Annotated in this window: 55 protein-coding genes (2 of these 55 running past the window's edge); 21 read left to right on the top strand and 34 right to left on the bottom strand. The window is 71.0% G+C overall.

The features are described from left to right. On the top strand, positions 1–866 hold the 3' portion of the coding sequence (locus HC031_RS01310) for a carbohydrate kinase family protein (RefSeq protein ID WP_167923534.1). 43 nt of this gene lie to the left of the window's left edge; 866 of the gene's 909 nt are visible here — the last part of the coding sequence; its start codon lies off the left edge, out of view; the stop codon is at positions 864–866. 41 nt (positions 867–907) lie between these two features. Here HC031_RS01310 and HC031_RS01305 read toward each other — a convergent pair whose 3' ends face one another. The 6 genes from HC031_RS01305 to HC031_RS01280 all read right to left on the bottom strand — a co-directional run bounded on the left by HC031_RS01305 (position 908) and on the right by HC031_RS01280 (position 4463). Further along, positions 908–1294, bottom strand: coding sequence for a DUF3099 domain-containing protein (locus HC031_RS01305; RefSeq protein WP_167923249.1), 387 nt, complete (start codon positions 1292–1294; stop codon positions 908–910). Between the two features lie 134 nt (positions 1295–1428). After that, positions 1429–1842 (bottom strand): large conductance mechanosensitive channel protein MscL, encoded by a 414-nt coding sequence (gene mscL, locus HC031_RS01300; protein WP_167923533.1) that lies wholly within the window; start codon positions 1840–1842, stop codon positions 1429–1431. A 136-nt stretch (positions 1843–1978) separates the two neighbouring features. Further along, positions 1979–2593, bottom strand: coding sequence for an HhH-GPD-type base excision DNA repair protein (locus HC031_RS01295; RefSeq protein ID WP_167923248.1), 615 nt, complete (start codon positions 2591–2593; stop codon positions 1979–1981). A 64-nt stretch (positions 2594–2657) separates the two neighbouring features. Continuing rightward, the gene (locus tag HC031_RS01290; protein ID WP_167923247.1) at positions 2658–3077 is read right to left on the bottom strand and encodes a VOC family protein; all 420 of its coding nucleotides are present in this window, start codon (positions 3075–3077) and stop codon (positions 2658–2660) included. A gap of 35 nt (positions 3078–3112) precedes the next feature. Further along, positions 3113–3511 (bottom strand): helix-turn-helix domain-containing protein, encoded by a 399-nt coding sequence (locus HC031_RS01285; protein WP_167923246.1) that lies wholly within the window; start codon positions 3509–3511, stop codon positions 3113–3115. Between the two features lie 10 nt (positions 3512–3521). Further along, positions 3522–4463, bottom strand: a complete 942-nt coding sequence (locus tag HC031_RS01280; protein WP_338090424.1) for a ribose-phosphate diphosphokinase — start codon at positions 4461–4463, stop codon at positions 3522–3524. 103 nt (positions 4464–4566) lie between these two features. Between HC031_RS01280 and HC031_RS01275 the strand changes: the two genes are divergently transcribed. The 3 genes from HC031_RS01275 (at position 4567) to sigB (ending at position 7627) form a co-directional block, all read left to right on the top strand. After that, positions 4567–6051: a DUF7782 domain-containing protein gene (locus HC031_RS01275; RefSeq protein ID WP_338090423.1), complete on the top strand. Its 1485-nt coding sequence runs from the start codon at positions 4567–4569 to the stop codon at positions 6049–6051. A gap of 1 nt (position 6052) precedes the next feature. Next, on the top strand, positions 6053–6475 hold the full coding sequence (gene dtd, locus HC031_RS01270; RefSeq protein WP_167923244.1) for a D-aminoacyl-tRNA deacylase: 423 nt from the start codon (positions 6053–6055) through the stop codon (positions 6473–6475). 174 nt (positions 6476–6649) lie between these two features. Beyond that, on the top strand, positions 6650–7627 hold the full coding sequence (gene sigB / locus HC031_RS01265; protein WP_277349611.1) for an RNA polymerase sigma factor SigB: 978 nt from the start codon (positions 6650–6652) through the stop codon (positions 7625–7627). A 73-nt stretch (positions 7628–7700) separates the two neighbouring features. On the opposite strand, the gene HC031_RS01260 is transcribed toward sigB, so the two are convergent. From HC031_RS01260 to HC031_RS01250, 3 genes are all read right to left on the bottom strand, one after another. After that, positions 7701–10250: a bifunctional acetate--CoA ligase family protein/GNAT family N-acetyltransferase gene (locus tag HC031_RS01260; RefSeq protein ID WP_167923530.1), complete on the bottom strand. Its 2550-nt coding sequence runs from the start codon at positions 10248–10250 to the stop codon at positions 7701–7703. A 75-nt stretch (positions 10251–10325) separates the two neighbouring features. Beyond that, a complete protein-coding gene (locus HC031_RS01255; protein ID WP_167923243.1) occupies positions 10326–11501 on the bottom strand; it encodes an acetoin utilization protein AcuC in 1176 nt (391 codons plus the stop codon). Then, the gene (locus tag HC031_RS01250) at positions 11498–12352 is read right to left on the bottom strand and encodes a sulfurtransferase (protein WP_167923242.1); all 855 of its coding nucleotides are present in this window, start codon (positions 12350–12352) and stop codon (positions 11498–11500) included. Before HC031_RS01250 ends, HC031_RS01255 begins: the two co-directional genes overlap by 4 nt. A gap of 53 nt (positions 12353–12405) precedes the next feature. Between HC031_RS01250 and HC031_RS01245 the strand changes: the two genes are divergently transcribed. From HC031_RS01245 to HC031_RS01215, 7 genes are all read left to right on the top strand, one after another. Then, positions 12406–13089: an iron-dependent transcriptional repressor DtxR gene (locus HC031_RS01245; protein ID WP_167923241.1), complete on the top strand. Its 684-nt coding sequence runs from the start codon at positions 12406–12408 to the stop codon at positions 13087–13089. A 386-nt stretch (positions 13090–13475) separates the two neighbouring features. Continuing rightward, positions 13476–14132, top strand: a complete 657-nt coding sequence (locus HC031_RS01240) for a UDP-N-acetylglucosamine acyltransferase (protein ID WP_338090422.1) — start codon at positions 13476–13478, stop codon at positions 14130–14132. A 16-nt stretch (positions 14133–14148) separates the two neighbouring features. Further along, positions 14149–14394, top strand: coding sequence for an acyl carrier protein (locus HC031_RS01235; protein ID WP_167923239.1), 246 nt, complete (start codon positions 14149–14151; stop codon positions 14392–14394). Between the two features lie 7 nt (positions 14395–14401). Then, positions 14402–15148, top strand: a complete 747-nt coding sequence (locus HC031_RS01230) for a 3-oxoacyl-ACP reductase FabG (protein ID WP_167923238.1) — start codon at positions 14402–14404, stop codon at positions 15146–15148. Continuing rightward, positions 15145–16593 carry an AMP-binding protein gene (locus tag HC031_RS01225; RefSeq protein WP_167923237.1) on the top strand — a complete coding sequence of 483 codons (1449 nt, stop codon included), beginning with the start codon at positions 15145–15147 and terminating at the stop codon, positions 16591–16593. Before HC031_RS01230 ends, HC031_RS01225 begins: the two co-directional genes overlap by 4 nt. Beyond that, a complete protein-coding gene (locus HC031_RS01220) occupies positions 16590–17651 on the top strand; it encodes a LuxE/PaaK family acyltransferase (protein WP_167923236.1) in 1062 nt (353 codons plus the stop codon). The genes HC031_RS01225 and HC031_RS01220 overlap by 4 nt, the downstream gene beginning before the upstream one ends. Next, positions 17648–18883 carry an acyl-CoA reductase gene (locus HC031_RS01215; RefSeq protein ID WP_167923235.1) on the top strand — a complete coding sequence of 412 codons (1236 nt, stop codon included), beginning with the start codon at positions 17648–17650 and terminating at the stop codon, positions 18881–18883. The genes HC031_RS01220 and HC031_RS01215 overlap by 4 nt, the downstream gene beginning before the upstream one ends. Positions 18884–18964: 81 nt before the next feature. Here HC031_RS01215 and HC031_RS01210 read toward each other — a convergent pair whose 3' ends face one another. Further along, positions 18965–19930: a lysylphosphatidylglycerol synthase domain-containing protein gene (locus HC031_RS01210; protein WP_420813587.1), complete on the bottom strand. Its 966-nt coding sequence runs from the start codon at positions 19928–19930 to the stop codon at positions 18965–18967. A gap of 561 nt (positions 19931–20491) precedes the next feature. Here HC031_RS01210 and HC031_RS01205 point away from each other — a divergent pair. The 3 genes from HC031_RS01205 to HC031_RS01195 all read left to right on the top strand — a co-directional run bounded on the left by HC031_RS01205 (position 20492) and on the right by HC031_RS01195 (position 25068). Then, positions 20492–21592 (top strand): DegT/DnrJ/EryC1/StrS family aminotransferase, encoded by a 1101-nt coding sequence (locus tag HC031_RS01205; protein WP_167923234.1) that lies wholly within the window; start codon positions 20492–20494, stop codon positions 21590–21592. Beyond that, positions 21589–22569 carry a Gfo/Idh/MocA family protein gene (locus HC031_RS01200; RefSeq protein WP_167923233.1) on the top strand — a complete coding sequence of 327 codons (981 nt, stop codon included), beginning with the start codon at positions 21589–21591 and terminating at the stop codon, positions 22567–22569. Before HC031_RS01205 ends, HC031_RS01200 begins: the two co-directional genes overlap by 4 nt. A 492-nt stretch (positions 22570–23061) precedes the next feature. Further along, the gene (locus HC031_RS01195; RefSeq protein ID WP_167923232.1) at positions 23062–25068 is read left to right on the top strand and encodes a hypothetical protein; all 2007 of its coding nucleotides are present in this window, start codon (positions 23062–23064) and stop codon (positions 25066–25068) included. 44 nt (positions 25069–25112) lie between these two features. Here HC031_RS01195 and HC031_RS01190 read toward each other — a convergent pair whose 3' ends face one another. The 6 genes from HC031_RS01190 to HC031_RS01165 all read right to left on the bottom strand — a co-directional run bounded on the left by HC031_RS01190 (position 25113) and on the right by HC031_RS01165 (position 31954). After that, complete coding sequence (locus HC031_RS01190; RefSeq protein ID WP_167923231.1) at positions 25113–25724, bottom strand: hypothetical protein; 612 nt, start codon at positions 25722–25724, stop codon at positions 25113–25115. Further along, a complete protein-coding gene (locus HC031_RS01185; RefSeq protein ID WP_167923230.1) occupies positions 25721–27712 on the bottom strand; it encodes a hypothetical protein in 1992 nt (663 codons plus the stop codon). The genes HC031_RS01190 and HC031_RS01185 overlap by 4 nt, the downstream gene beginning before the upstream one ends. A 254-nt stretch (positions 27713–27966) precedes the next feature. Further along, positions 27967–28602 carry an acyltransferase gene (locus tag HC031_RS01180; RefSeq protein ID WP_167923229.1) on the bottom strand — a complete coding sequence of 212 codons (636 nt, stop codon included), beginning with the start codon at positions 28600–28602 and terminating at the stop codon, positions 27967–27969. Between the two features lie 2 nt (positions 28603–28604). Next, positions 28605–29804, bottom strand: coding sequence for a glycosyltransferase family 4 protein (locus HC031_RS01175; protein ID WP_167923228.1), 1200 nt, complete (start codon positions 29802–29804; stop codon positions 28605–28607). Positions 29805–29852: 48 nt separating this feature from the next. After that, positions 29853–30785 (bottom strand): NAD-dependent epimerase/dehydratase family protein, encoded by a 933-nt coding sequence (locus HC031_RS01170; protein ID WP_167923227.1) that lies wholly within the window; start codon positions 30783–30785, stop codon positions 29853–29855. A 29-nt stretch (positions 30786–30814) separates the two neighbouring features. Then, positions 30815–31954 (bottom strand): DegT/DnrJ/EryC1/StrS family aminotransferase, encoded by a 1140-nt coding sequence (locus HC031_RS01165; protein ID WP_167923226.1) that lies wholly within the window; start codon positions 31952–31954, stop codon positions 30815–30817. 100 nt (positions 31955–32054) lie between these two features. On the opposite strand from HC031_RS01165, the gene lhgO reads away from it, so the two are divergent. Together lhgO and HC031_RS01155 are read left to right on the top strand one after the other, a co-directional pair. Further along, entirely contained in the window at positions 32055–33245 is a 1191-nt protein-coding gene (lhgO, locus tag HC031_RS01160; protein ID WP_167923225.1) for an L-2-hydroxyglutarate oxidase, read from the top strand. Between the two features lie 58 nt (positions 33246–33303). After that, complete coding sequence (locus HC031_RS01155) at positions 33304–35316, top strand: hypothetical protein (protein ID WP_167923224.1); 2013 nt, start codon at positions 33304–33306, stop codon at positions 35314–35316. Positions 35317–35365: 49 nt separating this feature from the next. Here the strand turns inward: HC031_RS01155 and HC031_RS01150 are convergent, their stop codons facing one another. The 12 genes from HC031_RS01150 to HC031_RS01095 all read right to left on the bottom strand — a co-directional run bounded on the left by HC031_RS01150 (position 35366) and on the right by HC031_RS01095 (position 42917). Beyond that, positions 35366–35956, bottom strand: a complete 591-nt coding sequence (locus HC031_RS01150; RefSeq protein WP_167923223.1) for a CGNR zinc finger domain-containing protein — start codon at positions 35954–35956, stop codon at positions 35366–35368. Between the two features lie 47 nt (positions 35957–36003). After that, positions 36004–37092, bottom strand: coding sequence for an alpha/beta hydrolase (locus HC031_RS01145; RefSeq protein WP_167923222.1), 1089 nt, complete (start codon positions 37090–37092; stop codon positions 36004–36006). Between the two features lie 112 nt (positions 37093–37204). Next, complete coding sequence (locus HC031_RS01140) at positions 37205–38188, bottom strand: SRPBCC family protein (RefSeq protein ID WP_167923221.1); 984 nt, start codon at positions 38186–38188, stop codon at positions 37205–37207. 27 nt (positions 38189–38215) lie between these two features. After that, positions 38216–38761, bottom strand: a complete 546-nt coding sequence (locus HC031_RS01135; RefSeq protein ID WP_167923220.1) for a hypothetical protein — start codon at positions 38759–38761, stop codon at positions 38216–38218. A 28-nt stretch (positions 38762–38789) separates the two neighbouring features. Next, complete coding sequence (locus HC031_RS01130) at positions 38790–39545, bottom strand: GvpL/GvpF family gas vesicle protein (RefSeq protein WP_167923219.1); 756 nt, start codon at positions 39543–39545, stop codon at positions 38790–38792. Continuing rightward, positions 39545–39961 carry a gas vesicle protein GvpJ gene (locus tag HC031_RS01125; RefSeq protein ID WP_205862087.1) on the bottom strand — a complete coding sequence of 139 codons (417 nt, stop codon included), beginning with the start codon at positions 39959–39961 and terminating at the stop codon, positions 39545–39547. Before HC031_RS01125 ends, HC031_RS01130 begins: the two co-directional genes overlap by 1 nt. A gap of 56 nt (positions 39962–40017) precedes the next feature. Further along, on the bottom strand, positions 40018–40338 hold the full coding sequence (locus HC031_RS01120; RefSeq protein WP_167923218.1) for a gas vesicle protein K: 321 nt from the start codon (positions 40336–40338) through the stop codon (positions 40018–40020). After that, positions 40335–40538: a gas vesicle protein gene (locus tag HC031_RS01115; protein ID WP_167923217.1), complete on the bottom strand. Its 204-nt coding sequence runs from the start codon at positions 40536–40538 to the stop codon at positions 40335–40337. Before HC031_RS01115 ends, HC031_RS01120 begins: the two co-directional genes overlap by 4 nt. After that, positions 40531–41286: a GvpL/GvpF family gas vesicle protein gene (locus HC031_RS01110; protein WP_167923216.1), complete on the bottom strand. Its 756-nt coding sequence runs from the start codon at positions 41284–41286 to the stop codon at positions 40531–40533. Before HC031_RS01110 ends, HC031_RS01115 begins: the two co-directional genes overlap by 8 nt. Next, positions 41283–41711 (bottom strand): gas vesicle protein GvpJ, encoded by a 429-nt coding sequence (gvpJ, locus tag HC031_RS01105; protein ID WP_167923215.1) that lies wholly within the window; start codon positions 41709–41711, stop codon positions 41283–41285. Before gvpJ ends, HC031_RS01110 begins: the two co-directional genes overlap by 4 nt. Then, positions 41708–42022 (bottom strand): gas vesicle protein GvpO, encoded by a 315-nt coding sequence (gene gvpO / locus HC031_RS01100; RefSeq protein WP_167923214.1) that lies wholly within the window; start codon positions 42020–42022, stop codon positions 41708–41710. The genes gvpJ and gvpO overlap by 4 nt, the downstream gene beginning before the upstream one ends. 169 nt (positions 42023–42191) lie before the next feature. Then, complete coding sequence (locus tag HC031_RS01095) at positions 42192–42917, bottom strand: DUF3626 domain-containing protein (protein WP_240942024.1); 726 nt, start codon at positions 42915–42917, stop codon at positions 42192–42194. Positions 42918–43274: 357 nt separating this feature from the next. On the opposite strand from HC031_RS01095, the gene HC031_RS01090 reads away from it, so the two are divergent. The 3 genes from HC031_RS01090 (at position 43275) to HC031_RS01080 (ending at position 46716) form a co-directional block, all read left to right on the top strand. Further along, the gene (locus tag HC031_RS01090; RefSeq protein WP_167923212.1) at positions 43275–43571 is read left to right on the top strand and encodes a DUF6582 domain-containing protein; all 297 of its coding nucleotides are present in this window, start codon (positions 43275–43277) and stop codon (positions 43569–43571) included. A gap of 111 nt (positions 43572–43682) precedes the next feature. Beyond that, positions 43683–45386, top strand: coding sequence for an FAD-dependent oxidoreductase (locus tag HC031_RS01085; protein ID WP_167923211.1), 1704 nt, complete (start codon positions 43683–43685; stop codon positions 45384–45386). A gap of 37 nt (positions 45387–45423) precedes the next feature. Beyond that, positions 45424–46716 carry a cytochrome P450 gene (locus HC031_RS01080; protein WP_167923210.1) on the top strand — a complete coding sequence of 431 codons (1293 nt, stop codon included), beginning with the start codon at positions 45424–45426 and terminating at the stop codon, positions 46714–46716. Between the two features lie 26 nt (positions 46717–46742). Here HC031_RS01080 and HC031_RS01075 read toward each other — a convergent pair whose 3' ends face one another. The 4 genes from HC031_RS01075 to nrdR all read right to left on the bottom strand — a co-directional run bounded on the left by HC031_RS01075 (position 46743) and on the right by nrdR (position 52610). Further along, positions 46743–47909 carry an epoxide hydrolase family protein gene (locus tag HC031_RS01075; RefSeq protein WP_167923209.1) on the bottom strand — a complete coding sequence of 389 codons (1167 nt, stop codon included), beginning with the start codon at positions 47907–47909 and terminating at the stop codon, positions 46743–46745. Between the two features lie 553 nt (positions 47910–48462). Then, complete coding sequence (locus tag HC031_RS01065; protein ID WP_167923207.1) at positions 48463–48879, bottom strand: prevent-host-death protein; 417 nt, start codon at positions 48877–48879, stop codon at positions 48463–48465. Positions 48880–49073: 194 nt separating this feature from the next. Then, positions 49074–52001, bottom strand: a complete 2928-nt coding sequence (locus HC031_RS01060) for a vitamin B12-dependent ribonucleotide reductase (RefSeq protein ID WP_167923527.1) — start codon at positions 51999–52001, stop codon at positions 49074–49076. Positions 52002–52118: 117 nt separating this feature from the next. Continuing rightward, entirely contained in the window at positions 52119–52610 is a 492-nt protein-coding gene (gene nrdR, locus HC031_RS01055) for a transcriptional regulator NrdR (protein WP_167923526.1), read from the bottom strand. Positions 52611–53334: 724 nt separating this feature from the next. Here nrdR and lexA point away from each other — a divergent pair. Further along, positions 53335–54015: a transcriptional repressor LexA gene (gene lexA / locus HC031_RS01050; protein ID WP_338090451.1), complete on the top strand. Its 681-nt coding sequence runs from the start codon at positions 53335–53337 to the stop codon at positions 54013–54015. Between the two features lie 47 nt (positions 54016–54062). On the opposite strand, the gene HC031_RS01045 is transcribed toward lexA, so the two are convergent. Continuing rightward, entirely contained in the window at positions 54063–55682 is a 1620-nt protein-coding gene (locus tag HC031_RS01045; RefSeq protein WP_167923205.1) for a hypothetical protein, read from the bottom strand. A gap of 74 nt (positions 55683–55756) precedes the next feature. Continuing rightward, positions 55757–57166 (bottom strand): GTPase HflX, encoded by a 1410-nt coding sequence (gene hflX / locus HC031_RS01040; RefSeq protein WP_476704266.1) that lies wholly within the window; start codon positions 57164–57166, stop codon positions 55757–55759. Between the two features lie 263 nt (positions 57167–57429). On the opposite strand from hflX, the gene HC031_RS01035 reads away from it, so the two are divergent. Beyond that, positions 57430–57671: the beginning of an NAD-dependent malic enzyme gene (locus HC031_RS01035; protein WP_167923203.1), read on the top strand. The gene runs 1288 nt beyond the window's last position; only the first 242 of its 1530 coding nucleotides appear in the window; it begins with the start codon at positions 57430–57432; its stop codon lies beyond the right edge, outside the window.

Below are 57671 nucleotides of genomic sequence, written 5' to 3'. Positions count from 1 at the left end.
ACGTGGTCGCCGTATCCGGGCAGCCGTTGGTGGCCGGCTCGGACATCCCTGCGGCGGTGGCCGTGCGGGGCGGCGGCTCCGGCGCCAACACCGCGGCCTGGCTCGCCGCTTCGGGCGTACCGACCGCGTTCGTCGGCGTGGTCGGCGCGGACGGTGCCGGCGCCGACCGGGTGGCCGAGCTCACCGACCTGGGCGTACGGGCGGTGGTGCGACGCGCCGAGGGCGCGGCGACCGGCAGCGTGGTGGTCGTCTCCCACGGCGGGGAGCGGACGATGCTGAGCGACCGTGGTGCCAATCTCCTGCTCTCCCCGGCCGACGTGGATGCCGGGCTCGCTTCCGGCGCGCGCCACCTGCACCTGTCGGGATACGTGCTGCTGGCGCCGCCAGCGCGTGAGGCCGGGCGGTACGCGCTCGCCGCCGCCCGCCGCCACGGTCTCACCACGAGCGTCGACCTCGCGGCCGCGGCGATCATGCGGCGCGTCGGGCCGGCGGAGATCCTGTCCTGCGTCGAAGGGGTCGACCTCATCCTGGCCAACCGGCAGGAGGCCGCCGTACTGGTGGGCGAGGCCGCCCCGGCGGAGCTGGCCGCACGACTGGCCGCCTCGGCCGGACGCGCGGTGGTCAAGTGCGGCGCCGCCGGCGCCGTCTGGGCCCGCGCCCGCGGTGAGGTGATCGAGGCGGCGGCGCAGCCGGTTTCGGTGGTGGACGCGACCGGAGCCGGGGACGCCTTCACCGCGGGGCTGCTGGCGGCGTGGCTGTCCGGCGGATCTCCCGCCGAGGCGCTCCGCGCGGGCACGAGCCTGGGCGCCGCCGCGATCGGGCTGATCGGCGGGCGCCCCACCGCCGGGGACGCGACACGCTCCTGAGACGGCCCACTGCTGAGGACGCGACACGCTCCTGAGGCGCCCTACCGCTCGGGGTGCGACTCCTCGCGGCGCAGCTCGTCGGCGTCGATGACGGTCGGCTCGCGGGGCGCCCCGATCGCGTTCTGCGGCGGCTCCTCGACGCGGGCGCGGTGATGCAGGCGGTGGGACAGCCGGTGCTGCTCCTTGGGTGGCCGGTCATTGGCCAGGATCACCGCGAGCCACGGCAGCAGCACCATCCCGACCACGCACAGCACCAGCCACAGGGGCAGCAGCGGCACGCGCAGCCCCACCAGCACGGCAGCCACGATCAGCAGGAGCGCCCTGATCGACATCATGATCAGGTACCGGATCTCCCGCATCCGCAGCTGGTCGTCCTGGCTCGGCTCGGCGTCGGTGATGAGCACCGGCCGGCGCCCCTGTCGTTTCACCTGGCCGCCTCTCTGAACCCGAAGGCCCTTCCCGAGTCTTGCACCCGACCCGCGCGGTGGCCACCGTCACCGGGCATCGAAGGCGGACGCTGCCGCGCCCGCCCGCTACCCGCGCCCGCCGCTACCCGCGATCGCTACCGCTGCCCGTCCGGGTGCGCCACCTCCTGCCGGGGGCCGGCCAGGGCGTCCCGGATCTCGCGCAGCAGCAGGATCTCCTCGCTCGGCGCCTTCGGCTTCGGCTCCTGCCCGCGGGCGCGGCGCTCGGCGAGCTTGTTCATCGGCAGCACGACCAGGAAGTACAGCGTGGCCGCGGTGAGCAGGAAGGTGATCGCGGTGTTGATGAAGCCGGCGTAGTCGAAATGCTGCTTGCCGATGGCGAACTCGCCTTGCACCTGGCCGGTGCCGCCGGTGGCGAGGCGGATCAGCGGGTCGAGGAACGACTTGGTGAACTGGCCGACCAGACCGTTGAACGCCGCGCCGATCACGACGCCGACCGCGAGGTCGACGACGTTGCCGCGCATAATGAAGTCTTTGAAGCCGCGAAGCATGGACATGCGTCTCCTGTACCCGGGGGAGGGACGCGACCCACCCTAACGGGTGAAAGGTGGATCACCCCTGCGGCCCGGGCGCTCCCCCATGATCCTGAAGGATCTCCCGTGCCCTGACACGGAGGATCCTTCAGGATCATTCGGCGGGCCGGGCCTTGGCGGCGGCCTTCATCTGCTGCTTGTACGACCGGACCTTGGCGAGGCTCGCCTCGTCGACGATGTCGGCGACCGACCGGAACGAGCCCTCCTCGCCGTACCCGCCCGCGGCCTCGCGCCAGCCCGGCGGCCGCACGTCCAGCTGCTTGCCGAGCAGCGCCACGAAGATCTGCGCCTTCTGCTTACCGAAGCCGGGTAGCTCGGCAACCCGCTTGAGCAGCTCCTTGCCGTCCCTGGCCTCGGTCCACAGCCGCGCGGTGTCCCCGTCGTAGCGGTCCACCAGCACCTGGCACACCTGCTGAGCCCGGACGGCCATCGCCTTCGGGAACCGGTGGAGGGCCGGACGCTCAGCGAAGATCGCCGTCAGCGCCTCCGGGTCGTACCCGGCCAGCTCGCGCGCGTCCGGTTCGTGGCCGAGCCGGCGCACCAGGTCGTACGGCGCGCTGAAGGCCCGCTCCAGCGGGATCTGCTGGTCGAGGACCATACCGAGCAGGAGCGCGAGCGGGCTGCGCCGCAGCAGCTCGTTCGCGGCGGGATCGATGGGCAGCGAGAGCACCGTGGTGATCCTTTCGGATGTCGCGGACGTGGCGTACATCCTGACACCTGGCCGAGATCAGGAGCCGTAGGCCCGTCCGCCCCGTCGGTCGCCGGCGACGGGCTCAGCCCCGGGGGTACATCTGGCCGATACGGATCTTGTTTCCGAACGGGTCCCGGATGCCGAAGTCGATGCCGTACGACTGCTCGGTCGGCTCGTCATAGATGTCCACGCCCTTCGCCACCAGCTCCTCGTACGTCTTGTACGCGTCGTCGGTGGTCATGAAAAGGTGGCCGCCCAGGGCGCCCTTGGTGAGCAGCTCGCGGACCTGCTCGGCGGTGGCCGGGTCGAGCGCCGGCGGCCCGGGCCGCTCCAGCAGGATCTCGCGCTCCGGGTCGCCGGGCACGTTGACCGTGAGCCAGCGCATGAAGCCGAGGTCCGCGTCGGTGTTGACCTCCATGCCGAGCTTGCCGACGTAGAAGTCGAGGGCCTGGTCCTGGTCGAGGACGTAGATCTGGGAGCGGGAGATGGATTTGATCGTCATGGCCGGAACGCTATGACACCGGGCCGGCCCGCCGCTTATCCAAAACTGCTGGGTCGCATCCACGCCTTGACGAAGCACCCGGGCACGCCCACCGGGACCGTGCGCCGACGGTACTCCGTCGGCGACTCCCCGACGATCTGCCGGAAGGTCCGACTGAACGTGCCGAGGCTGCTGAACCCCACCGCGAAGCAGATGTCCGTGACGTCGCGCCCGGTCTGCGTCAGCAGGTACATGGCCCGCTCGACCCGGCGCCGCTGAAGGTAGCGGTGCGGGGTCTCGCCGAAGGTGGCGCGGAAGGTACGGATGAAGTGCGCCTCCGACAGGTGTGCGATGCGGGCCAGCGCGGGTACGTCGAGCGGCTCGGCGTACGCCCGGTCCATGGCGTCGCGGGCCCGCAGCATGGCCCGGTTGGACTCCTCCACCGCCCGGCTCATCAGCCGGCCCTCAGTGCGTGTCGAACAGGGCGCTGACCGACTCGCCCTCGTGGATGCGCCGCATCGCCTCCGCCAGGGCCGGCGCGATCGACAGCACCCGCAGCTTGGGCGAGGCGTGCAGGACCGGCACCGTGTTGGTACTGACGATCTCCAGTACGTCGTCCTCGGCGCCGATGCGATCGAGCGCCCCGTCGGCGAACAGCCCGTGGGTGCACGCCACGCGGATCGAGCGGACGTTCTGCTTGCGCAGCAGGTCCATCAGCTCGAGAACGGTGGTGCCGCGGGCGATCTCGTCGTCGAGCACGATCACGTCCCGGTCGGCGACCTCACCGATGACCGCGCTGATGTGTACCTTGTCGTCGGACAGCCGCTCCTTGGCGCCGGCCGCGACCGGCACGTCGAGCATCTTGGCGAACCGCGCCGCCTCCTTGGCGTTGCCCAGGTCGGGCGAGACGACCACGGCGTTGGACAGGTCGTACCGGCGGAAGTGGTTGGCCAGTTCCCGCAGCGCGTGCAGGTGGTCGACCGGGACGCCGAAGAACCCGTGCACCTGCGGCGAGTGCAGCGTCAACGCCAGGACCCGGTCCGCGCCGGCCGTCTCCATCAGGTCGGCCACCAGCCGCGCCCCGATGGAGATGCGCGGCGCGTCCTTCTTGTCCGACCGGGCGTACGCGAAGTGCGGCATCACGACCGTCGTGCGCGCCGCCGAGGCGCCCCGCGCCGCGTCGAGCATGAGCAGCAGCTCGACCAGGTTCTCCTGGACCGGCGGCACCAGCGGCTGGATCAGGAAGACGTCGCGCTCGCGGCAGTTGGCCTGTAGCTGCACCTCCAGGCAGTCGTTGGCGAAGCGGGTGGTCCGCGTCGGCTGCAGTGGGACTCCCAGCTGCTCGCAGATCTCGGCGGCGAGCTCGGGATGGGCGCTGCCACTGAAGACGGTGATGTCCGCCCGCACGGATTCCTCCTTGTTGTTCAACCAGCGCACCAAAGGTACGTGAACAGCTGCGTAACCCCCAGGTGGGTTCGGGCACCTCACACGTACGAGGCAGGATGGGACGGTGACCGACGCCATCCTGCCCCCCGACGCGATCGCCCGGCTCCGCGCGGCCCTGGCCGGGGCGGGGTACACCTCGACCGGCATCGCGGCGCGCATCGGTGCGGCCGGTACGGCCGGAATGCGCCGCAATGATCTTCGAGCGGCGCTGCGCGCGACCGAGGGCGCCGACGACCCGCTCGCCACCCTGATCCGGGTCTTCGTGTGCGGCCAGACCGAGCCGGAGCGGGTGGTCGCGGCCGCGCTCGCGCCGCTGTCGCTGCCCGAGGCCGTCGAGGCGGGGCTGGTCGAGCCGGTGAGCGGCGGGCTGCGGGCGGGGCTCGACCTCGAGGCGTACGGCGACCAGTGGATCGTCTCCGACGTCGACGCCGCGATGCGCCCGGGCCAGCCGCTGCCGCGCGAACACGTGCTCGGCGTCGGCGGCGCGTCGACAACCCTCGCCCAGTCGACGATCCGCCGGCCGGTGGCGACCGCGCTGGACCTGGGCACCGGCTGCGGGGTACAGGCGCTGCACCTGTCCGCCCACGCCGCGCGGGTCACCGCGACCGACCTGTCCGAGCGGGCCCTGCGCTTCGCCGCGACGACGGCCGCGCTCAACGGGCTGGACTGGGAACTGCTGCGCGGCGACCTCACCGCGCCGGTGGCGGGCCGCCGGTTCGACCTCGTCGTGAGCAACCCGCCGTTCGTCGTCGGCCCGGGTACGACCACGCACACGTACCGTGACTCCGGCCGCGCCGGCGACGCGGTCTGCGCCGAACTGGTCGCGGCCGCGCCGCGCCTGCTCAACGAGGGCGGGTACCTGCAGTTCCTGGCGAACTGGCTGCACATCTCGGGCGAGGACTGGGCCGACCGGGTCGCCGGCTGGGTGGCCGGCACCGGGCTGGACGCGTGGGTCATCCAGCGGGAGGTCTCCGACCCGGTCGGGTACGTGAACCTGTGGCTGGGCGACGCGTCCGAGGACCCCGCGACCCGTCCGGCGCGCGCGGCGGCGTGGCTCGACTGGTTCGACGCCAACAAGATCGAGGCGGTCGGGCTCGGGCTGATCACGCTGCGGGCCGGCGGTCACGACGACCCGACCGTACGGGTGGAAGACCTGCGCCAGGCGGTCGACCAGCCGCTCGGCGCGCAGATCGAGCCGTGGTTCGACCGCCAGGACTGGCTGCGCGGCCACTCCCGGGATGCGCTGCTCGGCGCCCGGCTGGTGGCAGCCGGCGGCCTCCAGCTCACCCAGGAGGCGACGCGGGGCCCGGAGGGCTGGCAGGTGGACCGGCAGCTCCTGGCGCTCACCGACGGCCTGCGCTGGGTCGAGCAGGTCGATCCGCTCGTACTCGCGCTGGTGAGCGCGTGTGACGGCACGCTCGCGCTACGCGACCAGCTGGACATGCTCGCGGTGGCGCACGACGCCGACCCCGAGGCGCTGGCGCAGGTCGCGATCCCGCTCGTCGCGCACCTGGTCGAGCGCGGCATCCTGCTGCCGGCGGGTCGCTGACGTGCGCGCGGTGGTGCAGACGGTGAGCCGGGCCAGCGTCACCGTCGACGGCGAGGTGGTGGGCGCGATCACCGACGGGCTGCTGGTCCTGGTCGGCGTGACCCACTCGGACTCGACCACCCAGGCGGAGACCCTCGCCCGCAAGGTGCACGAGCTGCGCATCCTCGACGACGAGAAGTCGTGCGCCGAGGTCGGTGCGCCGCTGCTGGTCGTCAGCCAGTTCACGCTGTACGGCGACACGCGCAAGGGCCGCCGGCCGAGCTGGAGCGCCGCGGCGCCCGCGCCGGTCGCGGAGCCGCTGGTCACGGCGTTCGTGGCGGCGCTGCGCTCGCGCGGCGCGCTGGTGGAGACCGGGCGCTTCCGGACCCACATGCTCGTCGAGAGCGTCAACGTCGGGCCGCGAACCATCCTGCTCGAGGTGTGACGCGGGTTACCCCCCGATCAGGGCCAACTGTCCGCCGCCTTACCCCGGTTTAACGCCGGCTCAGCCACGCTGTCCCACATGATGCGCCACTTTGTCAACGGGGAGGCGAGAAGGGTGGCTCAGCCGCTGATCGACCTGGAGTCCGGGACCCGCAACGGGCTGGACGCCTCCGGACTGGACGGCGAGGACCTGGACACGGTCGAGGAGGCCGACCTGGCGTCCGCCGCCGACGAGCGAGGTGTCTCGGCCGACCTGGTCCGGGCCTACCTCAACGCGATCGGCCGCACCAAGCTGCTCACCGCCGCGCAGGAGGTCGAGCTCGCCCGGCGGGTCGAGGCCGGCCTGTACGCCGAGGAGAAGCTCGCCGGGAACGACATCGACGACCCGGACCTCCGCGCGGACCTGACCGTCGCCGCCGCCGAGGGGCGCGCCGCCAAGGACCACCTGCTGGAGGCGAACCTACGCCTCGTCGTCAGCATCGCCAAGCGCTACACCGGTCGGGGCATGGCGTTCCTGGATCTCATCCAGGAAGGCAACCTCGGCCTCATCCGCGCCGTCGAGAAGTTCGACTACACCAAGGGCTACAAGTTCTCCACCTACGCCACGTGGTGGATCCGCCAGGCCATCAGCCGCGCCATGGCCGACCAGGCCCGCACCATCCGCATCCCGGTGCACATGGTCGAGCAGGTCAACCGGATGGTCCGGGCGCGCCGCGAGCTGGCCACCACCCTCGGCCGCGAGCCCACGATCCCGGAGATCGCTGAGCATCTGGGCGTGCAGGAGTTCCAGGTGATCGAGCTGATCTCGTACGACCGGGAGCCGGTGAGCCTGGACCAGGCGGTGGGCGAAGACGGCGAGAGCGCTCTGGGTGACTTCGTCGCCCGCGTCGACCCGCGCGACGAGCCGGCCGACGACCCCGACGGCGGGGTTCTCCGCGACGAGGTCGAGATCGTCCTCGCCACGCTCTCCCAGCGGGAGCAGGCGGTGATCCGGCTGCGGTTCGGTCTCGACGACGGCCGCCAGCGCACGCTCGACGAGGTGGGCCGCGAGTTCGGCCTGTCCCGGGAGCGCATCCGGCAGATCGAGAAGGTGACGCTGCTCAAGCTGCGCGACCCGGAGCGGGCGAAGCGGCTGGAGATGTTCGCCAGCTGACCCCGAACGCGCGATCTTGGACACTTGGCGGTGCCATCGGCCCGCGAAGTGTCCAAGATCTGCTGGAGGCGACTCAGCGCAGGCGGCGCGGCCCGGTGTCCGGACGCGGTACCGCCGTGCCGATCCGGACGTTGACGTGCAGCACCGAGAGGCCGTCCGGCCGGGCCAGCACCGGATTGAGCACCAGCCGGTGCAGCTGCGGATGCTCGTCGGCCATCCGACCCACCCGCACCAGCAGGTCGGCCAGGGCGTCCAGATCGACCGGCGCCCCGCCGCGGTACCCGGTCAGCAGCGGCGCCGCGCGCGGCGTGCGCACCAGCGTCGCGGCGTCCCGGTCGGTCAGCGGCGCCGGCCGCCAGGCCCGGTCACCGATCAGGTCGCTCGCGACCCCACCGATGCCGAAGCCGACGACAGGCCCGAAGGCCGGGTCCTCGGCCGCCTCGACGACACACGCGACCCCGGGCGCGACCATCCGCTGGACCGCGACCTTCACGCCCTCCCCGAACAGCCGCTGCAGCTCGTCGTAGGCGCGGACGACGTCCTCGGCGTCGGCCAGGTCCAGCCGTACGGCGCCCAGGTCGATGCGGTGCCGCATCGGCGAGCGGGCGACCTTGAGCGCCACCGGGTACCCGATCTCCGCCGCAACCGCCGCCACCGTCTCGGCCGGTCCCGCGCACGGCCGGCTCGGCACCACGCTGATGCCGTAGCAGGACAGCAGCTCGTCCGCCTCGCCCAGGTCGCCGAGCTGCGCCTTCGCCGCGGCGGCGAGCTCGGCCACGATCACGCGGGCCCGGCCGCTGTCGACATCGGGCAGCTCCGGGACGGTGCCGGGCGGCTCACGCCGCCACGCCGCGTACGTCGCCGCACGCCCGAGCGCGCGGACCGCCTCCTCGACGGTCGGGTAGGTCGGCACCGCACCCGGTCCCCCGCACGGTGAGTCCCCTGCCGGATCGGTGGGGAAGACCGCGAGCACCGGCCGGTCGCTGCCGGCCGCGGCCGCTCGGACCTCGTCCGCGACGACCGTCGCGTCGTCCCACTCCTCGGCCAGCGCCGGGGCGTACGCCACGATCAGCGCGTCCACCCGCGGGTCGTCGAGCGCGTCGGTGACCGCGCGCCGGATCGTCGCCGCGTCCGCCATCGGGCCGACGTCGTGCGGGTACCCGGGGACGAACTCCAGCGCGAACGCGGGCGCGGTGGCCGCGGCGAGGGCCCCGAGCGCGGCGGCGTTGGTGACGAGGCCGATCCGCCGGCCGGTCGGCAGCGGCTGGTCGGCCAGCAGCAGCCCGACGTCGAACAGCTCCGCGACCGTGTCGACCCGGATCACGCCCGCGCTGGCGAACAGCGCCGCGACGCCGCGCGCGTCCGGCCCGGGCGCCACCGCCTGGAGAGCCGGCGGGCGTACCGCGCTGGCGACCGCGACGACCGGCTTGTGCCGGGCCAGCTCCCGGGCGATGCGGGCGAACTTGCGCGGGTTGCCGAACGTCTCCAGGTAGAGCAGGACCACGTCGGTACCGGGGTCGTCCCGCCAGTACTGGAGCAGGTCGTTGCCGGAGACGTCGGCGCGGTTGCCGGCGGACACGAAGCTGGACAGGCCCAGGCCGCGCCGGTCGGCCTCGCCGAGCAGCGCGGTGCCCAGCGCGGCGGACTGGCTGAAGAACCCGACCCGTCCGGCGCGGGGCAGCTGCGGTGCGAGGGTCGCGTTGAGCCCGACCTTCGTGTTGGCGATGCCGAGGCAGTTCGGGCCGACCAGGCGCATGCCGTGGCCGCGTACCGAGCGCAGCAGTCCGGCCTGCGCCTGCGCGCCCTCCAGGCCGGCCTCCGCGAAGCCGGCGGACACCACGACCAGCCCGTGGACGCCGGCCGCCGCGCAGTCGGCGACCACCTCACCGACGGCGTCGGCGGGCACGGCGACCACCGCGAGGTCGACCGGGCCGGGAGCCGCGGTGAGCGTCGGGTAGGCGGTCAGGCCGCCGACGGTGGGCGCGGTCCGGTGCACCGGGATGATGTCGCCGGCGAACCCGCCGGCGCGCAGGTGCCGCAGCAGCGCCGCGCCGACGCCCCTGCCGCGCGATGACGCGCCGTAGACGGCGACCGCCCGCGGGCTGAGCAGCCGGGCGATCGATGCCGCCTCCGAGCGCTGCTCACGCCGCCACTGCACCGTCAACGACTCGGGCGTCGGCGCGATCGGGAACGACAGGTGGACCACGCCGTCGGCGAAGGTGCGTTCGACGGCGTACCCGGCGTCGGCGAAGACGCGCAGCATCGTCGCGTTGGTCGGCAGCACCTCCGCGACGAACCGGCTGATGCCCTCCTCACGAGCCGCGGCGGCGAGGTACTCCAGCAGGACCGAGCCGAGCCCGCGGCCCTGGTGCGCGTCCTCGACGACGAACGCGACCTCCGCTTCGGTCGCGCCGTCGCCGAGCCGGTCGTACCGGCCGATCGCGATCAGCTCGTCACCCAGTTCGACCACGAACGCCTCCCGGTCGTGGTGGTCGACGTTGACGAAGCGCTCCAGGTCGCGGGGTGGGATCCGCGGGTACGGGGAGAAGTAGCGCAGGTAGCGGGTGCGCTCGGAGAACCGCGAGTGCAGCGCGACGACGGCCGGCCCGTCGTCGGGCTGCATCTGGCGGACACGGGCGGTCGATCCGTCGGACAGGACGATGTCGGCCGTCCGGGCGGCCTTGCGCGTGGGCACTGCTCAGTCCCTCGGGTCGGCGGGGTCGAGGCCGAGCAGCGGGAACACGGTCCGGCGGGTCGCCAGGATCGCCCGGTCGATCGCGTCCGGCGCGTCGAACCCGGGTGACCAGGGGTGGTACGCCGGGTCACCGCCGTCGGTCATGGCATCCGGGCAGCGGCGGTCGGGACACCGGTCGGCGGCGAGCGCCCGCCAGCTCGGCGGCGTGGGCAGGGCCGGGTCGAGCGGTTCGCCCGTGACGACGGCCAGCAGGTGCGTCCAGGCCCGTGGCACGGCCTCGACCAGGGCGTACCCGCCGCCGCCCATGGCGATCCATCGGCCGCCGCACAGCTCCTCGGCGAGGTCGCGCAGCGCGAGGTACGTGGCGCGCTGCCCGTCGACGGTCAGGCGCAGGTCGGCGAGGGGATCGAGCCGGTGCCCGTCGGCGCCGCACTGCGTGACGAGCACCTGCGGCCGGAACGTGCGCAGCGCGCCGGGCACGACCGCGTGAAAGGCGCGCAGCCAGCCGGCGTCGGTCGTGCCGGGTGGGAGCGCGACGTTGACGGCGGTGCCCTCCGCGCCGGGGCCGCCGGTCTCGGCGGGGTACCCGGTGCCGGGGAACAGGGCCAGCGGCGTCTCGTGCAGGCTGATCGTCAGGACGCGGGGGTCGTCGTAGAAGATCTGCTGTACGCCGTCGCCGTGGTGCACGTCGACGTCGACGTACCCGATCCGCTCGGCGCCCAGGTCGAGCAGGCGGGCGATCGCGACGGCCGGGTCGTTGTAGACGCAGAAGCCGGACGCCCGGTCGGGCATCGCGTGGTGCAGGCCGCCGGAGATGCTGACGGCGCGCCGGGTCTCGCCGCGCCACACCGCCTCGGCCGCGCGCATCGTGGCGCCGGCGACGAGGGCGCTCGCCTCGTGCATGTTCGGAAAGACGGGGTTGTCGGGGGTGTTGAGCCCGTGCCCGTGCGCGCCCAGCATGGCGTGGCGTACCGCGTCGAGGTACCCGGGGGTGTGCACGCGCAGCAGCGCGGCGTCGTCGGCCGGTTTCGGGGCTTCGAGCCGCACCCCTGGGCGGTCGAGGACGCCGAGCTCACCGGCGAGCGCCATGGTCAGCTCGACGCGTACCGGGTTGAGCGGGTGCTCACCCATGTCGTAGTCGAGCAGCGACTCGTTCCACACGACCAGGGTGTCGGTCATGACGAACCCTCCTCCCCCGTCGCCACCGCACGCTCCGGGTCGGTGATCCAGTGGCTCCAGGAGCCGATGTACAGGGCGGGCTCGAACCCGGCGACCGTGAGCGCGAGGGCGGTCTGCGCGGCCGTCACGCCGGAGCCGCAGTAGGCGGCGACCGGCCGGTCGGCCCGTACGCCGAGGTCGGCGTAGCCCGCCCGCAGCAGCGCCGGCGGGTGCAGCCGCCCGGCTTCGTCGACGGTCTCGGCCGCCGGCTGGTTGCGGGCGCCGGGGATGTGGCCGGCGACCGGGTCCACCGGCTCGGTCTCGCCCCGGAAGCGGGCCGGCACCCGGGCGTCGATCAGCACGCCGTCGGCCGCGACGGCCTGCGCCCCGGTGGCGTCGACGACCGGCAGCGAGCCGGCGCCGACCGTCACGTCGCCGGGGATGGGTGTCGCTTCGGCCCGGGTCACCGGGCCGCCCGCCGCGGTCCAGGCCGCGTACCCGCCGTCGAGGACCCGCACGTCGGCCAGCCCGGCCCAGCGCAGGATCCACCAGGCCCGGGCGGCGGCGCCGGTCGGCGGGGTGCCGCCGGCGTCGTACACGACCACCGGGTGCCCGGCGCGCACGCCGCCGCGGCGCAGCGCGGCCTGGAGCGCCGCCGGATCGGGTAGCGGGTGACGACCGCCGGCGCCGGGCGGTCCGGCGAGGTCGGCGTCGAGGTCGAGGAAGACGGCCCCGGGCAGGTGTCCGGCGTCGAACGCGGCGCGGCCACCCCCGGTAAGGGTCCAGCGCACGTCCAGTACGGTCGGCGGGTCGTCGCGATCCAGCTCGCCGACGAGCCCGACGGCGTCGACGAGATGCTGCCGGTCGGTCATGGGCTCAGTCTGTCCTACCCGCCAGGTAACATCGACAAACGGGAGGGTGCGTTTTGAACGAGCTGGTCGACACCACGGAGATGTACCTCCGGACCATCCTCGAGCTGGAGGAGGAGGGCGTTGTCCCGCTGCGTGCCCGCATCGCGGAGCGGCTGCACCAGAGCGGGCCGACGGTCAGCCAGACCGTCTCGCGGATGGAGCGCGACGGCCTGCTCAGCGTGGAAGGCGACCGGCACCTCGTGCTGACCGCGGCGGGACGCGCCTACGCGGTCAGCGTCATGCGCAAGCACCGCCTGGCCGAGCTGCTGCTGGTCAACGTCATCGGCATGCCCTACGAAGAGGCCCACGAGGAGGCCTGCCGCTGGGAGCACGTGATGAGCGAGGCCGTGGAGCAGCGCGTCTACGAGCTCCTCGGGCGGCCGACCCGTTCGCCCTACGGCAACCCCATCCCCGGGCTCACCGACCTGGACGGCTCGCAGGCGTCGGGCGCGTCCGCCGGTGACGGCGAGCGCAACCTGGCCTTCCCGGGCCTGAGCGGTCCGGTCGTGGTGAGCCGGATCTGCGAGAGCGTGCAGACCGATGCGGGGGTCCTGCGTCAACTGCACGCGGCCGGGATCGACCCCGGCGCCCACGTCACGGTGGCACAGGAGCGTGACGCGGTGCGCATCGACCGCGAAGGCGACCAGATCCGCCTGCCGCGCGAGGTCGCCTCGCGGGTGTTCGTCGCCTTTGCGTAGTCGAACAACTACGATACGTAGTTACCTGGCGACCACCCTGCCCACAATCGACAACCGCGGAGCCCCATGGTGACGAGTGCCGTTCCATCGATGGCTGGCGGCGGGCGGGAATAACGTCGCCGACGACGGGTACGGATGACTCGACGTCGGCCCCCGACCACCCCACTGCGGTTCTGGTCACCTGCGCCGGCCACGTGTGTCCCCCGACCGGCCGCTGCGGGTAAACTGCCGCAGATCGTTCCGGACGGCAGCGGTATCACCGGTCCGGAAGGGCACGGATGGGGGTTGACAGCACGACCCCCGCGTTCCTGACGTTACTCACGCACACAGACGAGACAGGCATAGTGGCGAACAAAATCCATCCCACTGCGATCATCGGTGCGGGCGTGGAACTAGGTGACAACAATGTCATCGGGCCATACACCGTACTCATCGGACCGACGCGGATCGGCGACAACAACCTGATCGGGCCGCACGCGTCCATCGGCACGCCGGCCGAGTACCGGGGCGGCCCCCACCCCGTCGGTTGGGACGGTGAGATCGAAGGCGCCGGCGTCATCATCGGTGACGGCAACATCATCCGCGAGTTCGTCACCGTGAATCAGGGCACGCACGAGCCGACGACGATCGGCAACGACTGCTACGCTCTCGCGCGCAGTCACATCGGCCATGACATCGTGCTGCACAACTCCGTGACGCTGGCGGACGCGGTACAGCTCGGCGGTCACACTCACGTCTGGAGCTGGGCGAACATCGGCATGGGTACGGTTGTCCACCAGCGCACGCAGGTCGGGCCCGGCGCCATGATCGGGATGGGCTCGGCCGTGCGTAAGGACGTGCCGCCGTTCACCATCACGGTGGGAAATCCGGCGCGCGTGTCCGGCGTCAACCGGGTCGGCCTGTCGAGGCGCGGGTGCAGCGACGCGGTGGTCGACGTGTTCGCCTCCTACCTGGCGGGCAAGAGCCCGCTGCCGGCCGATCTGCCGGCCGAGCTGGCCGATCAGCTCGCCGCCTGGTCCAAGATCCAGACTCAAGAGAGCTGACGAGGAGAAACCAAGTATGAGCACCGCCATCGCCGACCGCCTGCGGGGCGTCTTTGTCGAGGCACTCGAACTGCCGGCCGATGTGGACGTCGAGAACCTCAAGTACCGCGATATCGAGCAGTGGGACTCGCTCGGCCACATGACGCTGGTCGCGGCCATCGAGGACGAGTTCGGCGTCCAGCTCGACACCGAGCAGGTCATCGACATGAGCAGCTTCAAGGTCGCGCTCGACATGCTGCAGTCAATGGGCGTCGAGGGCTGACGGCATCGTGGGTAGCCTCGCAGGTCGGGTAGCCGTCGTCACCGGCGGCACCCGCGGTATCGGACGGGCCACGGCACAGGCGCTGGCGGAGGCCGGCGCGACCGTCGTGGTCACCAGCCGGGACGCAGAAGACGCCAAGACGGTCGCCGCGGAGCTGGCCGAGGCGCACGGCGTACCCACGAGCGGTGTCGGTTTCGACGTGGCCGACTTCGACGCGGTGGGTGCGGCGTTCAAGGGCATCGCCGCGGAGCACGGGCGCATCGACGCTCTCGTCGCGAACGCGGGCGTGCTCGAAGACGCGCTCATCGGCATGATCAAGCCGGAGCTGATCGACCGCATGCTCGCGACCAACGTGGCCGGCACGATCAACACCGTGCAGGCCGCGGCCCGGGTCATGATGCGCAAGCGCTCGGGCGCGATCGTCGTGCTCGCGTCCATCGTGGGCGAGCACGGCAGCGCCGGCCAGACCGCGTACGCCGCGTCGAAGGCCGCGGTGGCGACGGTCGCGCGGTCGGCGGCCAAGGAGCTGGGCCCGCGCGGCATCCGGGTCAACGCGGTGGCTCCCGGCCTGATCGAGACCGAGATGATCGCCCACCTGCCGAAGGATCTGGTCGAGGACCGGGTCGCGCACACGTCGCTGCGCCGCCTCGGCGACCCGATGGACGTGGCCAGGGCCATCCGCTTCCTCGTCAGCGACGAGTCGGCGTTCATCACCGGACAGATCCTCGGCGTTGACGGTGGTCTCGTGTTGTGAGTACTGATCTTGTCGCCGCAGGCGCCCGACTGATCGACGCCGCGACCGGAGAGGAGCTCGCCGGCGCGGCGCTCACGACCGCGATCGACGCGACCGCCGCGTCGCTCGCGGAGCTGCCCACCGGCGCGGTCTTCGCGCGTACCGGCATCAGCACGGCGGCTGTCCTGCGCTACCTGGGCTGCTGGGCGGCGCACCGGCCGGTCGCCCTGCTCGACCCGGCGCTCGACCCGGCGACGCTCGCCGAGATGGTGCGCCGGTTCGCCCCGGCCGCAGTGGTGGGCCTGGATGAGGGCGGAGCGGGCGCGCAGGCGGGCGACACCCCGCCGGGCTACGAGCGCCGCGACGTCGGCCCGCTGGGCCCGGCCTGGGTACGCACCGGCGGTGAGCCGGCCGCCAGCCCCCACCCCGACCTCGGGGTGATGCTCGCGACGTCAGGATCCACCGGAAGCCCGAAGCTTGTCCGACTGTCGCGCACCGCGATCACGTCCAACGCGGCGGCGATCGCGCAGGTGCTGCACATCGACGGCGACGAGGTCGCGCCGACCAGCCTGCCGCTGTTCTACAGCTACGGCATGTCGGTGCTCAACAGCCACCTCGTCAGCGGCGCGACCGTGGTCGTCGTGGACGGTGGCGTCCTGGCGCGCGAGTTCTGGCAGGCGTTCGACCGCTACAGCGCGACCTCGCTGGCGGGCGTCCCGTACAACTACGAGATGCTGGCCAGGATCCGCTGGAGCCCCGCCAAGCACCCCAGCCTGCGCACGCTGACCCAGGCCGGCGGCCGGCTGCGCAACGAGATGATCCTGGCCTACCACGAGAAGATCTCCGCGCTGGGCGGCCGGTTCTACGTGATGTGGGGCCAGACCGAGGCCGGGCCGCGGATGAGCACGCTGCCCGCCGACCAGCTTCCGCAGCGGGTGGGCTCGCCGGGGCTCGCGCTGCCCGGCGGCACGCTCTCGGTACGCCTGGACGACGGCAGCGAGACGCGGGAGCCGGGCGTCACCGGCGAGATCGTCTACCGCGGCCCCAACGTGATGATGGGGTACGCCGACACCGCGGCCGACCTGAGCCGCGGCGACGACCAGGGCGGCGTGCTGTACACCGGCGACCTGGGGTACCTCGACGACGAAGGTTTCCTGTACCTGACCGGCCGGCTCAAGCGCATCGGCAAGGTCTTCGGCATCCGGGTCAACCTCGACGACATCGAGAAGTTGGTCGGCCAGGCCGGCGTGGACGGTGTCGGGCCGGTGGCCGCCGTGCCCGCCGGGGACAAGGTCGTCCTGTGGTGCGAGGGGACGGTCGACGCCGACCGCCGGGCCGAGGTGGCGAAGCTGCTCGCCGAGCGGATGAAGCTGCACCGCTCGGGGTTCGACGTCCGCGACATCGACCGGCTGCCGCTGCTCTCCAACGGAAAGATCGACTACCGGACCTTGGAAGCGAGATCATGACGGTCGCCACCAGCGTCTTCAGTAAGTCTCAGGCCGAGCGGGACGTCTCTCTGCTCCAGGAGCTCACCGAGCTGACCGAGCACCACCGGGCGGCGAGCGTCGAGTACCGCCGGATCCTCGACGCGATCGGGCACCCGGCCGGCCGGAGGTACGAGCGGGTCGCCGACCTGCCGTGGCTGCCGGTTCGGCTGTTCAAGCACCACGCGCTCAAGAGCGTGCCGGACGACGAGGTCTTCAAGGTGCTGACCTCCAGCGGCACCACGGGCGCCGAGGTGAGCCGGATCTTCCTGGACAAGGAGGCGGCCGCCGCCCAGCAGCGCATGCTGTCGGCGACGATCCAGACCGTCATCGGCCCCAACCGGCTGCCGATGCTGCTGGTCGACACGAAGGCGCTGTTCAAGAACCGGCGCTCGTTCTCGGCGCGCGGCGCCGGCGTGCTCGGCATGATGAACTTCGGCCGGGACCACACGTTCGTCCTCGACGAGAACGAGCGGCCCGACCTGGACGCGGTGCGCGGTTTCCTCGCCAAGCACGGCGACCAGCCGTTCCTCATCTTCGGCTTCACGTTCATGGCCTGGCTCTACCTGTACGAGCTGGCCCGCGACGAGCACCTGGACCTTTCCAACGGCATCCTCATCCACAGCGGCGGCTGGAAGAAGCTGATCGACCAGGCCGTGGACAACGCCGAGTTCCGCCGCCGGTTCGCACAGGACACCGGGCTGACCCGCATCCACAACTACTACGGCATGGTCGAGCAGATCGGCACGGTCTACGTGGAAGGGCCGTCCGGCAACGGGCTCTACTGCCCCGACTTCGCCGATGTGATCGTCCGTGACCCGGTCACGTGGGAGGAGGTGCCGGTCGGCACCCCCGGCGTGATCGAGGTGGTCAGCACCCTGCCGCGCTCGTACCCGGGCCACATCCTGCTGACCGAGGACCGTGGGGTGATCCACGGCATCGACGACGGGGACTGGCCGGGCAAGCGCTTTTCCATCCTGGGCCGGCTGCCGCGCGCCGAAGCGCGGGGCTGCAGCGACACGTTCCAAGGGGCGGCATGAGCACAGTCGAGCAGCGGTTCCCGACCGGGGCGCCGACCAGCGTGAGTGACCTGCTGGCGGAGGTGACCAGCGAGCCGCCGGGCGGCCGGCTGCGGGTGGGCGACCCCCGGGTGAGCGACTTCCTGGTCGCGTTCGCCCGCCGCCTGCTGGCTCCCAGCGTGGCCCGCCGCTTCCCTGAACTCGCGTCACTCGGCTTCTTCCTGCGCCGCGGCGAACTGGAGAAGACCATCGCGGCGGCCACGCCGCCGCTCGGGCAGCTGCGCTTTCCGCGCGGGGTCGTCTTCCACGTGCCACCGGCGAACGTGGACACCATCTTCGTGTACTCCTGGGCGCTGTCGGCGCTGGCCGGCAACCCGAACATCGTGCGTATCTCGTCCCGGTCGGCCGGGGCCGCCGTGGCGGTGCTCGACGCGCTCAACACCACGCTCGCCGACGCGGATCCGGCCATCGCGCAGACCCAGCGCATGGTCACGTACGGGCGCGACGACGCGGTCACGGCGGCCCTGTCCCAGGGCTGCGACCTGCGGGTCATCTGGGGCGGCGACCGGTCGGTGACCGACATCCGCCGCCACCCGCTGCGCCCGTCCGCCCGCGACGTCACGTTCCCCGACCGGTCGTCGTTCGCCGTCATCTCGGCCGCCGGCTGGCGCGCCGCCGACGCCGCGGCCCGGCGGGACGTGGCGATCGGGCTGTACAACGACTCGTACTGGTTCGACCAGGCCGCCTGCGCGTCGCCCCGCGCGATCTACTGGGTCGGCGAGCCGGAGGCCGTCCGCGAGGCCCGCGACGAGCTGTTCGGGCTGCTCGCGGAGGTGGTGGAGAGCAAGGGTACCGAGGTCGACGCCGCCATGTCGGTGGAGAAGCGGGTGTCGACCTACGGGCTCGCCGCCGAGGGCGTCGCCAGCGAGGTGCGCTTCGCGGGCAACGCGATCGCCACGGTGGAGCTGGTTGAACCGGGGCTGGTCCCCCGGCGCTGGCTCGGCGTCGGCACGTTCCCGCAGGCGCAGGTCGGGTCGCTCGACGATTTGGTGAGCATCGTGGAGCGGCGCGACCAGACGATGAGCCACTTCGGCTTCGGCACCGACGAGCTGGTGGGCTTCGCCGAACAGCTCGCCGGCCGCGGCGTGGACCGGATCGTGCCGATCGGCGACGCGCTCACCTTCTCGTCCGTGTGGGACGGCTACGACCTGCTGCGTGAGTTCACCCGGCTGACCACCGTCCAGAGCAGGTAGTCCCCGAACCCCCCGAACGACGCGTCCTCGGCCGCCGGAGTGGCGGCCGAGGACGTTCGGCTTACGGGCCGGTGACCGGCGTCAGTCCTCGACCTGCGGCGTCGCGACCCGCGCGGACCGGCGGTCACGAAGGGTGGTGAGCGCGGCCGCCCCCGCCATCAGGGCGTCGGCCAGGATGAACAGCATCCGGGACATGAGCGCGATGCCGTACGCGATGCCGGCCGCGTTGTGCCCGGGTAGCGAAGGCACGAGGGCGGCCACCAGCACGGCCTCCCGGACGCCGAGCCCGGAGGGCGCGAAGATGGCGAACACGCCGACGGTCAGGGCGAGCGCGAACGCGCCGATGGACCGGAACAGCCCATCGACTCCCGGGGCGGCCTGTGCGTTGGCCAGCAGCCACAGGTGGATGCCGAAGCAGACCCAGCCGACCGCGGCCCAGCCGACGACCCGGAGCACTCCACCCCAGCTGAGCGTGTGGGTCAACGGAGGCCGGCGCAGCACTCGCAGCAGCAACTGGATGAGGCGGGTCAGCACCTGCGGGATCGCACAGATGAGCGCGATGGGGACCAGCACCATCACGATGTAGAGCGCCACCCGGACGGAGCTTCCGTACGACTCCGCCGCCTTCGCGCCGTCGAACAGCGACGGCAGCGCGAGAGTACCGACGGCCAGGGCCGCGGTGGTGCCCAGCCCGAGGGCGACGATCGAGGCGAGGAATGCCCGCGCCCTGGGCAGTCCGGCCCGGCGGCCGAACTCCATCTGCATCACGTACGCCCAGACGCTTCCCGGCAGGTACTTGCCCAGGGCGCCGATGAAGTTGATTCGTGCCGCGGACACGAAGGACACCTCGTGTTCGAGGTCCTTCAGGCTGGCCCGCCAGGCCATGACGTTGGCCAGCATGCCGGCGATGGCCGCGACGAGCGACAGCGCCACCGACTGCCAGGCAAGCCCCAGCCAGGCCTGGCTCACCTGCTTCCACTGCGTCACCACGCTGTAGACCATGAAGCCGGCGATCGCGACCGCCAATACGATCTTCAATGCGGTCACGATGGCGCGCCGCGCGGAAGAGGCCTTCGGTGTGACCGGCGCGGTGGCCTCAATCAGCGCGACGTCTTCGGACACAAAGATCACCTTTTCAACTGCCTGGCGTAGGGGAAACCAGCAAACGCGTGGCTGACGTTCACCGACTCAACCACAGCGTAGCCATCGGCGTCGGCAATGATCCCCGGACCTGTATTGATCATTTCTGGAGCGACCGCCGGACATCGACGGTTCCGGGCTCTACAGAACAACAGTGTCCCCTTCGGAGTGTTCGTAAACGCTCGGACCGACGACTCATGGTTACTGTCAGCGACAGCGAATTGAACTCCGAGTAATCGGAAAGCCATATCGCCGTAAGGCCCACGCGACCGTGGACGGCAATAGCGGAATCGTGACGGTCGACCCCTCGTGAGGACCATCACGCGACGCCTTCCACGCTCGCCGGTACGCCGGCGTGACCGTTCATCCTGTGCCGAATACCTTTTGTGCCCGGCAAGACCGGATACGACGAATCGAGACTGCCGTAGTACGGTGCATCGTGCTGCCGTAGTCGTCAAGGAGTTCAGGTTGATTCCCATCTCGAGTGTCCGCATCAGCGAAGAAGCGGAAAGGCTCGCCGTAGAAGTCATTCGCTCGGGCATGCTGGCCCAGGGCCCGATGGTCGCCCGCCTCGAGCGAGAGTTCGCCGAGTTCGTGGGCGTGTCCCACGCCGTCGCGGTCAACAACGGCACGACCGCCCTCATCGCGGCCGTGCAGGCGCTCGACCTCCAGCCGGGTGACGAGGTAATCACCAGCCCCTTCACGTTCGTCGCGACGCTCAACGCGATCCTCGAGGCGGGAGCGGTGGCGCGGTTCGCCGACATCCGCGAGGACGACTTCTGCGTCGACCCCGACGCCCTCGAAGCCGCGGTCGGTGAGCGCACCAAGGTGCTCATGCCGGTCCACCTGTACGGGCAGACCGCGGACATGGACCGGATCGCCCCGCTGGCGCAGCGGCACGGCCTGGCTCTGATCGAAGACACCGCCCAGGCGCACGGCGCCACCATCAACGGCCGCGCGGCCGGCAGCTTCGGCATCGGCACGTTCTCGTTCTACGGCACGAAGAACATCACGACTGGTGAAGGTGGAATGATCACCACCAACGACGACACGATCGCCGATCGGCTCCGCCTGCTGCGCAACCAGGGCATGCGCCAGCGGTACCAGTACGAGATGGCGGGCAACAACTACCGGCTGACCGACCTGCAGGCCGCGCTCGCGATCCCCCAGCTCACCGTCTACGAGGAGCTGGTGAAGCGGCGCAAGGAGAACGCGGCGCGACTCACGGCGGCGCTGCGGGACGTCCCCGGCGTACGCGTACCGACCGAGCTTCCCGGCCGTTCGCACGTCTGGCACCAGTACACGGTGCTCATCACCGACGAGTCCGCGCGCGACCGCGACGAGGTGATCCGCCTGCTGGGCGAGCGCGGCATCGGCTGCGGCATCTACTACCCGAAGGTCGTGTACGACTACGACTGCTACGCCAACAACCCGAACGTCGTCGCGGACCCCGCGCCGGTCGCGGAGCGCGTCGCGGCGCGCTGCATCTCGCTGCCGGTACACCAGCACCTGACCGACTCCGAGGTGGACCAGGTCGCCGAGGCCGTACGCGCGGCGGTGACGGCATGAGCGCGGCACGTCCCAAGGTCGTTCTGGTGGGAACCGGCTCGATGGGCTCCCTGCACGCGCGGGTGCTCTTCCAGTCGGAGCGCTGTGACCTGATCCGGGTCGTCGACCCGAACCGTGAGGCCGGCACCGGCATCGCCAACCGGTACGGTGCGAAGTGGACCCCTGAGCTGGGCGACCTCAGCGACGCGGACGCGGTCGTCCTCGCGGCCCCGACCGAGCACCACCACAAGATCGCCCACGACATTCTCGCCGCGGACAAGCCGCTGCTCATCGAGAAGCCGGTCTGCGGGAGCCTCGCCGAGAGCGAGGAGATCGTCGAACTCTCCGAGAAGCGGGGGCTGCCGCTGGTCTGCGGGCTCCTGGAGCGGTTCAACCCGGCCGTGATGACGGCGATGGCGCTGGTGGACCACCCGGTCCACGTGACCGCCGCCCGACACTCGCCGTACGTGCCGCGCATCCGCACCGGGGTCGCCTGGGACCTGCTGGTGCACGACGTGGACCTGGCCATCCAGATCTTCGGTGGCGCCGAGCCGGCGCGGGTGCGAGGCATGCTCGGGCACTTCCACCCCCGGTCGCTGACCGCGGCCGAGGACGTGGCCGAGGCCGTGATGAACTTCGCGGGAGGCGGCATGGCGACGGTGTCCGCGAGCCGCATCAGCCAACGCAAGCTGCGCGCGCTGACGATCGCCGAGGTCGACCGGCTCATCGAGGTCGACCTGCTGCGCCGAGACGTCACCATCTACCGGCACGTCGCCCTCGACGCCGCCACCCCCGACGGGCGCGGCTACCGGCAGCAGAGCATCATCGAGATCCCCGAGCTGACGACCTCGCGGGAACCCCTGGCCGCGCAGCTCGACCACTTCCTGGACATCGTGGAAGGGCGCAGCGACGCCAAGACCGAGCGCGCCAGGATCCTGCCGTCGCACCGCGCCGTCGCGCAGGTCATCAACGACAACTACGGGCCGGAAGAAGCCTGACCCAGGCCGTGCCGAACGGGCCGATCCCACCTGGTGGGGTCGGCCCGTTTGCTGTCACGCCACGGACCTGCCCACGCCTCACGCACGTCCGCGACCGGCACGCTTGACCGATCGGGCATGGACGCGGCACCGGCCCGGCACGTCAGCGCGGCTCAAAGATGGTGATCATCGTCTGAACAGGTAATTCGTCGCCGCCTATCGCTAGAAATAGGCTTCGGTGGTTTCGGTATGCCCTATTGTTCGTGAGCTGCCGGGGACGGACGGAGCCGTCGCTGCACAGGCGGTAGCGGACAGCCCGAAACTCCTCGGATCGCCGCATCGCGCTCATTCGGCATACGGACGCGCCGGAACCGCTGTGCGGGCAGCCGTCCCGACCACCGCCCCGGGTGATCCGAGCACACAGTCCCACCCGGGTGCCGGTCGGCGCGCCTATGGACGACCCCCACAACGAGAAGTAGCCCGACCCCCCTTGGCACGACCCCGGAGTACTGCGTGACCTCAACGATAGAAAGCCCGGTACGGGAGGAGTCCGTCGAACCGCGACTCCGCAGTCGCCTTCCGGTTGGCTCGCGGTACGCGTGGTCGGCTGTCGCCCTTGTGCTGGCGTGGTGCCTGCCGGTGCTCACCGACATCCTCGGCGTCGACTGGATTCTGCCCATCCTGCTGCTGGTCGCTACGGCGAGCCTGATGCGGTCGGGCCGGACGGTACTCGACCGCCTCGTGTTCGCCGCGGGCCTGCTGTTCGGGGCCACCTGCGCCATGGGGCTACTGCTGTCGATGTGGCCGTGGCATCTGGCGCCGGTGGCGGTCGCCGGCACGGCGTTCTCCGGACTGGTGCTGACGGCGCTGGGGCTGCGCCGACGGCCGAGCCTTCCCCGCACCTTCGGCGCGGCCGACTGGCTCGTGGTGGGGTTCACGCTGCTCGCCTCGATCGTGCCGCTCTCCACGCTTCGCCACACCACCCCCGGCTGGCTGTTGGGACGGGTGGCGTACGGTGACGACTTCTCCCGTCACTACGCGCTGTACGACGAGATCCGCGCCGCGGGCGGCTACGTCTTCCTGCACCGCCACAGCACGCCGTTCGTTCCCCCTGAGCTCAAGGCGTACCCGCAGGGTTCGCACTTCCTGTACGCCCTGCTCGAGAACTTTCTCCGTTCGTCGTCACACGCCTCCTCGACACTCGGCACCTTCAACCATCTGGTGCTGTTCCTGCTGGCCAGCGAGGTCTTCCTCTACCTCACCGTGCTGTGGGCCATCCGCTGGGTAGCCGGCGTCTGGCTGTCCGGCTGGGCCGCGCTGCCGCTGCTCGGCGCCGCGGCGACGTATCTCGCCTTCGGCGACCCGGTCCGGCTCGTACCGGACGGGTACGTGTCGCAGGTGCCCGGGTTGGCGGTGCTCGTCATCACGGTCGCGTTGCTGGCACGACCGGTGGCGCGTACCCGCGAACAACTGGTGCTGGTCGGCGCCGTGGTGGTGGCGACCTCCTTTGTGTACTACCTTTCTCTACCCGTGGTGCTGGTCAGCGTCCTGGCGTGGCTGGTCCGGTACCGTCGGCGACTGCGCGGTCACCGCGTGGCGCTCTGGCTGTCCGTGGCGGTCACCGGGGTGCTCAGCCTCGTCACGCCGCTGACCAACATGCGCGCCAACAACGGCGCCCAACTGTTGCTGCCCGGCGGCGCGAGCATGATGAGCCGCTGGCTGACCATCCTCGTCACGGCCGTTCCGCTCGCCGCGCTGTGCCTGCGAAAGGTTCGCCGGCTGCCGGTATGGCAGCTCGCGGGCGTTCAGGTCGCCACCGCGGCGCTGCTCGCCCTGGCGATCTACGCCTACCAGATGGTGATGCTGGGGCACAGCATCTACTACTTCGAAAAGACGCTGATGCAGCTCGCCATGGTGAGCCTGGTCGCGGGCGGCGCACCGGCGATCGCCGTACTGTCGGGACTGCGCTCGGGGGCCCGACCGCCGCGGGTGCCGTGGCCCCGCTGGGTCGTGACCGCGGGCGCGGCCGTGACCTGCCTGCTCGCCGCCGTCGGCGTCGTCGTCAAGCCCGCCCCGTACGTACACTCCAGCCGGGGGCTGCTCTACCTGCGCGACGACGGCGCGACGCCGTACGTCGGGGAGGTCGTCGCACAGACGCTTCAGCGCTTCCCCCGCAACGACGGCTACGTGGACCTGGTGTTCTTCTACCCGCCCGACGGGCAGTCACCGACGGCCTGGTGGACCCGCACCCAGCAGGCCTACGCAACCCTGTACGTCGGCACCATCCAGCGCAACTACGTACACGCAGGTCCGATGTACGGCTTCGTCCATCCCTCGCTCACGCCTGACATGCCCCCCGCGGCGCTCATGCGGCACCTCCTTCAGGAGCACGTCCGGGCTCGGATCATCACCGAGCAGCCTGAGCTCATCGCCGAATACCGACGGTTGGCGGCCGTGTTCCCGGAGGCCGGCCTCGTCGTCGTGGACGCGCGGGACTGGCTCGGAAAGCCGACCGCGTAACGGGTTCCACATCGCCGGGCTGCGGCTCGCGGCACGCGGATCCGTCAGTGCAGGCGCTCAGCCAGGTCGCGGGCGACGGGCAGCGCGAGCGCCGCCAGGTCGGTCGGCCGGGACGGTGCGGTGAAGGTCGAGGTGTCGCTCGCGTTGAGCACCCGGTTGCCGGACTGCAGCCGCGGCGGCACGTCGATCAGGACCGCGACGTACGAGTCGCCGACCCGGAACCGTAGCTCGCCGGAGTCGTCGATGCAGGACTCGTCGCCGATCGTGGACATCGGCGCTCCCCTGAGGGGCCGGGTCCGGCACGCGGCCATCAGCTTGGCGCCGTTGTCCAGCTCGTTGTAGATGTACACGCGAAGCGACTGATCGCCGTCGCGCCTACTGTCCTTGGGGCTGAACTGGTACAGGCAGCGCTGTACGTTGGCGGCGATCCGGCTGGTGGGCGGGTTGCCTGTCACCTGCGGCCAGCCGGCGCGCTTGAGGGTGCCGGCCAGCACCCGCTGCATCGACTTGGCCGTGTACGCCCGGCAGGGGTCGTCCCTGAGCTCCTGGCTGGTGAGCGGGGAGCCGGGCTTCGCCGGCACCTGCGCGGCCGCGCAGGCGGACAGCAGGGAAAGCCCGGCCGCAGCGACGATGCGGTAGCCCCACGACGCTCTCACTTCCGCCCCCTCAGGTCCACAATTTGCAGGTCAAGGGTGGGATAGCGAGACTTGATCCGGCTGAAGTACTCAAGACTCACCGTGTCGTTGACCAGCACCCGGTAGGGCTCCGGCGAGGTCATGAGGAACTCCGCGGTTTCGGCTTCGCTCGTGCTGAGCCATGGGTAGCCCCAGTAGAAGACGGACCAGCTGGCTCGGTAGTTGTGCTGCAGCACCGAGGTGTAGAGCGTGGCCCAGTGAGACGCGTCGCGGCCACCCAGGTCCGCGCGGGAATTCAGCTGGACCCAGGTGATGCGACCGTCCGGGCGTGGGAACAGGCGGATGGCCTCGGTCGTCCCCTGACCGGCGCCCCAGACGGCGTTCTTCTGCTGGAAGTGGCGCCGCCCCGTACCGACCGGGCCGTCGTACTGAAGGTTCGTGACGGCGAAGAACATCGCTCCGGACAGCGCGGTCGCGCCTGCCAGCACCGCGATCCGGTGCTGCGCCACCGCGGCGAGCATCGGCGCGAGCACGAGGATCACGGATCCGGACGAGACCACGGTCACCACGAACATCTCGTGGAACAGCTTGTCCAGGTAGTAGGTCTGATTGGCGTGGCCGCTCAGGACCTGGTCCACGAAGAGCCCGGCCGCCGGCAGCGTGCTCACGACAATGAGGACGAGCGTCGTCCGCCAGATCCGCGAACGCTTGTGGAACCGCAGGATCGGACCGGCCAGGGCGATCAACAGCCAGGCGACCACGACCGCCCGGTCGACCTTCGTGATGCCACCCGGCAGCAGGAGCCGTTCACCGACGCCCTGCGGGCTGTAGACCGTGTTGACCACGGGCGAAACCGCCGCGCCCACCAGGCACACCACCGCGGTCACACCGAGCAGGATCGGCCTGCGCAACAGCGTCCGGCGATCCCTGATCAGCCAGACCAGGGCGGCCAGGCCGGCGAACGGCAGGAAGAGGAAGTAGGCGAACGAGACGCCGATCAGCAGCGACGCCACCAGCACGATCTGCTCGCGCACGCGATGGACGGGGCGGATGACGAGCGCGACGAGCAGGGCCAGCAGCCCCCATCCCGCCATCTCGGACGGGAAACCCCGGGTCAGCAGCGTGATGGGGTCGCCGAAGAACAAGTAGCCGGACACCGCACCGATGAACGGCAGCGATACCCAGCCCCGCAGCAACGGCCCGGCGACCCATCGCATGGCCCAGAGCGTGGCGACGCACAGGAAGACGTAGGTGCCGATGTCGAACGTGATCATCAGGTCGAACGACGCGACCGCGTTGGCGCGGTCGGCGCCCTGCGGCATCAGGTTCGCCAACAGCGCGTAGATGAAGTGGACGCCCTGCGGATAGCTGTCGTACCCGGCGTCGATGTTCGGCATCGGCGCGCCGCGGTGCAGGAACAGGTACCCGCCGACGGTCCGGATGGTGTCGTAGATGGTGAAGTGGCGGGCGAGGGCACCGCCGATGGCGAGGATGCTGAGGCGGTCACCGAACCCGCGGCCGAGGAATGGCCGGACGGCAAGCGCAGCCGTGACGAGCGTGCCCGCGATCACCCCGTACTCGGGAACGCCCAACTCGCGGACGGGCAACGCCGGTCGGCGCCCCGCGACGGCCCCGGCGACGACCAGTGAGGTCAGAGCCAGACCGGTGGACTGCAGGGGCTCGAGGGCGCCGGACCACAAGGAGAGCGGAAGGCCGACGGTACAGACCACTCCGACGAGAAGTCCGAGCGCCAGGACCAGCCGGTCGAGTAACGTGCGGCCGGACCGGATCAGGGACGCCGTCCCGATCCAGATCAACAGCGGCAGTATCCAGCCGATCCGCAGCGCCAGGCACACCACCGGAACGACCCACGCCGCAACGAGCAGCGCCAGCACGATGAGGAACGCTCGGGGTGTCCGCGGCCCCCGCCACCAGGACGGCCGGTCAGACGGGGCACCCGCGTCGCGCCCCACCGGGTCAGCGGCGGAGCTCTTGAGATCGGGAATCACCTGGAGCCGGCCCCCTATTCACACATCCAGCCGCACGTTGAGGCATCAGAGCCGGCGACACGGAGAGCGAGCTTACACGAGCGGCGGTACCTCCGCCTGAGGCAGGCACCCGCCACTTCGATGTACCGAAACCCGCTTGGAACAACCATTTCAACGCTGTTCAGCGCACACTGTCGGGTGAGGACCGGGTCGGTAGGGCGACGATCGCGTGAACACCTGCCCGGTCACCGTGCGTGTACCCTGGGTGCCCGAACTCAGCCGTCGCCCTCGTCATCGAAGGCCGGCGGGGAGAGCCAGCCCGAGGCGTCGATGCCGCGGCGCTCCGCTTCCTCCCGGCGCGCGGTGTTCTCCGCGCGGACCCGTTCCGCTTCTGCCTTGATGTACTCAGGGTCGTACCGCTGGAACACCCGCGCCGGGTTGCCCGAGACCAGGCAGTAGTCCGGCACGTCCTTCGTCACCACCGACAACGGGTTGACGGTCACGAAGTCACCGATCGTCACCCCGGGCATGATGACACTGCCGCCACCGATGAAGCAGCCCTTGCCGATCCTGACCGGCTTGCGCTCGATCAGATCGCTGCCGGAGTGGTTCTCCAGCATCATGTTCGAAAGCCAGCTCGAATGCGTGAAGATCAGACAGTTGAGCCCGATACTGGTGTGCTCACCGATGGTGAGGCCGCCACTGGCATCCAGCACGGTGTTCTCCCCGACCCAGCAGTGATCGCCGAGCTTGAGGTTCTCGACACTGACGATCTTCGTGCGCTCGCGGATCCGCGTGGTCTCGGGAAGGCCGAGCAGCCGCGCCCGCTCGACGTCGTTCATGAGGCCACCGACGAGGTCGGTGAGGATCTGGCGGCGGAGCCGGTTGCTCCGCTCGTCATCCAGGAACATGGTCACTTCTTTCCGGCGGCGTTGTTCAACATGCGTTGGAAGGCGTCGAGGTGCTGGCGGGTCACCACATCCATGGTGAAGTGTCCGTGGATCAACTCTCGCTGCCGCTTGGCGATCGTCTCCCGCTCCTGCGGGTCCTCCAGCAGACGGATCAACGCCGCCGCCAGTTCGGCCGGGTCGTTGGGCTTGACCAGGATGGCGTTCTCCCAGTTGCGCAGCGCGACACCGGGGAAATTGGTCTCGGTGACCGTGGCGATGGTGGCCCGGCCGGCCGCCATCGCCTCCAGGCTCGCCGTGCCGCAGCCGCCGCCCTGGAGGTCGTGCGCGACGACGTCGGCGGCGGCGAAGTAGGACGGCACGTCGTCCTTGGGCACCGGGCCCGGCGCGATGATCGCATCGGACACGCCCAGCTCAGCGGCGCGTTTGACGAAGGCGTCGAAGTAGACCCGACCGACGATCAGGACTTTCGTACGGGGATGCCGGGCCAGTACGGCGGGCAGCGCGTCGATCAATGCGAGCCGGTCGCGAAGCGGGATGACGTGGCCGAGCGACACGATCAGCGGCGCGTCACCGATGCCGTACTCCGCGCGCACGTCCTTCGCCACGGGGCCTTCGAACCTGGCCGGGTCGACCGCCACCGGGATGTACTCGAAGTCCGCCGTCGTCGCCTTGTACCGCTGCTCGCAGTAGGTCGCCGCCAGTTCGTCCATAATGACGTACCGTGGCCGGAAGCGGCGTAGGATCGGTTTGACAAGGAACCGGTCGAGCCCCTTGAACAGCGCCATGTACTTCGGATCCGGGCTCTCCAGCCGAGTGTGGATCGACAGCAGTACCGGCACCTTCCGGCGCCTGGCGTACCAGCCGGTGAGCCACGTGAGATCGAAGAACTGACCGTGCTGATGGATGACGTCCGGCTTGAACTCGTCCAGCACCCGGAACAGCTTGCCCCAGTTGCCCGGACGCGGCGAGACGAAGGTCATGTCGAAGTCGATCGACAAGCCGAGCTGCGGCATGCCCATGGCGGGTAGTCGCAGCACCCGGTACCCGTCCCGCGACTCCTCTGCCGGGGCGTCGCGGTAGGCGGCGGTGAGCACGATCACCTCGTGCCCAGCCGCCACGTACCGTTCTGCCAGCGCCGCAGCCAGGTGCGAGCTCCCGCCCGGGCGGGGCGGGAAGAAGTTGTTGACAACGGCGATGCGCAACGCCTGCTCCTTGGCGAGGATTGAGGGGAGCCCGAATCACCCGGCCGGTCAGGCCGACATCTTCACCAGTTCCCGCATGCCCTGTTCGACCGTGATCGTAGGCTCCCAGCCGAGCACCTCGCGGGCGCGGGTGATGTCGGCGGCGCGGCGGCTGACGAGCACCTCGCGCTCATTGAAGATCGGCTCGACGTCGACGCCGACCGCCTCAATCAGGATCTTGGTGAGCTGCGCGATCGAGGTGTCGATGCCGGTGCCGATGTTGATCGGCATGTTGGCGCGCTCGCTCTCCAGCGCGGCGACCACCCCGCGGGCGAGGTCGGTCACATGGATGAAGTCCATCGACTGCTCACCCTTGCCGTCGATGACCGGCGGCTGGCCGGAGCGCAGCCGCTGGATGAACGTGTTGATGACGCTGGTGTAGTACGCCTCGATCTTCTGCCCGGGCCCGTAGACGTTGAAGAAGCGCAGCGCGTTCCAGGACAGGCCCTTCTGGCGCTGGTAGAACCCGAGCAGGTCTTCGCCGGCACGCTTGGAGATGCAGTACGGCGTGAGCGGGTTGAGCCGGTCGTCCTCGTGCATCGGCAGCTTCTTCGGGTCACCGTAGACCGACGCCGACGAGGCGAACACGAGCCGCTGCACGCCGTGGTCGGCCGCGGCCGCGAACACGTTGTGGTTGCCGACCATGTTGATGTCGATCGACTCGTACGGGTCGGCGATGCTCTTGTTGATCGAGACCGTGGCGAAGTGGATGACGTGCGTGCAGCCCTTCATCGCGTTGTGCACGGCGCCGCCGTAGCGCACGTCCTGCTCGATGAGCTCCACATTGCCCGTCGCGACGAGCGCGTTCACCGCGGCCCGGTCACCGCGCTGCATGTTGTCGAAGATCCGTACGCGGTAGCCCTTCTCCAGCAGCAGCGGGATGGTGTGCAGGGCGATGAAACCGGCACCACCGGTGAAGAACACGGTGCGATCGTTGGACATCCTCGTAAAGCTCCTCAGCGTTGTCAGGCTCAGCGGTTGGCAGCGACGGCGGACACCACGTCACGTACCGCGGTGGCGACGGTTTCAACCTGGGCGTCGGTCAGATTAGCGTGCATCGGGATCGCGAGATGCCGGGCGAACACGTCAGTGGAGACCGGGCACGGCCTGGTCGAGTTGTACAGCGGCTGGACGTGCGACGCGTACGTGCCGAAGTTGCACTGCACGCCCCGCTCGCGCAGACGCAGCGCGACCTCACCCCGGTTGACCGACGGGTCCAGGGTCAGGATGTACGCCTGCCAGGTGTGGTCGCGGTCGGAGGCCGTCGCCGGCAGCGTCACCAGGTCGAAGTCCTTGAGCAGCTCGGCGTACCGGGCCGCGACGTGCCGCCGCGCGGCGAGCAGGTCGGGCAGCCGGTCGAGCTGCGCGAGCATCATGCCGGCCGCGACGTCGGACATGCGGTAGTTGTAGCCGAGCTCGTCGAACGACGGGATCGGCAGTTCACGGCTCGCCTCCCGGGTCAGGGCGCCCTCGATGCCGTACGTGTGCAGCTTGCGGGCGTGTGCGGCCAGGTCGGCGCGGTCGGTGACGTACGCCCCGCCCTCACCGGCGGTGATGCCCTTGCGACCGTGGAAGCTGAAGGTGGCCACGTCGGCCAGGCTGCCGGCGGGGCGTCCACGGTAGGTGGCGCCGGCCGAGCATGCGGCGTCCTCGATGATGAACAGGCCGTGCCGGTCGGCGATGGCGCGCAGGTCGTCGTAGTCGGCGCACTGGCCGGCGACGTCCACCGCCACGATGCCGACGGTCCTGGGCGTGATGGCAGCCTCGACCGCCGCGGGGTCGACCGTCCAGATGTCCGGGCGCACGTCGGCGAAGACGGGGGTCGCTCCGGCGTACATCACGGCGTGGCCGGTGGCCGGGAAGGTGTAGTCCCCGACGATGAGCTCGTCACCGGGCTTGACGCCCAGCGTCAGCATCGCGAGGTGCAGCGCCGAACCGCAGTTGCTGGTCGCCAGCGCGTGCGAGACGCCCGCCGTCTCGGCGAAGCGCTTCTCGAACCGGGCGCAGGTCGGGCCGGCGCCTGCGAGCCACCCGGAGCGGAGAACCTCCGCGATGGCGGCGAGCTCCGCGTCTCCGACCGTAGGTTGCCCGAGTGCGATGACCTCAGTCATGTCCACTTCCATATTCGCGGTAGGCGGTCCCCGTGTCGGCGCGCGCCGCCGAGGCGGGTAGGTTCCGCAGCAGTCTAAGCTACGTTGCCATGGAGATCTCGTGCGGTATGTCGTAATTGGTGGCGGAATAGTCGGTTTGGCGACGGCCCGTCAGCTCGTAAATGAGCATCCTGACGCCACCGTCACGGTCGTCGAGAAGGAGCGCGGCTGGGGCGCCCACCAGACCGGACACAACTCGGGCGTCATCCACGCCGGGGTGTACTACGCGCCGGGCAGCCTCAAGGCCGAGCTGTGCAAGGCCGGCAGTCGGTCCATGGTGGAGTTCTGCGCCGAGAACGACATTCCCTACCAGGTATGCGGCAAGCTGATCGTCGCCACCGACGAGGCGGAACTGCCCCGGCTGCACGCCCTGTACGACCGCGCCCGCACCAACGGCCTGCCCGTACGGCTCATCACACCGGACGAGGCCCGCGAGTACGAGCCGGAGGTCTCCTGCGTCGCCGCCTTCCACGTCGCCTCCACCGGGATCGTGAATTTCGGCACTGTCTGTGAGCGACTCGCCGAGCTGCTCGCGAAGGCCGGCGCCGACATGCGCCCCGGCGAGCAGGTCATCGGCATCGAGGCCGCGACGACCTCCAACGGGCCGGTCACTGTCCGTACGACCCGCGGCGAGATCCAGGCGGACGTTCTCATCAACTGCGCCGGCCTGCACGCCGACCGGATCGCCCGGATGGCGGGCGTCAACCCGCCGGCGCGGATCATCCCGTTCCGCGGCGAGTACTACGAGCTGCGCCCGGAGCGCCGCGACCTGGTCCGCGGGCTCATCTACCCGGTGCCCGATCCGCAGTTCCCGTTCCTCGGGGTGCACCTGACCAAGATGATCGACGGCAGCGTCCACGCCGGCCCCAACGCCGTGCTCGCCCTGGCCCGCGAGGGGTACCGGTGGGGGATCATCCGGCCCGGTGACCTGCTGGACGCCGCGACCTACGGCGGGCTCTGGCGCCTGGCGCGCAAGCACTGGCGGTACGGCGCGAGCGAGGTGCTCCGGTCGCTGTCCAAGCAGCGGTTCGCGGCCAGCCTGGCCCGGCTGGTGCCTGCCATCCGCCCCGAAGACCTGGTCAAGGCCGAGGCCGGGGTGCGGGCCCAGGCGATCCGTCCGGACGGCGGCCTGGTCGACGACTTCCTCATCGTCCACAAAGACCGGCAGGTGCACGTGCTCAACGCGCCCTCGCCCGCCGCCACCAGCTCGCTGGAGATCGGCAAGTACATCGTCGCGCGGCTGCCCAACTAGTCGTGCATGAGTGGATGACGGACGGCGCGAGCGGCACGACGACGGTGTGAGGGGGCACATGACACGGTTGAGGTCGCGGCGGAGCCCGGCACTGCTCGCCGCGGCGCTGGTGGCCGCCTGGCTCGTGCCGTTCCTGGCGCACCTGGCGCACGTCGACGCGATCCTGCCGGTCGTCGTGTGGCTGGCGACCGCGTCGCTGCTGCGGGGCGACACCACCGTGGTCGACCGGCTGGTCATCGCGTTCAGCGCGCTGGTCTGCGCCGCCAGCACCGCCGGGCTGGTCCTCGCCGTCTGGCCGCCGCACCTGTCGCCGGTCCCGGTCGCCGGCGCCGCGCTGACGGCGCTCGCGCTCATCGGCGCGGCGACCGGCCGCCGGCCCGCCCTGCCCGCCCGGGCGTTCGCCTGGCGGGACGCACCGGTCGCCCTGGTCGCCGTGCTCGCGGCGGCCGTCGCCTGGGCCCCCGTCGCCGGCCGGAACACCACCGGCCGGCTGGCGGTCGTCCTGTCCGGCGAGGACCTGTCCCGACACTTCATGATCTTCGACTGGATGGGCCGGCTGGGCGGGTACCTGTTCCAGACCAGCGCCATCAAGGGCCGCTTCGACCCGGGCTTCGTCGCGTACCCCCAGGGCTCCCACCTGGTCGCCGCCATCCTCGAGCGGTTCCGTCGCCCATCCGGCCCCGTCGACGCCTACACCTCACTGCACGACTACGTCGACTACACCCTGGGCGCGTACCTCTTCTTCGCGGTCGCGGTCGCCTGGGCGATCTCCTGGGTGTGGGCGGGACGGCTGCGTCCCGCGTGGGCCGTCGTCACGTACGCCGCGACCGTGGCCCTCGTCTGCTTCGGCGGCTACGTCACGCTGATCACCCGGGGGTACCCGAGCCAGCTGACCGGCCTCGCGCTGCTGGCGATGCTGGTCGCGCTGGCCGCGCGGCCGGTAGGGGGCGCCTCCCGGGAACAGGTGGTCCTGCTCGCGGCCCTGTTCGCCGGGCTGAGCTTCGCCTACTACTTCTATCTGCCGCTCGGCGCGGTCGCGGTCGCGGCCTGGGCCTGGCCGCACCGCTCCGCGCTGCGGCGGCGCCCTGTCTTCGCCGCCGTGACAGCCGTGGCTTCGCTGTGCCTGGCCGCGGTGATGCCCGCGGTCAACCAGGCCACCGACCACCTGTCCGTCCTGACCTACGGCGGCCCCGCCGTCACTCCGCCGGTGCGCTGGCTCGCGGCGCTCACGCTGCTCGCCGCCGTGACCTTCGCCGGCCGCGGCCGGCCGCGCGCCTGGTCGGTGTGGACCGACCCGGCCCGCCGTACGCTCCTACTCGTCACGGCCGGCACGATCCTGTTCGTGGTGGCGCTGGTCGCGGCCCGGTACGCGCTCGGCCCGGGCGTCACCTACTACGTGAAGAAGGCGCTGTACGCGCTGCTCACGATCGAACTGATCCTGCTCGGCGGGCTCGGCGCGACGGCGACCGAGGTGGCCGGGTCGGCGGCGACCTCGGCGGGTCGGATCGGCTGGCTCAAGCGGGCGCCACTCGGGGCAGCCGTGGTCGCGGCGGTCGCCGTCGCGCTGCTCGTACTCGGCGGCTCGCGGATCCTCAACCCCTGGCCGGCCCGCGGATCCCTGATCTTCCTACCCGTACCGCAGGCGGGCTCCAACTACGGCCGGGCGTACGCGGAGGGCCGCCTGGCGCTGTCGGACCAGGCCGCCGCGGTGGTCCGGGCCGCGCAGACGCAGCCGGAGGCGCCAGCCGGCCGGCTGATCATCTTCTGGGACGCGTACGGCCGGGGCTACGACTTCTACCTGGCCCAGTGGGCGAACGTGCTGGACCGCCGGCTCGACCCGGGCGTACTCCCTGCCGTGGTCCAGATCCCGCCGGTCCGCACCGCCGGCGACGAGTTGGAGAAGCTCCTGACCAGCCTGTCCCCCGGCGCGGCGAACGCCAGGCCCGTCGAGGTGGTGACACGCGACGACGCGATCGTCGCCAGGGTGGAGGCGTTCCGGGCGGTGCACCCCGGCGCCGACGTCACGGTGCTGCGCCTGCCGGGTGACTGCGGCGCGAAATGCCGCAAGTAGAAGTGCCGAAAGGAGCCTGGAAGTGCCGCGCGTAGCCGCGGCCTGAGGCTCACCGTCCGTCCCGGTGCCGCTGGGCGTGCCGCGCCACCCGCACCCGGTTGCCACAGGTACTCGTGGAGCACCACTGCCGGCGGCTGGTCGCCGCGGCGAAGAGCAGCATGCAGTCCTCGGCCGCGCACCGCCGCAGCCGTACGCCTTCCGGCCGCGTGACGAGGTCGATCGCCGATCGTGCGAACGCGGCCAACGTACGAATCGGGGCCGTGGCCGGGCCGGTCGCCGTCCGCACCGGGCCGTCACCGCTCCAGGTCAGCTGAGGTGCCGAGGGTGCGGCCGCCGCGTACCCGTTGACCACCGCGACCGCCTCCGGCGACGGCGTACGTCCGTCCACGACCGCGCGCAGCAGGTCGTCGAGGGCCGCGCGGAGCCGGCGCACGTCGTCGAGGCTCGGCAGCGCGGCGAGATCGACGTCGAGCCGCTCCGCCTCCTGCGCGAAGAAGGACGCGAACCGCCCGGGCGCCGCGATGAGGTCCCGCCCTCCCTTGACGACCGTGTTCACCAGGTCGATGGCCACCGGTTCACCCAGCAGCGCGAACCGCGCCGGCGCGGCGGCCACGGTGGCGGGGTTGCCTTTGTCAGTCATGCGGTCGTCCTCCCCACCCCTGACGCGCTGAACGTCCTCCCCAGGATTCAGCGCCTCGGTTCTGAGGACGAGCCGAGCACGATGCGGGCGAGGCTGCGCAGGGAGTCGGCGCCCGCGGCGAAGTACCCGTCGTGGGCGATGACGTTGCCCACCGGCAGCGAACGAGCGCCGAACGCGGCCACGAACGGCAGCGTGCCGTGGCCGACGCCGAACATCCGGACCCCCGGAAGGTCTCTCGTCCAGTCCGACAGCGCGGTGCCGGCCCACACCCGCGCCCTCGTGTGCAGCTCGGCAGCCCGGTCGACGCCCATGCCCGGGCTGCCGAGCGCGACGATGTCACGGACCCGCGGCCCGAGCGACGGTGCCGCGAGCCCGGCGACGACGGATCCGTAGCTGTGCCCCACCAGGGTGACGGTCGCGCCGGGCCGGTACACCGACAGCCCGGCGATGAAGCGATTCAGCGCGGCCGCCGCCGGCCGGGCGCGGTCCTCCCGCATCGCGTCCCGGCCGAGCCCGTCCGGAGGCGCGTACCCGAGCCAGGCGATCACGGCGACCCGCGCGGCCGGATCGTCGTTCCTGACCTGCGCGTACAGCTGCCGCACCTGCCACGCGGGCGACCGGCGTCGCTGGCCACCGTTGCCGCGGTCGAAGTTGTCCAGCCGGTTGCCGCAGCCCGGGACGAGAATCGCGATCCGGTCGGCGGTGGCGAGATCCCCCACCACCTCGGCGACCTTGCCCCCGCCGCGCGGGTCGTACTCGAGCAGGTGCCGGGCCGACGACCAGCCCGACGTGCGGGCGTTGGCGGCGAACCGCAGCTCCGGCGGCGCGCCGTCGAGGTCGCCGACGATCTGCGGGTACCGGTCGGCAAGGCCGGCCCGCTGCTGCGGGTCCAGCGCCGAAAAGAACCGCGCGACCTGCTCCGGAGCCGCCTTCTGCGGATCCGGAAGCCGATGGCCGGCGATTCGGTCCGCTCGCCACGCGGCGAGCCCGGGCGGGGCGGTGGCGCTCGCGGCCGCCGCGGTGTCGACCGGCCCGAAGACCCAGCCACCTAGGCCGACGACCACGGCCAGTGCCGTGGTCGTCACTTCCCGGGTGAACCGGAGCAGCAGGCGCCGGGGGGTGCCGCGCGGTCGCATTCATCGCCTCCTCGTATCGGCCATCTCGTGTCCGATACGAAGCCATCGGCGCGAGGGTTCAAGGATGTCGTACGCGGCGTCGTCCTCGCGTTAAGCCGAGAGAGGTCTGGCGTTACCCCGAGCGTTCGGCCGCGTACTCGTCGTCGTACTCGTCGTCGTACTCGTCGTCGTACTCGTCGTCTTCGTCGTCTTCGTCGTCTTCGTCGTCTTCGTCGTCTTCGTCGTCGTACTCGTCGACTTCGTCGTCGTACTCCTCGTCTTGGACGTCCTCGTCGTCGCGCGCCGACTGCTCCAGGTCGTCCTGCTCGCCCTCGTCATGGTGTCGGACGACAGCGCCGTCACGGATCTCGCCCCGCCATGACCCGGTCGCCTCGCCGTTCAACATGACGAACCGCCGGAAGTGTTTGAGATCCAGGCGGGCCCGGCGCCCACCGGCGCGCCACAGGTTCCCGGTCTTCTCGAACAGACCGTGCGGGTAGTACTCCATCACGAGCAGCACCCGGGTCAGGTCGTCGGCGAGCGGGTGGAACGTGACCACGCCCCTGGTGGAGCCCTTGGCGCCGGCGCTCATCCAGACGATCCGGCGGTCGGGAATCTGCTCCCGGGTGACGGCCTTCCAGGTACGCCGCGACGCGAACACCTTGAGCCGCCACGTCGTCTCGGTGTCGCTGGTCCGCTCGACGCCCTCGACGCCCCTCATGAACCGCGCGAACTCCTCGTACTGCGTCCACTGGTTGTAGACCACGTCGACGGGCAGCCCGATGTCGATGTCCTCGCAGATGACCGTCATCCTCGGCTTGCCGCCGCCGCGACCGCTGTGCAGGGCTGAGGTGACCTGCTCCTTGAGACCGGTCATCGCCGCGCTGACCACGGCGCGGACCGGAGACCGGCCTTCGGCGAGCCCGCGCGCCCCGACGAAGGCGGCCTTGAGGCCACCGTTGTCACCGCCGTCGTTGAGCCGCTCGGTCAGGTCGTCGACCAGCCCGGTCGCCCGGGCGAGCGCGTACTTCGTGGCTTCCCGCCCGAGGCGGCTGACGGCCGGGCTGGTGAGCAGGGCCCGGCCGAAGTCGGACAGGGAGAGACGGGTCTCGCTCATGCTGCCTCCTTCACCTTGCCGGCCACGTCACACACCGTCCGCGGCCCGCCGCGGCGCTCTCCTCCTGGGTCTCGCCTGGCGCGGCCGCCCGGGCCGCGCCGCGTCGTCGGCCGGTTCGGCTGTCCGCGCCTCGGCGGCCGGCTCGGGCCGCGCGGTGTCGTCGGCCGGCTCATCGGCCCGCCCAGCGTCAGCATCGCGTCTCGCGGTCGGCACCCTGCCCGATCGGGTCCGCCGGACCGGCGGCTCCTGTGGTGGAGCGTCGCGCACCGCCGTGACCGTCCCGTCGATCAGCCGCTCCGTCCGTTGCTGGAGCGAGTCGGCCAGCGCCGTCGTCCGCGACTCGATGGTCGCGGTCACCGCGCGCTGGGCCGCCTCCAGTAGCGGACCCCGTACCTGGGCCGCGAGCCTGGCCAGTTCCGGCGAGGCGGCGAGGCGGGTCAGCGCCTCGCGGGAGTTCCCGATCCGCTTCCCGCTCAACCAGAGCGCCAGGCCGATCGCCGCCTTGCCCTTCTTCGTGCGACCCAGCAGGTAGCCGCCGGCGACCGCCGCGCCCAGCTTCACGCTGTCCTTCACCGCTCGCTCCCCTTCCTCGTTGCCACCGTCACCAGCCCCACCGCCCCTGGGCAGGCTCCGGCCGTCTCGGCTCACCGTCGATGAAATCGAAGGCCGGGAGCGGCCCCACGTACTCGATGCCGTAGTCCGCGCCGAGATCGGCGCGCAGCCGCTGGACCGCCCCGTCGACCTCGGCCAGCCGCGCGGCGGGCACCAGAAACGCGTGGCTCGCCAGCGTCACGTCGTCCGGCAGCCGGACGGCGTGCGAGACCGCCAGGTCGGCGAGCATCTGCACGACCCGATCCGCGAGGACGCCGCGATGCGCGTCCAGCGCCCGGCTGATCTCCTCGCCGAGGCCGATGCGGGCGTCCAGGGCACCGCCGGTGCGCGCCCGGTCCACCAGGCGGCGCAGCTGGGGAGATTCGGCGACCACGCGCCGGATCCCGGCCTCCTCGTCCACCCGCACGTCCAGCCTCACCTCGACGAGCCCGTCGAGCGCGTCGAGGCGGTCGGCCAGCAGATCCCGCTCCGGATCGACGATCTCCGTACGGACGGCGTCCTCGTCGGGCGCGACCGTGCCGAAGCGGACCGGCAACACCGGACCGTCGCGCAGCAGCCCGACGAGGACGTCGAGGTATCCGACCGCCTCGGCGTCGCCCAGCTCGACGTCGGCCACGTCACTCACGGCGGCCGCTACCGGGCCGGATCGGACGAGGCGGACCGTCGCCGGCGGCTCACCCGCCCCGGCCAGGCCCTGCGGATCAGGGTGCCCGGAGCGTACGAGGCCGTACACGAGAACGAGCATCAGTCCTCCTTGAGCCGGCTGCGACGGTCGGCGGCCCGCCGGCCCGCCGGTGCCGTGCGGCGATCGTCGTCGTCGCCGTGCAGGAGCGCGTCGGCGGCGTCGCTGATGGTCTCCTTGACGCCGCCCAGCACGCCGCGCGTCTTGTGCTTGGCGGCGCCCTCGGTGACACCGCCGGCGATCCCCTGCACCAGTCCGGGCAGGCCGGTGACCTGCCCTTCGGGCTGAAGGTCGAGCCGGTTGACCGCCTCGGCGAAACGCAGGTACGTGTCGACGCTGGCGATCACGATGCGGGCGTCGATGGTGAGCAGTTCGATGCCGACGAGAGAGACGCGTACGTACGCGTCGATGACGATGCCCTTGTCGAGGATGAGCTCCAGGACGTCGGCCAGTCCGCTCGGTCGTGGGGCGCGTGTCACTCCTGAGTACGAGCTGATCGTGATCACCTCTTCCGGTCGGGGGTTGTGCTTTCCGATTAGCCCTTCTCGACCGGTGGCGGATCTGTCGCCACCAGCCGGTCCAGGTGGTCGTTGGACAGCCGGATGTCCTCGGCGGAAACGCCGAAGATCTCCCGCAGCTCGCCGAACCGGACGTCCAGCTCCAGGAGCGCCCGACCCAGCCGTTCGATCTCGTCCGGGGCCAGCGAACCGGCGTCCACCCGCCGCAGCGCCTGGCGTTCGAGGAGCTGCCGGACGATCTCCAGCAGGGCGATCACGAGCCGGCCCAGGCCGCGTCCCGCGTCCTCGGGGTCGATGTTGAACCGGAGCGGGTTGTCCGGTCCCCAGGGCGCGGTCATCGTTCGTCCCGTCCGCGATCGGCGAGATGGTCCACCGCGACGAGCAGCAGTCGCGCGTCGAGGCGGATCAGGTCGATGCCGGCCAGCCCGATGACGATGTCGCCGACGACGACCGCACCCCGGTCGATGACCCGGTCGAGCAGATCCACCAGGTCGTTGGCGCCGGCGTGCCGGGCCGGCAGCGGCAACGGCTCACTCATCGGCCCCCACCTTCAGGTCGCTGACGAACGAGTACGGCGGCCAGGGCCCCGTGACGCGCAACGCGAAGCCGTCGGCCACCAGCCGGTCGCCACACCGGTCCAGCGCCTCCACGAACCGGGGCTGCTCATCCCGGCGTACCAGGTAGGCGCGGTCGAGTAGGAGACTTCCGTCCCGCCGGCCGGGCGCGACGCCCGCGGCCAGCTCACCCAGCACGGCCTCCGTCGCGGCCACGAGCTCCAGGCCGGTACGGCGCCGCTGCTCGATACGGTCGAAGTGTCGGCGGCGCCGGAGAAGATACGCGGTCCCCGACTCGGGCTGCCCCGGTTCGTCACCGTCCCGCGCGGCCGCCGGATCGCCGTCATCCCGGACGGTGACGCCCCACTCGTCACAGCCCGCCACGAGGGCCAGCCCGGACCGCAGCTCAGCCGCCCGAGCGGCCAGGAAACGGTGCGCGGCCGCGCGATCGGTGACGACGACACCGAGCCGGAACGGCAGCACAGCGGTGGCGGCGCCGGCGACCGCCCTGATCACGGCGTCGTGGCGCTGGGCCAGGTCCGCCACGAGGCGCGGGTCGGCGGCGTCGTCGCCGACCGCCGCCAGGTCGGCCGTTGTCACGTCGCTCGCGGCGAGGCAGAGGCCATCCGAGACGAGAAGCTCCACCGGCTCGTTGCCGACTCCGGATAGGGCGGCGACGGCGCAGTCCGCGGTCGCGGCGGCGTACAGGTAGAGGGCGCGGTCGGGCGTCACGACGCGCCTCCCGACTCCTCGGCGTCTCCCGGCTCCTCGGCGTCTCCCGGCTCCTCGGCGTCTCCCGGCTCCCCCGCGCTGAGGCGGCGCTCCAACGCGTCGAGCCGGGCCCGCAGTTCGCGGTTCTCCGCCTCCAGCGCGTCACGCTCACGCGCCGCTTTGGAGCTGAGCGACGGGTCATTCATCCACCAGTCGATCCCCATCTCCTTGGCGGTGTCCACGGAGGCGACGAGGAGCCGCACCTTGAGAGTCAACAGCTCCACATCCACCACGCCGACCACGATGTCGCCGACAATCACCACCCCGCGGTCGAGAACGCGTTCGAGGATGTCGGCCAACGAGTCCGACCGCTGGGCCCCGAAGCGCGATGGCGTCACGGCGTACTGGCTGTGTCGTATCTGGTTGCTTCGCGCTTCTGCCGTCATGTCAGATCCGTGGCGTTCCGGGAGAAGCGACGCAGCCGCTCGTACGAGATGACGTGACCGGACGAGTCGACATCGACCCGGTAGGTGGCCATCACGCTGCTGGTCGCGGGGATGCGCGCAAGCTCGGTGACGTCGACGAGCAGTGACCATCCGTCACCATCCGGTCGCGCACCGGTCATGGCAACGGGATCCAGTCCGGTCAGCTCCACGAAATCGCCCATCGCCGTACGGGCGACCTGTGCGAGGGTCAGGGCACGAGTCGACTGTCCTTTTTGGTCATTCTTGCGCTCATCGTGCCGTGGTGGTGCCATAAGCCCGAGTCTGCCACGAAAGCCCGAGTAGGCGGCCAGTGTCATTCGACATAGACAGGATGATCGTTTACCGGTAGTGTCTTGTTGGTTTTTTTCCTTACAAATCAACACTTATTAGCGCGTACGGTGGTCATGCCACTATGGACACTCGCGTTTTGTCCTCTGTGGATTAATAGCGCCGGGGAATTTGCTCCCCCAGATCGCGCGGTCCGGGCGCCCCGAACCGCGCGACGTAGTGCCACACCCGCTTGAGCGCCTGCTCGGCGTAGCGGCCCGTGCCCGCGGCGTCCCCGATGACGCGGGGATCGAGTTGACCGTCGACCGCGATCTCGGCACCCAGCTCGACGTACTCCTGCCCGCGGTACTCACGGTGGCGCCGCAGCTCCTCCACCGCGAGCCGGAAACCAGGGTGCCACTCGACCGGGCACGGCAGGCGTCGAGCCGCGGTCTCGACGGCGGTGCCGCGGTAGCTCGGGTCCAGAACCAGCGCCTCCACGTGCCGGTCCAGCCGGACCGGGCCGTGCACCTGCGCCTCGATGTAGTCGTCGAGGGCGTCCCGGTCATCGGCCTCGGCGAGCGCGATGAGCGACATGCCGGCCGCGACGCCGAACGCGGACGGTTCGAAGACGCTGTCCGGGTAGCAGAAGGTGGCCCGCCGGAGCGTGTCCGCGGTCAGCCGGAAATGCGCGGAGCCGAACCGGGGCGAGCCGCCGACAGGGTTTCGCCTGAAGTTCAGCGCACCGTAGACGGGCCGCTCGTGGTCGGGCGCGTCGTCGTACGCGCCACCGAAGATCCGGCTCTCCCAGCGCCAACGGTCACCGCCGGGATGCGCGGTCAGGCCGCCGTTGCTCGTACCGGTGACGAACTGTGAGCGGTAGATGCCGTCCCGGGCCAGCGCGAGCAGGATCGGTCGGCCGCGGATCAGGCGGTCCGGGTGGAAGTTCAGGGCCACCCGCAGCGTCGGGTCGAGAGGCGGTCCAGACGACAGCGACGCGACATGGCGCAGCGCCCGCTCCTGCGGCGACCGGGACGCGTCCGGGCTCATCGGCGCAGTGTGCCGGAGCCGGCCCCGCACCGTACACCGGTTATCGGGCCGCCCGGGTGATACCGCGCGTGCCCTCCATCGCGTCTTCGACCTGCCGGCCAAGCTGTTCGACGACGGCGGGCAATCGTCGTGCGCCGACCGGGCCTCCATGGTTTCGCCAGCGCTCACGGATGTGTCGTCGATGCCCTGCGCGGGCACCCCAGGGTCATGAAGACGACCTGGAAACCGCACGAAGAGCACGGAGACCTGTCCACCGCCGAGCGCAAGGAACTGCCCGACAGCGTGTACGCGTTCCCGGACAAGCGCAAGGAGCCGTTGACGGACGCATCGCACGTCCGGACCGCGCTGGCCCGGTTCGACCAGGTACAGGACGTGACCGACGCGGAGCGCGACCTGGCCTTCGCCAACATCCGGGCCGCGGCGAACCACTACGGCGTCGACATCGCCGAGAACGACTGGCGCCAGCTCGGTAAGCGGCCGCACACGGACAACCCCGCGCGCTGACCGGCTACGCCTGCCGGCTGTCATGATCCGCGGTTTGCCGGCCGGTTGCTCGGGAAGGGCAGAGGCGACGCCTGAACCGGGAAGAGACGTCTGAACCGGGAAGAGCGGCCTATGAGGGTTGTCGTCAACCTCACCCGCTGCGAGGGGTACGCGCAGTGCGCCTTCCTCGCCCCCGAGGTCTTTCAACTGCGCGGCGATGAGGCGCTGATGTACGACCCGCAGCCCGACGACGCGCAGCGGGAGCGGGTGCTGCGGGCCGCGGCGGCCTGCCCGGTGCAGGCCATCCTGGTCGACCGGATCGAGGACCGGGAAGCCACCGCGGACGCGAGATCAGCGTCCGTCGCGGCGGCGCGGGCGGGGTCGGTACCGGCGGGCGGCTCATTCGGGCGCGCCGCGCCGAACCGGGCGTCCGAGTCGGCGTCCGGCCTGCGGGACGCGGCGATCGAAGCGATGCGGCGCACCGGCCGGATCGCGATCGTGGGCGCCTCGCTGGCCGGCTTGGCCGCCGCGGCCACCCTGCGCCGGGAGGGCTTCACCGGCTCCCTGACCCTCATCGGCGACGAGCCGCACCGGCCCTACGACCGGCCGCCGCTGTCCAAGCAGGTCCTCGACGGATGGGTACCCGCTGACCACAGCGGGCTGCCCCGTACCGATGACCTCGACGCACGGTGGCTGCTCGGCGTGCCCGCGACCGGCCTCGACCTGTTCGCCAAGCAGGTCCGCCTCGCCGACGGTGGCACGGTCGACTACGACCGGCTGCTGATCGCCACCGGCACCCGGGCCCGGCCGTGGTTCCACCCCGATGAGGCCGCTCTCGACGGCGTGTTCCTGCTACGAACCCGCGATGATGCCGCCGGACTGCAACAGCGGCTGGCCGACCGGCCCGGGCGGGTACTGGTCATCGGCGGCGGGTTCACCGGCTCCGAGGTCGCCTCGATCTGCCGGGACCGCGATCTGGCGGTCACGGTGGTCGAGCGGGGACCCGCGCCCCTGGTCGGGGCCCTCGGTGGAGTGATCGGCGCGGTCGCCGCCGACCTGCAGCGCGCGCACGGCGTCGACCTGCGCTGCGGCGTCACCGTCGCCGCTCTGGAAGGCGACGCCGCCGGACGGCTGCGCCGCGCCCACCTCTCCGACGGCAGCACCATCGACGCCGACGTGGCCGTGGTCGCGCTCGGCGCTATCCGAAACACCGAATGGCTGCATGGCTCCGGCCTCGCCGTCGGCGACTGGGGTGTGGGCTGCGATGCGGGCTGCCGGGCATTCGACGCGGCCGGTGTGGTCGCCGACGACGTGTTCGTCGCCGGCGACGTGGCGCGGTTTCCGCATCCGCTGTACGACTACGAGTTCCTGGCACTGGAGCACTGGGGCAACGCGGTGGCCCAGGCCGAAGTCGCCGCCCACAACATGGTCAGCGCCCCGGCCGACCGGTGGCCGCACCTGGCCGTCCCGGTGTTCTGGTCGGCGCAGTTCGGCACCAACATCAAGTCCGTCGGCGTGCCGACCTACGCCGACCAGATCGTCATCGCCCAGGGCTCGATCGCCGAGCGCCGGTTCGTGGCCGCCTACGGCTGCCAGGGCCGGATCACCGCCGCAGTCGGGTTCAACCAGGCCAAGTGGCTGGATGCCTACCAGCGCCTGATCGAGGTGGCCGCGCCGTTCCCGCCCGACTTCCGCCACGTAGACCAGGCCGTCGACGGTCAGCCGGTATCACTCGAGCTGCCCGACCGGAAGATCCGCGACCTGCACGCCACCGTCGTGGTCACCGGACACGACCCGAGCGAGCGCCGTGCCGAACTGGTGTACCACCACCGCTGACCGCATCCGACGGGGGGCATCCCAGGAAGGCACCCTCATGGCACAGCCCAGCATCTTCGACCAGATCCTCGATCCCGCCAACCGGGCCAACCCGTACCCCCTCTACGCCGAACTGCGCGAGACCCCGGTGACGCGCCAGCCCGACGGCACCTACGTGATCAGCACCTACGACGAGATCGTCGCGCTGCTGCACGACCCACGGGTCAGCTCCGACCCCCGCTGCCACCCGGAGCTGGCCGATGCCCCGCCCGCGCTGGAGGCGGGCCTCCCCGGACTACCGCTGACGTTCATCAACCTCGACCCGCCCGAGCACGACCGGTTGCGGGAACTGGCCATGCGGCCGTTCGGCCCGCCCTGCACGCCGGGCCGCGTCGAAGGGATGCGCACCTGGCTCGCCGAGGTCGCGAACGAATTGATCGACGACTTCGCCGGCAAGAACCGCGTGGACCTCGTCGACGACTTCGCCTACCCGCTGCCGGTCACGGCGATCTGCCGGCTACTCGGTGTCCCGCGCGAGGACGAACGGCGCTTCCACCACTGGGCCGATGCGATCGTCGCGAACCTCGACCCGACCACCGGCACGTTCGCCGAACGCCAGCACCGGCGGGCCCGCGTCGAAGTCGAACTCGGCGAGTACCTCAACGGCCTCGTCGAGGCCCACGCCCGCCGGCCCGGCGACGATCTGATCTCCGGCATGCTCACCGACACCGGACCGCACGCGCCGATGTCGCGCGCCGACCTGGTCAGCACCGCCGTGCTACTGCTCGTCGCCGGCCACGAGACCACCGTCAACCTCATCGCAAACGGCATGCTCACCCTACTGCGCCACCCCGAGGTGCTCAGCCGGCTGCGCGACGAACCCGACCTGGCCATCCCGCTGGTCGAGGAGCTGCTGCGCTACGAACCACCGGTGCAGATGCGGACCAACCGCAGCACCCTCGCCGACATCCCCATCGGTGGCACCACCATCCCGAAGGGATCACCCCTCGCGCTGATGCTCGCCGCCGGCGATCGCGACCCCGCCCGCTTCCCCGACCCGGACCGCTTCGACCCCGATCGTGCCGGCAACGCCCATCTCGGCTTCGGCAGCGGCATCCACTACTGCTACGGTGCCCCGCTGGCCCGCGTCGAGGCGCAGGTGGCGTTGCCTCTGCTGGTCCGCCGGCTGCAGAACCCGCGCCTGGTGGCCGACCCACCGCCCTACCGGCCCAACGCGGAACTGCGCGGCCCCCGGCATCTCCTCGTCGACTTCGACACCGTGGCACCGACCGCTCAGGCGGCGGTGGGAGCGGCGCCTCGCGAACGGGTGCTGCGGCCGGCACACGGATAAGTGCCCGCCGACCGCGCCTGCCAGGGTCAGCGCATCGCCCGGAAGGCACGCCGTACCTGGTCGACGAAGAGCTCCGGCTGTTCGAACGCGGCGAAATGGCCGCCGCGCGGAAGCTGCTCGTAGAAGCGAAGATCGCGACAGTACCGCTCGCACCAGCGCCGCGACGGCCGGAAGATCTCGCGCGGGAAGACCGAGACACCGACGGGCCCGACCAGCGGCTCGGGCTCCGGACCGGTGCTGCGGCCGGACGGCCGGGCGAAACCGTGCTCCCAGTAGATGCGGGCCGACGACGCGGCTGTCGCCGTGTGCCAGTAGACGCTGATGTTGTCGAGCATCTGGTCGCGGCTGAGCGCGGAGAGCGGATCGCCGCCGTGGTCGGTCCAGGCCCAGTACTTCTCGGCGATCCAGGCGCACTGGCCCACCGGGGAGTCGACCAGACCGTAGCCGACGGTCTGCGGGCGGGTCGCCTGCTCGAGCGCGTAACCGCTGCCCCATTCCCGGTGATAGGCGGCGTCGGCGAGGCTCCGGCGCTCGAAGTCGGTCAGGTCCTGCGTGGCGAGCCGGTCGCGGCCGGCCACCGGCAGCATGTTGAGGTGGATGCCCACCAGGCGCCCGGGATCCTGCGCCGCCAGCGACGTGGTCACCATCGCGCCCCAGTCGCCGCCCTGCGCGCCGAACCGCCCGTAACCCAGCCGGCCCATCAGCACCGACCACGCCCGGGCGATCCGCTCCGGCCCCCAGCCGGGCTCCGCCGGCTTGGCGCTGAACCCGAAGCCCGGCAGCGACGGGCACACCACGTGGAAGGCGTCAGCGACGTCTCCGCCGTGCGCGACTGGGTCGGTGAGCGGCTCCAGAACGTCCAGGAACTCCACCACCGAGCCCGGCCAGCCGTGCGTGACGATCAGCGGCAGCGCATCCGGCTGCGGTGACCGCAGGTGTACGAAGTGGAGGTCGAGGCCGTCCAGTTCCGTGGTGAACTGCGGCAGCGCGTTGAGCCGGGACTCCAGGCGTCGCCAGTCGTACCCGCGTTGCCAGTACCCGCACAGGTCCCGCAGCCAGTCGAGCGGCACGCCCTGGCTCCAGTCCGCCACGGTCGCCGGTTCGGGCCAGCGAGCGCGCGCCAGGCGCTGCCGCAGGTCGTCAAGCGCGTCCTCGGCAACCCGTACGGTGAACGGGGTCAGCTCGCCGCCCATCCCGACACCGTAACGCCGGACCTCGGTCAAGGCCGCGCGTCATAGTTCGCGGCATCTGCTCCGGCGCACGGCACCGGTCGTTCGCCACCCGAGCGTCATGAGTTCGTGGGCCGAGACCCCGGCCATGCAGGTCAGGCACCCTCTGTCCAGAAGCGGTTGAGTCGCTCAACCGCTTCTGCCTTGCTCATCGCCGCAACCTCGGAGTCAGCGAGGCCGACTCGCGTGATCAACAAGCTGACAAGATCGGCCGGAAGCGCCTCAGGAGGCACCTCCGGTATGCCTCGGTTGGGTTTGACCCCATCGCGCACGCATGTCCAGAACTCCTCCTCGGAGACGCCAAGTTGATCCCGGAGGATGTGGCTCCAGAGACTTGGTCCATACGTTGTGCGATCGGCCGGATGCGAGATCCTTGTTCGCAGGACGCGACCGTCCGGCAAATTGAGTTCATAGGTGATGCGGTGCGTTCCGGTGCGCCCACGCGCATCACGAACGGGAGTCCAACCCTCGATGCCGCAGAACTTGTCGTGGTCCTGACGGGTAGGTTGTGGCCACGTCACCGGCCGGGTCCAACCAGCCAGTCCCGCAACTGATCGTCGGTACTGAGGCTGATCAGCTGCACAAGTGCCCAGTTGTTCCGATGGTTGGGAGCGTCCAGCAGGCGTTCCTGCCAGTCCTCGGCGTACTCTCGCAGCGCATCGATCATCTCGACGATGGCCTCCTCGAACGTGGCTCCATCGGCCGCGACGGGAAGGCCCGGAATGAAGGCCGACCAGCCGCCAGCCTCCGCCACCACCTGCGCCCGCGACGGGCTCAGCGTTGCTAGCGAGGCGCGGAGCCGTTCGACATCGACAACCGCCGTCCGGCCCCCGTCGCGCCGCACCGTGGCGACGCGACCCCGCTCAGCGGCATCAAGCAGGTCCTTAAGGTGCGCGCGAGCATCGGTATAGCTGTCGTAGTGAGTAACCGACATCAGGCCACCTCCGCTGTCTCCCTGACAAGAATGTCCCAGGCCGCTAAGTACGTCAAGTACTCGACGTACTTCGGTGAACCCACTCCCTTGCATCGGATGCAATAGAGACCGTCAAAGCCAGCGTTGGGGTAGCCGGTCTGATTTGCCGGCTACCCCAACTGACCAGGCGTTTTACCGCCAGAAATGGGTTCCTGTCAGCTGCAGCCGCTGGTGGAGCCGCAGCCCTCGCAGACGTAGCAGCTACCGGCCCGCCGCATCTTCGTGCCGCAGGTGAAGCACAGCGGCGCGTCGGCCGCCATGCCCTGCACCAGCTCCAGCAGCTCGGTCGAGGAGTGCGCGACCTTCGCCGCAGCCGCAGCCGGCGCCTCCTCCTTGGCCTGGGCGGCCGGTGCCGGCTTCTCCGCCGGCGCGCTCTCCACCGGGGCCGACGAGGCCATCTCGGTCAGGTCGACCGACGCCTCGCCGCTTTCCTCGCGCAGCTGGGCGGCCCGCTCGGCGGCGGTGAGGATGCCCAGCTCGGCGCGCTTCTCGTACGGCAGGAAGTCCAGCGCCAGCCGGCGGAAGATGTAGTCCATCACCGAGGCGGCCATGCGGATGTCCGGGTCGTCGGTCATACCGGCCGGCTCGAACCGCATGTTGGTGAACTTGCTGACGTACGTCTCCAGCGGCACGCCGTACTGCAGACCGATGGAGATGGCGACCGAGAAGGCGTCCATCACGCCGGCGAGGGTGGAGCCCTGCTTCGACATCTTCAGGAAGACCTCGCCCAGACCGTCGTCCGGGTAGGACGACGCGGTGAGGTACCCCTCGGCGCCGCCGACCGAGAAGGACACCGTCTGCGACGGCCGCTTCTTCGGCAGCCGCTTGCGCACCGGACGGTACTCGATGATCTTCTCCGGCTCGACGGTCGCGACCGCGGCGGCCGACGCCGGGGCGGTCTCCTCCTTCTTGCCCGGCTTGGCGTTGGACAGCGGCTGGCCCACCTTGCAGTTGTCCCGGTAGATCGCCAGCGCCTTCAGGCCGAGCTTCCAGCCCTCGAAGTAGATCTTCTCGACCTCCTCGACGGTGGCCGACTCCGGCATGTTGACCGTCTTGGAGATCGCGCCGGAGATGAACGGCTGGATGGCCGCCATCATCCGCACGTGGCCGATCGGCGCGATGGCGCGCTCACCCATGGCGCAGTCGAACACGCTGTAGTGCTCGGGCTTGAGCCCGGGCGCGTCGACGACGTGGCCGTGCTCGGAGATGTACTCCACGATCGCCTCGACCTGCTCCTCCTGGTAGCCCAGGTTGCGCAGGGCGCGCGGCACGGTCTGGTTGACGATCTGCATCGAGCCGCCGCCGACCAGCTTCTTGAACTTGACCAGCGCCAGGTCGGGCTCGACACCGGTGGTGTCGCAGTCCATCATCAGGCCGATGGTGCCGGTCGGGGCGAGCACGCTGGCCTGCGAGTTGCGCCAGCCGTTCTTCTCACCGATCTTCAGGCACTGCTGCCACTGCCGGGCCGCCTCGTCCACGATCAGCGTGTCGACCGTGCCGAGCGGACGGATCGCGTCGTTGGCGGCCGCGTGCTTGCGCATGACCCGCTTGTGCGGCTTGGCGTTGCGCGCGTACCCGTCGTACGCCCCGACGGCGCCGGCCACCTCGGCCGAGCGGCGGTAGGCGGTGCCCGTCATCAGGCTCGTGATCGCGGCGGCCAGCGAGCGCCCCGCGTCCGAGTCGTACGGAAGACCGCTGGCCATCAGCAGCGCGCCGAGGTTGGCGTACCCGATGCCGAGCTGACGGTAGGCGCGGGTGGTCTCGCCGATCCGCTCGGTCGGGAAGTCGGCGAAGCAGATCGAGATGTCCATCGCGGTGATGACGAACTCGACCGACTTGACGAACTTCTCGACCTCGAACGAGCCGTCCTCGCGCAGGAACTTCATCAGGTTGAGGCTGGCGAGGTTGCAGGACGAGTTGTCCAGGTGCAGGTACTCGCTGCACGGGTTCGACGCGGTGATCCGGCCGGTCTCCGGGCAGGTGTGCCAGTCGTTGATCGTGTCGTCGTACTGCAGCCCCGGGTCGGCACACTCCCACGCGGCCTGCGCGATGTCGCGGAACAGCCCCTTGGCGTCGATCGACTCGATGACCTTGCCGTCGAGCCGCCCGCGCAGGTCGAACGTACCGTCGGTCTCGACCGCCCGCATGAACTCGTCGGAGACGCGGACCGAGTTGTTGGCGTTCTGGTACTGGACGCTGACGATGTCGTTGCCGCCCAGGTCCATGTCGAAGCCGGCGTCGCGCAGCGCGCGGATCTTGTCCTCCTCGCGCGCCTTCGTCGAGACGAACTCCCGGATGTCGGGGTGGTCGACGTCGAGGATGACCATCTTCGCGGCGCGCCGGGTGGCGCCGCCGGACTTGATGGTGCCGGCGCTGGCGTCGGCGCCCCGCATGAAGCTCACCGGGCCCGAGGCGGTGCCGCCGGAGGACAGCAGCTCCTTGGACGAGCGGATGCGCGAGAGGTTGACCCCGGAGCCGGAGCCTCCCTTGAAGATCAGACCCTCTTCCTTGTACCAGTCGAGGATCGAGTCCATCGAGTCGTCGACCGACAGGATGAAGCAGGCGCTCACCTGCTGCGGCGACTTGGTGCCGACGTTGAACCACACCGGCGAGTTGAAGCTGAACACCTGGTGCAGCAGCATCCACGTGAGCTCGAGCTCGAAGATGTTGGCGTCCTCGCGGCTGGCGAAGTAGCCGTGCTCCTCACCGGCGGAGCGGTACGTCTTGACGACCCGGTCGATGAGCTGCTTCAGCGACCATTCCCGCTCGGGGGTGCCCACCGCGCCGCGGAAGTACTTGGTCGTGACGATGTTCGCGGCGTTAACGCTCCAGAAGGTGGGGAACTCCACGCCGCGCTGCTCGAAGTTGATCGAGCCGTCCCGCCAGTTCGTCATGACGACGTCGCGGCGCTCCCAGGTCACCTCGTCGTACGGGTGGACACCCTCGGTGGTCCACACCCGCTCGACGCGCAGCCCCCGGTCGCCCGCGGTCGCCTTGGCGGCGCCGTTGGCCCGGCTGCCGCTCCCCCCGCGTGCCCTGCCGGAGGACGTGCGTACTGCCTCTGTCATGCCTTCCCCCACCATCTTCAATGGTCTCTTCACCGGCGCGGAATGTCTCCCGCCGTACCGTCCGTCTTCCGTGACACACCGCTGTCCTGACCCGCGCATGCGGGCGGGCGCCGTCGCGGTCGGCGCCTGAGCTCAGCCGTTTCCGGCCGTCGCCACCTCGCGTCCCCCCACCCGCTCCTCGCGGTCGGCCCGTAGCGCGGCGATCTCGCGCTCGAAGTCCCCCAGCGAGTCGAACGAGCGGTAGACGCTCGCAAACCTCAGATAAGCCACCTCGTCCAGCTCACGGAGCGGTCCGAGGATCGCCAGCCCGACCTCGTGGCTGGGCACCTCGGCGGCGCCGCGGGCCCGGACCGCCTCCTCGACGCGTTGGGCCAGCACGGCGAGCGCGTCATCATCGACCGGTCGCCCCTGGCACGCCTTGCGTACCCCGGCGATGATCTTCGGCCGGCTGAACGGCTCGGTGACCCCGCTGCGCTTGACCACCGCCAGCACCGCCTCCTCGACGGTGGTGAACCGCTTGCCGCACTCCGGGCAGGACCGCCGCCGCCGGATCAGCTGACCGTCGTCGGCCTCGCGCGAGTCGACGACCCGGGAGTCCGGGTGCCGGCAGTACGGGCAGCGCATCGTCTCGGCCTCTCGTGCGGGAAGAGTGGGCATGGCGGGCACAGCGACACCTACCCACCTGGGGGTGCCACTGTGCATAACGTGTGGATGAACTGTGGGCGACCGACCCCAACCTGTGGACGTCTTACACCCATGTAACTACTACATCTGGGGGTCGACGTTAAGCTGTGCGCCGATCATTCGCAAGTCAACTCGCCCTATGCGTGCGAGGTGTCGCGTGTCTAACGCGTGTGGACGGATTAGGTCGCTGCCGGCATTGGAACAGACGGCGGACAGCGCCGGGGGCGGCGCGACGCGACAGGTTCGGCCCGGTCAGGAGCGCGGCACCCGGTAGAGTGGAACCCTCCCTTCGAACGGCCGTTCTATCGAACGGATGTACGATGGATACCAGAGGCGCGTCCCGTGTCGAGCACCGCACCACGACACGCCGACGGACTAGTACAGATGTTTGAAACGGTCGCCGCATGGCGCTACCGTCAACCGGCATATCGATCACGCATCCGCGCCAATCGGGCCCCCACCCGGCCGGCCGATGTGACGAGGGAGGATGGACGTGGCCACCGACGACCCCGCGAGTGGAACCCCGGCCGACGGCAGGGACCCCGACCCCGACCACTCGCCCACTCCGGACGGCCGCGCCGCCTCCGCGGGTGCCCGTCCGGCGCCGCGCGGTGGCCGGACGGCAGCCCGACGGGGCCGCTCGGCGCCCGCCGGCCAGCCCCAGATCCGGCCGGTCACGGCGGTCGTGACGGCGTTCCCCGACGTCGTCGCACCCGATCTGACCCAGCGCCAGCGACGGATCCTCGAGTTCATCCGGGGCTCGGTCGACCGCAACGGCTACCCGCCGAGCGTCCGGGAGATCGGTGAGGCGGTCGGCCTGGTCTCCCCGTCGAGCGTGGCCTACCAGCTCAAGGAGTTGGAGCGGAAGGGCTTCCTGCGGCGCGACCCCAACCGGCCGCGGGCGGTCGACATCCGCCCGCCGAGCGACTTCGTCACCGACCAGGAGGAGGCGGCCCGCGCCGCACGGCCCACGCCCGCGTACGTGCCGATGCTGGGTCGTATCGCGGCCGGCGGCCCGATCCTCGCCGAGCAGGCCGTCGAGGACGTCTTCCCGCTCCCCCGCGAGCTCGTCGGCGAGGGCACCTTGTTCCTGCTGCAGGTCAAGGGCGATTCGATGCTCGACGCGGCCATCTGCGACGGCGACTGGGTCGTGGTGCGCCAGCAACCCACGGCGAACAACGGCGAGATCGTGGCCGCGATGATCGACGGCGAGGCGACCGTCAAGACGTACCGCAACCGGGACGGGCATGTCTGGCTGATCCCGCACAACCCGGCCTTCGACCCGATCCCCGGCGACGACGCCACCATCCTCGGCCGCGTCGTCACCGTGATGCGCCGGATCTGAACGCCGAACGGCCGGGGTGGTGACTCACCACCCCGGCCGTGATCGTCCTAGAAGCGCTCGGGAAAGTACCTGGCGTCGCCGTCGCGGTCCGGCCGGTACCCCGGCGGCGCGAACCCCTGACGCCCGCCCCGCTGGTCCGGACCCGACCCGGCATACCCACCGCCGTATATCTTGCCGCCGCCATCGCGGGAAGGTTGACCGCCACGGGGCGGTTGACCGCCGCGGGCCGGCGGTTGGCCTCCGCCGACCGGTTGACCGCTGCGCGCCGGTTGAGCGGGACCGCTGCGCGCCGGTTGAGCGGGACCGCTCCGCTGCGGGTCCGGAGGCGCCACCGAAGCGCGGCCCTGCCGCTTGGCGTCCGGCGGTGCCGGAGCCGCGACCTCGGCGCGACCGGGCCGCCCGGCGCCGCCCGGAACCGCGACGCCGGCGCGAGCGGGCTGCCCGGCGCCGGCCGGAGCCCCGCCACGCCCGGCCTGCCGGCGATCCGCGGCGGCCGACCCGGTATCGGGGCCGGAGCCCGGATCGCCCTGCCACGCGCCGGTCGCCTGCGAATCCGTCCGGCCGGCCGCGACAGCGGCCCGCCGCGTCTTGCGCGACCGGCGGATACCGAGCACGCCGACGACGACCAGTACCAGGCCCAGCACGCCGACTCCGGCGACGACGTCGATGAGCTGCGGCAGGGACAGCTTCTGGAACCACGGGCGGCTGTCGGCCTTCTTGGCCGCCTTACCGGTCGTGGGGACCGCCTTCCCGGCCACGGCGGCGGCCGGCCGGTAACGCAGGATCTGGCTCGGCCCCGTCTGGCTGGAACAGGTCAGGTACGACGCCCCGTCGGCGCTGTACGCGATCGCCTCGCCCTGGTTTTCTCCGGCGAGGGGCGTGATCCGGGGCTTGCCGGTCGTGATCGCCTTGACGACGTCGCCGTCGGGCACGTTCCACTCGTACGCGTCGGAGTACGTGCGCAGCGCGACCCGCTTGCGGTCGGGTGACTGCGCCGCGCCCGTCACCAGGATCTGGCCCGTTGCGCCGAGAAAGTTGGCGGTGCCGGTGCGCGTGGGCTTCCACGACCCGACGTTCTTGAGCGGCACGCCCTGCCTTGTGTTGGGCTGCAACGGCCCGGTCGGCTCGTAGATCTGGGCGGTGCCGCTGGACTCCTTGGTGACGATGATCGGCGTGTCGCCGGGGCCGAACAGCAGCGCCTTGGCGTCATGCTGGCCGTCGGGGTAGGCCAGGCGGTAGATGACGGGGTTGCCGCCGTTGGACGGCACCTTCCACAGCGCGATGGTCTGTCGCCGTTCCCCCCCGTTGCTGGGGTTGTCGCCGATGTCGGCCACCCACACCGTGCCGTCGGACGCGACCGCGAGGTCCTCCGGGTCGCGGGCCGCCGCGGGGTACGACACGGCCTTGTCGACCTTGCACTTGCTGTCCAGGTAGTAGACCCGCATGGGGTTCGCCTGCTGGGGGCTGGTGTTGGCCAGCACGTAGCCGCCGCCCGGCCGCGCCAACAGGCCGGTCAGCCCGATCAGCTGGGGGTCACTCAGAGTGCATGCCACATCGGCGGGTTGACCCGGGCCGGCCGGCGCCGGGCTGGGGTCGGCGAGAGCCGGGGTGGCCAGCCCGAAAGCCGCCGTCCCTACCCCGATGACCAGCAGGCCCAATCTTCGCATCGCACCAGTCTGGCAGAGACGACGGCGATTCGGGGGTTGGCCGGGCCCAACTATGGCCGGGTGGCCACCCCCGACTACGCCGCGTGGTCGGCCTTGGGCCGGCTTTCGAGGGCGTACGGGGCCAGCTCCGCCGCGAGCGCCTCGGGCACCCGTACGTGCAGAACCGTTCCCTCGCTCGTGTGCTCGGTCCCGAGCACCTCACCGGTCGAGTGCGCCCGGGCGACGAGGTCACCGCGGTCGTAGGGCACGCAGGCGCGCACCTCCACGGCCGGCCAGGGCAGCCGGTCCTCGATCGCCGTCCGCAGCTCGGCCAGGCCGCCGCCGCTACGGGCGGACACGAAGACCGCGTGCGGCCACTCGCCCTTCAGGCGCAGCAGCGTCTCCTCGTCGGCCGCGTCGATCTTGTTGACCACGAGCAGCTCGGCCACCTTGTCGGCGCCGACCTCGGCGAGCACCTCGCGTACCGCCCGCACCTGCTCCTCGGGGTCCGGGTGGCTGGCGTCGACCACGTGCAGCACGAGGTCCGCCTCGGCGACCTCCTCGAGCGTCGACCGGAACGCCTCCACCAGCTGGTGCGGCAGGTGCCGGACGAACCCGACGGTGTCGGAGAGGGTGTAGAGCCGGCCGTCGGCCGCGCGGGCCCGGCGCGTCGTGGTGTCGAGGGTGGCGAACAGCGCGTTCTCCACCAGCAGCCCGGCACCCGTCAACCGGTTGATCAGGCTCGACTTGCCGGCGTTGGTGTACCCGGCGATCGCGACGCTCGGCACCTGGCGCTGCCGGCGCCCGGCCCGCTTCGTCTCACGGATCGTCGCCATCCCCGCGATCTCGCGCTTGAGCCGGGAGATCCGGGTACGGATGCGCCGGCGGTCGGTCTCGAGCTTCGTCTCACCGGGTCCGCGCAGACCCACCCCGCCGTTGCCGCTGACGGAGCCACCGGCCTGCCGGCTCATCGCCTCACCCCAACCGCGCAGTCGCGGCAGGAAGTACTGCAGCTGCGCCAGCTCGACCTGCGCCTTGCCCTCTTTGCTCTTGGCGTGCTGGGCGAAGATGTCGAGGATCAGCGCGGTCCGGTCGATGACCTTGACCTTGACCTCGTTTTCCAGGTTGCGCAGCTGGGACGGGGACAGCTCGCCGTCGCAGATGACGGTGTCGGCGCCGGTCGCCACGACGATGGAGCGCAGCTCGGCGACCTTGCCGCGGCCGATGTAGGTCGACGGGTCGGGCCGGCTACGGCGCTGGACCAGTCCGTCGAGCACCTGCGAGCCGGCCGTCTCGGCCAGCGCCGCCAGCTCGGCGAGGCTGTTGTCGGCGTCCGCGGCGGTGCCCTCGGTCCAGACGCCGACGAGGACCACCCGCTCCAGCCGGAGCTGCCGGTACTCGACCTCGGTGATGTCGGACAGCTCGGTCGACAGGCCGGCGACCCGGCGTAGCGCGTGGCGCTCTTCCAGCTCCAGCTCGCCGGTCGTGGCGTCGTCGGTGTCCACGTCCTCGAATCCCCGTGCCGGGGCCCGCAGGGCGTCCAGCTCGACGTCGAGGTCCAGGTCCAGGTCGTACGGAGTCTTCACGTCGTACGAAGCTTTCACGTTTCCTTCTCGCATCGCTTCCGATCGTGTCACGTCGTGACAGGTGACGCACCTGCATTGCGCCCTGTCACGAGCCCCCGATACCCAGTACCTGACGAGATAAGTACGAATATGGGCGGGGCGGTCGTCGCCACCGGATCGTGGTGGCCTCAAAATAGAACGCCGTGACCGCACGTCGTCTTCCCAGCGCAGGGTTCTCCATCACCATCCGGGTCGCCGTGACCGCCGACGCCTCCGCGATCGGCCGGCTCACCACCGCCGTCGGCGAGGCGGGCGCCGTCGTGACCGCACTCGACGTGGTGGACTCCGACCAGACCGCCATCATCGCCGACCTCACCTGCGACACCGCCGACGCAGCCCACGCCGACCAGGTCGTCGGCGCGTTGGAGGCGCTGGACGGGGTCGA

The organism is Planosporangium thailandense (assembly GCF_011947195.1).
Taxonomy (GTDB): domain Bacteria; phylum Actinomycetota; class Actinomycetes; order Mycobacteriales; family Micromonosporaceae; genus Planosporangium; species Planosporangium thailandense.
This window is presented reverse-complemented; position numbering and strand designations above follow the sequence as displayed.

Coding starts and splice junctions, on each gene's coding strand:
- HC031_RS01120 (WP_167923218.1), bottom strand. CDS start 40,338: ATGACCGCGCCCTGGGGACCGGACAACCCGCTCCGGTTCAACATCGAC.
- HC031_RS01200 (WP_167923233.1), top strand. CDS start 21,589: ATGAGCGCGGCACGTCCCAAGGTCGTTCTGGTGGGAACCGGCTCGATG.
- HC031_RS01150 (WP_167923223.1), bottom strand. CDS start 35,956: ATGACTGACAAAGGCAACCCCGCCACCGTGGCCGCCGCGCCGGCGCGG.
- mscL (WP_167923533.1), bottom strand. CDS start 1,842: ATGCTTCGCGGCTTCAAAGACTTCATTATGCGCGGCAACGTCGTCGAC.
- HC031_RS01250 (WP_167923242.1), bottom strand. CDS start 12,352: ATGACCGACCGGCAGCATCTCGTCGACGCCGTCGGGCTCGTCGGCGAG.
- HC031_RS01170 (WP_167923227.1), bottom strand. CDS start 30,785: ATGTCCAACGATCGCACCGTGTTCTTCACCGGTGGTGCCGGTTTCATC.
- HC031_RS01295 (WP_167923248.1), bottom strand. CDS start 2,593: ATGTACGCCACGTCCGCGACATCCGAAAGGATCACCACGGTGCTCTCG.
- HC031_RS01155 (WP_167923224.1), top strand. CDS start 33,304: ATGACACGGTTGAGGTCGCGGCGGAGCCCGGCACTGCTCGCCGCGGCG.
- HC031_RS01085 (WP_167923211.1), top strand. CDS start 43,683: ATGAGGGTTGTCGTCAACCTCACCCGCTGCGAGGGGTACGCGCAGTGC.
- HC031_RS01140 (WP_167923221.1), bottom strand. CDS start 38,188: ATGAGCGAGACCCGTCTCTCCCTGTCCGACTTCGGCCGGGCCCTGCTC.
- gvpO (WP_167923214.1), bottom strand. CDS start 42,022: ATGGCACCACCACGGCACGATGAGCGCAAGAATGACCAAAAAGGACAG.
- HC031_RS01165 (WP_167923226.1), bottom strand. CDS start 31,954: ATGACTGAGGTCATCGCACTCGGGCAACCTACGGTCGGAGACGCGGAG.
- HC031_RS01145 (WP_167923222.1), bottom strand. CDS start 37,092: ATGCGACCGCGCGGCACCCCCCGGCGCCTGCTGCTCCGGTTCACCCGG.
- HC031_RS01060 (WP_167923527.1), bottom strand. CDS start 52,001: ATGGTGGGGGAAGGCATGACAGAGGCAGTACGCACGTCCTCCGGCAGG.
- HC031_RS01235 (WP_167923239.1), top strand. CDS start 14,149: ATGAGCACCGCCATCGCCGACCGCCTGCGGGGCGTCTTTGTCGAGGCA.
- nrdR (WP_167923526.1), bottom strand. CDS start 52,610: ATGCGCTGCCCGTACTGCCGGCACCCGGACTCCCGGGTCGTCGACTCG.
- HC031_RS01285 (WP_167923246.1), bottom strand. CDS start 3,511: ATGAGCCGGGCGGTGGAGGAGTCCAACCGGGCCATGCTGCGGGCCCGC.
- HC031_RS01115 (WP_167923217.1), bottom strand. CDS start 40,538: ATGAGTGAGCCGTTGCCGCTGCCGGCCCGGCACGCCGGCGCCAACGAC.
- HC031_RS01180 (WP_167923229.1), bottom strand. CDS start 28,602: ATGTTCCTGGATGACGAGCGGAGCAACCGGCTCCGCCGCCAGATCCTC.
- gvpJ (WP_167923215.1), bottom strand. CDS start 41,711: ATGACGGCAGAAGCGCGAAGCAACCAGATACGACACAGCCAGTACGCC.
- HC031_RS01130 (WP_167923219.1), bottom strand. CDS start 39,545: ATGCTCGTTCTCGTGTACGGCCTCGTACGCTCCGGGCACCCTGATCCG.
- HC031_RS01220 (WP_167923236.1), top strand. CDS start 16,590: ATGACGGTCGCCACCAGCGTCTTCAGTAAGTCTCAGGCCGAGCGGGAC.
- HC031_RS01255 (WP_167923243.1), bottom strand. CDS start 11,501: ATGACCGACACCCTGGTCGTGTGGAACGAGTCGCTGCTCGACTACGAC.
- HC031_RS01090 (WP_167923212.1), top strand. CDS start 43,275: ATGAAGACGACCTGGAAACCGCACGAAGAGCACGGAGACCTGTCCACC.
- HC031_RS01045 (WP_167923205.1), bottom strand. CDS start 55,682: ATGCGAAGATTGGGCCTGCTGGTCATCGGGGTAGGGACGGCGGCTTTC.
- HC031_RS01080 (WP_167923210.1), top strand. CDS start 45,424: ATGGCACAGCCCAGCATCTTCGACCAGATCCTCGATCCCGCCAACCGG.
- HC031_RS01075 (WP_167923209.1), bottom strand. CDS start 47,909: ATGGGCGGCGAGCTGACCCCGTTCACCGTACGGGTTGCCGAGGACGCG.
- HC031_RS01215 (WP_167923235.1), top strand. CDS start 17,648: ATGAGCACAGTCGAGCAGCGGTTCCCGACCGGGGCGCCGACCAGCGTG.
- HC031_RS01290 (WP_167923247.1), bottom strand. CDS start 3,077: ATGACGATCAAATCCATCTCCCGCTCCCAGATCTACGTCCTCGACCAG.
- HC031_RS01065 (WP_167923207.1), bottom strand. CDS start 48,879: ATGTCGGTTACTCACTACGACAGCTATACCGATGCTCGCGCGCACCTT.
- HC031_RS01260 (WP_167923530.1), bottom strand. CDS start 10,250: ATGCAGCCCGACGACGGGCCGGCCGTCGTCGCGCTGCACTCGCGGTTC.